Annotated in this window: 40 protein-coding genes and 5 tRNA genes (1 of these 45 running past the window's edge); 35 read left to right on the forward strand and 10 right to left on the reverse strand. The window is 55.4% G+C overall.

The genetic code is table 11. From position 1 onward, the window contains the following. Positions 1-416: 416 nt before the first annotated feature. Together KA369_22540 and KA369_22545 are read right to left on the reverse strand one after the other, a co-directional pair. Positions 417-1,634: a thiolase family protein gene (locus KA369_22540; protein MBP7738771.1), complete on the reverse strand. Its 1,218-nt coding sequence runs from the start codon at positions 1,632-1,634 to the stop codon at positions 417-419. A gap of 28 nt (positions 1,635-1,662) precedes the next feature. Beyond that, positions 1,663-4,071, reverse strand: a complete 2,409-nt coding sequence (locus KA369_22545; protein MBP7738772.1) for an enoyl-CoA hydratase/isomerase family protein — start codon at positions 4,069-4,071, stop codon at positions 1,663-1,665. Between the two features lie 502 nt (positions 4,072-4,573). Between KA369_22545 and KA369_22550 the strand changes: the two genes are divergently transcribed. Continuing rightward, positions 4,574-4,645 (forward strand) — tRNA-Cys (locus tag KA369_22550). Positions 4,646-4,653: 8 nt separating this feature from the next. Beyond that, a tRNA-Leu gene (locus KA369_22555) sits at positions 4,654-4,738 on the forward strand. Positions 4,739-4,758: 20 nt separating this feature from the next. Here the strand turns inward: KA369_22555 and KA369_22560 are convergent. Together KA369_22560 and KA369_22565 are read right to left on the reverse strand one after the other, a co-directional pair. Then, on the reverse strand, positions 4,759-5,532 hold the full coding sequence (locus tag KA369_22560; protein ID MBP7738773.1) for an LOG family protein: 774 nt from the start codon (positions 5,530-5,532) through the stop codon (positions 4,759-4,761). Then, positions 5,529-6,119, reverse strand: coding sequence for an ATP-binding protein (locus tag KA369_22565; protein MBP7738774.1), 591 nt, complete (start codon positions 6,117-6,119; stop codon positions 5,529-5,531). Before KA369_22565 ends, KA369_22560 begins: the two co-directional genes overlap by 4 nt. 325 nt (positions 6,120-6,444) lie before the next feature. Between KA369_22565 and KA369_22570 the strand changes: the two genes are divergently transcribed. Further along, positions 6,445-8,082, forward strand: coding sequence for a glycoside hydrolase family 3 protein (locus KA369_22570; GenBank protein ID MBP7738775.1), 1,638 nt, complete (start codon positions 6,445-6,447; stop codon positions 8,080-8,082). After that, on the forward strand, positions 8,079-9,224 hold the full coding sequence (gene hemW / locus KA369_22575) for a radical SAM family heme chaperone HemW (protein ID MBP7738776.1): 1,146 nt from the start codon (positions 8,079-8,081) through the stop codon (positions 9,222-9,224). Before KA369_22570 ends, hemW begins: the two co-directional genes overlap by 4 nt. Before the next feature lie 157 nt (positions 9,225-9,381). Here hemW and KA369_22580 read toward each other — a convergent pair whose 3' ends face one another. After that, complete coding sequence (locus tag KA369_22580; protein MBP7738777.1) at positions 9,382-10,290, reverse strand: hypothetical protein; 909 nt, start codon at positions 10,288-10,290, stop codon at positions 9,382-9,384. Positions 10,291-10,544: 254 nt separating this feature from the next. On the opposite strand from KA369_22580, the gene KA369_22585 reads away from it, so the two are divergent. The 3 genes from KA369_22585 (at position 10,545) to KA369_22595 (ending at position 14,759) form a co-directional block, all read left to right on the forward strand. Continuing rightward, the gene (locus KA369_22585; GenBank protein MBP7738778.1) at positions 10,545-13,055 is read left to right on the forward strand and encodes a penicillin acylase family protein; all 2,511 of its coding nucleotides are present in this window, start codon (positions 10,545-10,547) and stop codon (positions 13,053-13,055) included. Between the two features lie 188 nt (positions 13,056-13,243). After that, positions 13,244-13,942 (forward strand): hypothetical protein, encoded by a 699-nt coding sequence (locus KA369_22590; protein ID MBP7738779.1) that lies wholly within the window; start codon positions 13,244-13,246, stop codon positions 13,940-13,942. Positions 13,943-14,309: 367 nt separating this feature from the next. After that, positions 14,310-14,759 (forward strand): hypothetical protein, encoded by a 450-nt coding sequence (locus KA369_22595; GenBank protein ID MBP7738780.1) that lies wholly within the window; start codon positions 14,310-14,312, stop codon positions 14,757-14,759. Between the two features lie 60 nt (positions 14,760-14,819). Here KA369_22595 and KA369_22600 read toward each other — a convergent pair whose 3' ends face one another. Beyond that, on the reverse strand, positions 14,820-15,539 hold the full coding sequence (locus KA369_22600) for an RluA family pseudouridine synthase (protein ID MBP7738781.1): 720 nt from the start codon (positions 15,537-15,539) through the stop codon (positions 14,820-14,822). Between the two features lie 264 nt (positions 15,540-15,803). Between KA369_22600 and KA369_22605 the strand changes: the two genes are divergently transcribed. The 11 genes from KA369_22605 to KA369_22655 all read left to right on the forward strand — a co-directional run bounded on the left by KA369_22605 (position 15,804) and on the right by KA369_22655 (position 29,414). After that, entirely contained in the window at positions 15,804-17,363 is a 1,560-nt protein-coding gene (locus KA369_22605) for a hypothetical protein (GenBank protein ID MBP7738782.1), read from the forward strand. A 273-nt stretch (positions 17,364-17,636) separates the two neighbouring features. After that, the gene (locus KA369_22610; protein MBP7738783.1) at positions 17,637-17,870 is read left to right on the forward strand and encodes a hypothetical protein; all 234 of its coding nucleotides are present in this window, start codon (positions 17,637-17,639) and stop codon (positions 17,868-17,870) included. Positions 17,871-17,921: 51 nt separating this feature from the next. Then, positions 17,922-18,003: transfer RNA gene (locus KA369_22615), tRNA-Leu, on the forward strand. A 6-nt stretch (positions 18,004-18,009) separates the two neighbouring features. Further along, a tRNA-Gly gene (locus KA369_22620) sits at positions 18,010-18,081 on the forward strand. 483 nt (positions 18,082-18,564) lie between these two features. Then, on the forward strand, positions 18,565-20,712 hold the full coding sequence (locus KA369_22625) for a PAS domain S-box protein (GenBank protein ID MBP7738784.1): 2,148 nt from the start codon (positions 18,565-18,567) through the stop codon (positions 20,710-20,712). A gap of 436 nt (positions 20,713-21,148) precedes the next feature. Then, a tRNA-Gly gene (locus tag KA369_22630) sits at positions 21,149-21,220 on the forward strand. A 185-nt stretch (positions 21,221-21,405) separates the two neighbouring features. Then, on the forward strand, positions 21,406-22,752 hold the full coding sequence (tig, locus tag KA369_22635) for a trigger factor (GenBank protein MBP7738785.1): 1,347 nt from the start codon (positions 21,406-21,408) through the stop codon (positions 22,750-22,752). A gap of 414 nt (positions 22,753-23,166) precedes the next feature. After that, the gene (gene clpP, locus KA369_22640) at positions 23,167-23,751 is read left to right on the forward strand and encodes an ATP-dependent Clp endopeptidase proteolytic subunit ClpP (GenBank protein MBP7738786.1); all 585 of its coding nucleotides are present in this window, start codon (positions 23,167-23,169) and stop codon (positions 23,749-23,751) included. A 16-nt stretch (positions 23,752-23,767) separates the two neighbouring features. After that, on the forward strand, positions 23,768-25,024 hold the full coding sequence (clpX, locus tag KA369_22645; protein ID MBP7738787.1) for an ATP-dependent Clp protease ATP-binding subunit ClpX: 1,257 nt from the start codon (positions 23,768-23,770) through the stop codon (positions 25,022-25,024). Positions 25,025-25,149: 125 nt separating this feature from the next. Then, on the forward strand, positions 25,150-27,594 hold the full coding sequence (gene lon, locus KA369_22650; protein MBP7738788.1) for an endopeptidase La: 2,445 nt from the start codon (positions 25,150-25,152) through the stop codon (positions 27,592-27,594). An 812-nt stretch (positions 27,595-28,406) separates the two neighbouring features. Next, positions 28,407-29,414: a hypothetical protein gene (locus KA369_22655; protein ID MBP7738789.1), complete on the forward strand. Its 1,008-nt coding sequence runs from the start codon at positions 28,407-28,409 to the stop codon at positions 29,412-29,414. 191 nt (positions 29,415-29,605) lie between these two features. On the opposite strand, the gene KA369_22660 is transcribed toward KA369_22655, so the two are convergent. The 4 genes from KA369_22660 to KA369_22675 form a co-directional block, all read right to left on the reverse strand. Beyond that, positions 29,606-30,358 (reverse strand): class I SAM-dependent methyltransferase, encoded by a 753-nt coding sequence (locus KA369_22660; protein MBP7738790.1) that lies wholly within the window; start codon positions 30,356-30,358, stop codon positions 29,606-29,608. After that, positions 30,355-32,097, reverse strand: a complete 1,743-nt coding sequence (ptsP, locus tag KA369_22665) for a phosphoenolpyruvate--protein phosphotransferase (GenBank protein ID MBP7738791.1) — start codon at positions 32,095-32,097, stop codon at positions 30,355-30,357. The genes KA369_22660 and ptsP overlap by 4 nt, the downstream gene beginning before the upstream one ends. A gap of 110 nt (positions 32,098-32,207) precedes the next feature. Continuing rightward, positions 32,208-33,254 carry an N-acetyl-gamma-glutamyl-phosphate reductase gene (locus KA369_22670; GenBank protein MBP7738792.1) on the reverse strand — a complete coding sequence of 349 codons (1,047 nt, stop codon included), beginning with the start codon at positions 33,252-33,254 and terminating at the stop codon, positions 32,208-32,210. 161 nt (positions 33,255-33,415) lie between these two features. Next, the gene (locus KA369_22675; GenBank protein ID MBP7738793.1) at positions 33,416-34,159 is read right to left on the reverse strand and encodes a hypothetical protein; all 744 of its coding nucleotides are present in this window, start codon (positions 34,157-34,159) and stop codon (positions 33,416-33,418) included. 154 nt (positions 34,160-34,313) lie between these two features. Between KA369_22675 and KA369_22680 the strand changes: the two genes are divergently transcribed. From KA369_22680 to KA369_22760, 17 genes are all read left to right on the forward strand, one after another. Then, positions 34,314-35,447, forward strand: coding sequence for a DUF362 domain-containing protein (locus KA369_22680; GenBank protein MBP7738794.1), 1,134 nt, complete (start codon positions 34,314-34,316; stop codon positions 35,445-35,447). Positions 35,448-35,886: 439 nt separating this feature from the next. Beyond that, the gene (locus KA369_22685) at positions 35,887-36,387 is read left to right on the forward strand and encodes a hypothetical protein (protein MBP7738795.1); all 501 of its coding nucleotides are present in this window, start codon (positions 35,887-35,889) and stop codon (positions 36,385-36,387) included. A 15-nt stretch (positions 36,388-36,402) separates the two neighbouring features. Next, entirely contained in the window at positions 36,403-39,060 is a 2,658-nt protein-coding gene (locus tag KA369_22690) for a UvrD-helicase domain-containing protein (protein ID MBP7738796.1), read from the forward strand. Positions 39,061-39,330: 270 nt separating this feature from the next. Beyond that, entirely contained in the window at positions 39,331-41,823 is a 2,493-nt protein-coding gene (locus KA369_22695) for a PAS domain S-box protein (GenBank protein ID MBP7738797.1), read from the forward strand. Between the two features lie 100 nt (positions 41,824-41,923). Further along, positions 41,924-42,538, forward strand: coding sequence for a TetR/AcrR family transcriptional regulator (locus KA369_22700; GenBank protein MBP7738798.1), 615 nt, complete (start codon positions 41,924-41,926; stop codon positions 42,536-42,538). A 280-nt stretch (positions 42,539-42,818) separates the two neighbouring features. Then, entirely contained in the window at positions 42,819-44,225 is a 1,407-nt protein-coding gene (locus tag KA369_22705) for a CoA-binding protein (protein ID MBP7738799.1), read from the forward strand. Then, positions 44,197-44,874, forward strand: coding sequence for an acetate--CoA ligase family protein (locus KA369_22710; GenBank protein ID MBP7738800.1), 678 nt, complete (start codon positions 44,197-44,199; stop codon positions 44,872-44,874). Before KA369_22705 ends, KA369_22710 begins: the two co-directional genes overlap by 29 nt. 125 nt (positions 44,875-44,999) lie before the next feature. Then, positions 45,000-47,330 carry an Ig-like domain-containing protein gene (locus KA369_22715; GenBank protein ID MBP7738801.1) on the forward strand — a complete coding sequence of 777 codons (2,331 nt, stop codon included), beginning with the start codon at positions 45,000-45,002 and terminating at the stop codon, positions 47,328-47,330. Positions 47,331-47,506: 176 nt separating this feature from the next. Further along, positions 47,507-49,096, forward strand: coding sequence for a peptide-binding protein (locus KA369_22720; GenBank protein MBP7738802.1), 1,590 nt, complete (start codon positions 47,507-47,509; stop codon positions 49,094-49,096). Next, positions 49,093-50,094 carry an ABC transporter permease gene (locus KA369_22725; protein ID MBP7738803.1) on the forward strand — a complete coding sequence of 334 codons (1,002 nt, stop codon included), beginning with the start codon at positions 49,093-49,095 and terminating at the stop codon, positions 50,092-50,094. Before KA369_22720 ends, KA369_22725 begins: the two co-directional genes overlap by 4 nt. Further along, positions 50,091-51,068: an ABC transporter permease gene (locus tag KA369_22730; GenBank protein MBP7738804.1), complete on the forward strand. Its 978-nt coding sequence runs from the start codon at positions 50,091-50,093 to the stop codon at positions 51,066-51,068. Before KA369_22725 ends, KA369_22730 begins: the two co-directional genes overlap by 4 nt. Before the next feature lie 207 nt (positions 51,069-51,275). Then, positions 51,276-52,187, forward strand: coding sequence for a hypothetical protein (locus KA369_22735; GenBank protein MBP7738805.1), 912 nt, complete (start codon positions 51,276-51,278; stop codon positions 52,185-52,187). 24 nt (positions 52,188-52,211) lie between these two features. Beyond that, positions 52,212-52,898, forward strand: coding sequence for a serine/threonine protein phosphatase (locus KA369_22740; GenBank protein MBP7738806.1), 687 nt, complete (start codon positions 52,212-52,214; stop codon positions 52,896-52,898). Between the two features lie 127 nt (positions 52,899-53,025). Next, positions 53,026-54,228, forward strand: coding sequence for an SUMF1/EgtB/PvdO family nonheme iron enzyme (locus KA369_22745; protein MBP7738807.1), 1,203 nt, complete (start codon positions 53,026-53,028; stop codon positions 54,226-54,228). Positions 54,229-54,323: 95 nt separating this feature from the next. Further along, entirely contained in the window at positions 54,324-56,531 is a 2,208-nt protein-coding gene (locus KA369_22750; GenBank protein MBP7738808.1) for a SpoIIE family protein phosphatase, read from the forward strand. A 579-nt stretch (positions 56,532-57,110) separates the two neighbouring features. Then, complete coding sequence (locus tag KA369_22755) at positions 57,111-57,623, forward strand: hypothetical protein (protein ID MBP7738809.1); 513 nt, start codon at positions 57,111-57,113, stop codon at positions 57,621-57,623. 10 nt (positions 57,624-57,633) lie between these two features. Beyond that, positions 57,634-57,671, forward strand: the 5' portion of a protein-coding gene (locus tag KA369_22760; protein ID MBP7738810.1) for a helix-turn-helix transcriptional regulator. The gene runs 199 nt beyond the window's last position; 38 of the gene's 237 nt are visible here — the first part of the coding sequence; the start codon lies at positions 57,634-57,636; its stop codon lies off the right edge, out of view.

Raw genomic sequence — 57,671 nt, forward strand, 5'->3', positions numbered from 1 at the left:
TGGCACAAGGTGATTGCCTCAATAAAATATTTCTTTCCGTATTTGCCTTGAAGTAAATTTCTCTTTCCGTGACACATGGAATAAGCGTGATGGGTTGATCCCTGTGCGATTTTTCGAGTTGGTCGTGACATTGGGTTCTTCCTAAATGGTGTTTTACAGGTATACGAATGAGGATGGAGGATTTGAAAAAAAAGTTGTGGAATGGTGTGAAAATCGTAGGGGGGTCAGAGCCCATTTCCCATTTCTAAGGGCAGGGGGGGGTGGGGTCAGAGCCTTCCTTTCCAGAGTAAGTGTCTTCGGATGGTTTGATTGTATTAATGAAGCTCTGCCCCCCCCATTTTTTTAATCCTACGAGCATAAAAAAAGGCGGCATGTTTCCATGCCGCCTTTCGGTTTCATTCGGTTAGTAAGCGATATTAGTCGCAGAGCTCGAACATAGCAGCCGCGCCCATGCCGCCGCCGATACACATTGACTCGATGCCGTACTTGACGCCCTTCCGGACCATGTTGGCTACGAGGGTGGCGAAGATCTTGGAGCCGGTGCATCCCAGCGGGTGGCCCAGAGCGATGGCGCCTCCGCTGATGTTGATCCTGCAATCCGGTGAATCGGTCAGCCAGTACTTCTTGTCGGCGATGCCGAGCTGCTGAGCGCAGTAGATTGCCTGTGACGCGAAAGCCTCGTTGAGTTCGAAGATGAGGCTTTCTGTCTGGAGCTTCTTGATGTCCCATCCGACCTGTTTGCAGAGCTTAGGAATCGCGTATGCGGGACCAACGCCCATTTCGTCGGCTTTGCAGCCGGCCACGGTGTATCCAACCAGCTTGACGAGGGGCTTCATGCCGTATTTCTTCACGGCGTCTCCGCTCATGATAATCGATGCCGCTGCGCCGTCGGTGGTCTGGGAAGAGTTTCCGGCGGTGACGGAACCGGTGGAAGAGAAAGCCGGTTTCAGCTTCTTAAGGCCGTCTATCGTGGTCTCGGCGCGGACACCGTCGTCGAAATCCTGCGTGAAAGTTTCCCTCACGATGGTTCCGTCCGGCTTCTCGACGAACTTGTCGGCCGTGGTGGGAACTATCTCTGTGAAGTACTTGTTCTTCTGGGCTGCTGCAGCCTTCATGTTTGAATGATAGGCGAACTCGTCCTGCATTTCCCGGGTAATGCCGTACCGCTTGGCGACGTTCTCCGCGGTGATACCCATGGACATGTAGACATCAGCGTTTTCCTTCGCCCACTCGGCCATCGGCCGGGGGAGGTTGCCGCCCATGGGAACGATCGACATCGATTCGCAGCCGCCGGCCATGTTTACTTCCGACCAGCCGGCCATTACCTTCAGGGATGATATGGCTATCGACTCGAGGCCGGAAGAGCAGAAACGGTTTACCGTCGCGCCGGAAACTGAATCGGGGAACTTCGCGATTTGCAGGGCGACGCGGCCCAGGTTAAGCCCCTGTTCCGCCTCGGGGAAGGCGCATCCGAGCATAAAATCGTCGATGGCGCTCCTGTCGAGTTTGATCCTGTCAACCGCAGCGTTCATCGCCTGGACGATAAGTTTCTCGGGTCTCGTTTGAGCAAGGGCACCCTTGCCGCGGCGGCATCCGGGTGTTCTTACTGCACTGACTATATAAGCATCTCTCATATGTTTCCTCCTGTATTCGGTTTAATTGTTATATCATCAACGGCTTGCCGGTAGTCAGAATATGCTCAGCCATCTTCTGGGTTTCTTCGGTCTTCCACAGGTCGACGAAAGCTTCCCGCTCAAGCTTGGTGAGATAATCTTCTGATACGAGGTTGCCCTGATGGGCTTCGCCGCCGGACATACAGTAGGCGATCTTCTTGGCGATGAATTCCATGTGCTTCGGAATGTACCCGCCGTTCCTCATGTTGAGCATTTCCGCCCAGATCATACCCTGGGCTTCAAGGCCCATGACCGGGTATTTTTTCTTCGCGGGAGGCGCATAACCGTCGTCCAGGAGCTTCAGGCACTCTTTCTTCGCTTCGCCTAAGAGGTTGTCCTTGTTGAAGACGATGCGGTCGGTGGCGCGAAGGAAGCCGTTCTTGCGGGCTTCGGCCGCTGACATGCCGACTTTCGCCTGGGCTACCAGCATGAAGGCCGGGATGAAGTACGCCGCGTAGTCGGCGAGCTTCACGTTGCCCGGGATGGTGTCCATGACGCGCTGCCACAGGTGGATCATGCCGCATCCGCCCGGTACGAGGCCGGCGCCGATCTCAACGAGACCCATATAGAGTTCAGCGTGCGCGACGATCTTGTCGGCCGCGAGGCAGACTTCGCATCCGCCGCCAAGGGTCATGCCGTAGGGAGCTGCAACGACCGGAATGGGGGCGTATTTCATGCCCATGATCCCTTCATGAACAGTCTTGATGAACCCATCGATTTCGCTGAATTTCTTGGCTTTGGCGAGGCTGAGCATGAAGCCCAGGTCTCCTCCGGCGGAGAAGGCTCCCGGGAATCCCGGCGCCTGGTTTCCGAGTACGAGACCGCGGCCGTTTTCGACCGTGTATTCAGCGGCGACTTGCATGAAGTCGACCATGTTCTTGTTCACGGCGTTCATCTTGGAATGGAACTCGATGTTGAAGATGCCGTCGCCCAGGTCGATGAGGGAAGCGGAATCGTTCCCCTTGATGAACTTCTTGTTTGCGCGGAGGTTCACGAGGCTGATCGCCAGATCGCTGGTCGGGACTTCTTTGTACTTCATGGTCTTGAGGTCAAAGAACATCTTCTTGCCCTTCTCGATCTTGTAGAAGGTCTGCACCTTTTTGGTGAGCATTTGCTGGACTTTCTTCGGAATCTTCATCCCTTCTTTCTTCATCTTGTCAACGGATTTCTTGACGCCAATGGCATCCCACAATTCAAAGGGACCCAGTTCCCAGTTATATCCCCATTTCATCGCGTTGTCGATGTCGACGATGGTGTCGGATATCTCGGGAATTCTGTTGGCGGAATAGATGATCGTACCGGCTATGGATTTCCATGCGTACTGCGCGCCCTTGTCGGTGCCGTACACAACGGCAGCGACTTTTTCGGCCGCGGTCGATTTCTTCTTCGCTGCCTGGAGGCAGGGGAAGTCGACCTTGTCAAAGGTAACATATTCCATCGTATTGTAGTCGAGGACCTTGTTGACCTTCTTCCAGTCGGGGGTTATTTCTTTCTTGTAGAAACCGCCTTTGGTCTTGTTGCCGAGCCATTTGTTGGCGACCATCTTGGCGACGAAATCCGGCAGCTTGAGGCCTTCGCGGGACTCGTCTTTCGGGCAGAGCTCGTAGCAGTTGCCGGCAACGTGTGAGAACGTGTCGAGACCGACCATGTCAGCGGTCTTGAAGGAAGCTGTTTTCGGCCTTCCGATGGCGGGGCCTGACAGAGCGTCGACTTCGGGAACGGTCATCTTCATTTCCATCATTATTTGCATGGCGGAAACCATGGAATAAACGCCGATCCGGTTTCCGATGAAGTTCGGGGTATCCTTCGCCCAGACAATGCCTTTGCCCAGCCGTTTTTCAGCGAATTCAGCCATGAACTTGAGCAAGTCTTTTTTAGTTTCTTTGCCGGGAATAATTTCGAACAGATGCATGTAGCGCACCGGGTTGAAGAAGTGTGTTCCGAAGAAATTCTCTTTGAAAGCTTTGCTCCGGCCCTGGGATATTTTGTTCAGGGGAAGACCGGAAGTGTTCGTCGTGATGATGGTGCCTTTCTTCATGATCTTTTCAATCTTGGCGAAGAGTTCCTGCTTGATCTTCAGGTTCTCAACGACAACTTCAACGATCCAGTCGCAGTCGGCGAGTTTTTTGAAATCATCTTCCAGGTTTCCAAGGGAAACAAGTTTGGAGTCTTTTTCCTTGTCCATGAAAAGACCCGGTTTTGCTTTCATTACTGCCTCAAATCCGGCATTGACAATCCTGTTCCTCGCTTTCGGATCTTTCTTCTCTTCGTCTTTTAGATCGAATGGAACGATATCCAGTAGCAGAGTAGGAATGCCCGCGCTGGCACAGAGAGCGGCTATACCTCCACCCATTATGCCAGAGCCTATAACGGCTACTTTTTGGATCCTTCTAACCATAGAGACCTCCTGTTTAAGTCTGATATTTTTGAATATATTTTTTTGGGAGAAAAGCTATCGTGAGACTATTGCTTATATAACAATGATTAAGTTTTTCTCCATTTCCAGTCCACGATAAACTAAATAAAATCATGATTCTTATAGGTCAATCATTAATTTCTTGTACAAAATGTCAATTGATATAAGCACCGGCGCGTTGGATGCTCATAAAAAAGTTGTATTTTCATATTGTAAAAAAATTTCTTGGAGGATATTGTTGATGCGCTTGATTTCGCCGGTATTGGCGTGCGACGGTGAGCGTTGATCCGAAAGAGCGACCTGCGGGCCAGTGATAGGCCTGCGGGCCAGTGATGAGCGGCTCTGACCCTTGTCCCGGGCTGTCTATCAGGTTCAGCCTCGGATAGGCGTTATTTCGGGCCTTCAATGGCCGAATTTTTGAATTAACCTCACTATTTTAAGTTGACAACATGACAGTTAATTCAAAAATGGATAAGAAAAAATCGGCGCCGTACCCAAGTGGCAAGGGAGAGGTCTGCAAAACCTTTATGCAGCGGTTCGAATCCGCTCGGCGCCTCATATCCCGCCCAGGTGGTGGAATTGGTAGACACAAGGGACTTAAAATCCCTTGACCATTTTGGTCGTGAGGGTTCAAGTCCCTCCCTGGGCAATGGCGCCATTGCCTTCAGATCAGATCGGAAACCTCATTTTCAAGTAATAATCAATGTTTTTCATCAGGGTAGTGAGACGGGGCCGCAGAATATCAATCCCTTCCTGTATATCCGAAAAATAGTGAAAGAGTCCTGTATCCTCCGGTGATATCAACCCGTCTTTTACAAGGCGGTCAAAATTGATGATATCGCTCCAGAATTCCCTGTCATAGAGGAGTATGGGAATGTTCATCTTCTCCAGTTTGCGTGTCTGCACCATGGTCAGGGTCTCGAAGAGCTCGTCCATGGTTCCGTATCCGCCCGGAAATATGACAATTGCCTTGGCATGATAAAGAAACCAGAGTTTTCTCATGAAAAAATAGTGGAATTTAAATATTAGTTCTGGAGTGATATATTTGTTGGGAGCCTGCTCATAGGGCAGGTCGATGTTCAGTCCGATGCTTTCCATTCCGGCCCGCGTGGCTCCCAGGTTGGCGGCCTCCATAATGCCGGGCCCGCCGCCGGTGCAGATATAAAAGAGATGACCCGTTTCTTTTTCGATCTCCTTGCTCAGGTTGGCCAGGGCAAAGGCGAAATCCGCGGCCATGTTGTAATACCGCGCCTCCTTCTCGTCACCTCCGCCGTCGGGCCGGGTGCGGGCCGAACCGAAAAAAACCACCGTATGCCCTATGTCTCTTTCCCTTAAGCGCTTTTCCGGGTCGATATACTCGCTCAGGATGCGAATGACCCGTGCCTCCCGTGAATGCATGAAATCGGGGTCGTCGAAGGCTGTAACCGGTTTTTTATCTTTCATTTATATCTGCGTTTACGTTTCATGTTGAAGATGGTGCCGTCGGTATGCTCTGAAACGGATTGGGACAGTATTGTTTCCTTGTCGATAAGGTCGATAGTGATGGCGTCCATGAAGTTGAGTATGACTTTCAGGCCCGCCCCAACGCCGCGGAGAGGGATTTCCTCGCCGTTCAACCGCACCTTGATCTTGCTTTTTTCCGATTCGGTGGCGTAGCTGATTATCTGGTTCATGTACGACGTTGAACCGGACTGGGGCGTCGAGTGAAGGATATTGAAGATGTCAAGGCCCTTGCCATGGTCGATGATGGTGGCGTCGAAGATGTCCCGCGATATGGTGTACCGGACGGTGATATCACGGCGGTCGTCATCGGCCTCGACCTTGCGCCGGAAGTCCTGGTTGGTTTTCATGGTTTCCTGGATGGCGTTGGTGATCGCTTCATCCATGGAGAGCACAATCTCGTCGATTTCATCCTGGTTGTACCGGGTCTTGCGCAGGTCGCCGATAAGCCGCTCAATGACCTCGGGGACCACTGAGGTGTTGGCGGAATAACTGTTGAGGAAATCTATGTCGGGATTGTAATTGCTCATGCCATGAAAATTACATAATAATACGGGACATAAACATATGTTGAAATTTTATAAAAAAAAATCAATTATTAATTTATCGCTCCATAGGATAATACGTAATTTTCTGGAATAAAGCAAATCATTTTTCACACAAGGCAGGGTTATGTCCACAAGGCGGGGTTATGTGATACTGCCTTCCGACATAATATGCATTAAAAACCGTCAGCGTAACAAATATGTCTTGTTAGAGTGCATTGTTTTTTAGTTGCCATGGGACCCTGCTGCGATCATATGTCATCGTTGACCGTCATTTTTTCATATCTGTACAAAAGGACCGGTGTATCCGATGAAAAATATTTTATTCGTGCCTGTCATAATTGCCGTTATAACCGCCGGTTGTGTCCAGAAACGATATACCGATGAAGCAACGGCCCTGACCGGCGCCATGAAGCTTGATTGGAAGATCGGCCAGATGATCATGGCCGCCATCCCCGGCAACGCCATGAACCGCGAAGTGGACATGATATTGAAAGAATACCGTCCGGGCGGTGTGATTTTATTCGGATACAATCTTTCCACTTCTGAAAAAAACAGGAAATTTATCGATGATATGCAGGACGCGTCCTTCCGGTACGCCGGAATCCCCCTTTTCGTGTCCATCGACCAGGAGGGGGGACGGGTGGTGCGTCTCGTCGACGGCGTTACGCTCTTCCCCGGCAACATGGCCGCCGGTGTAAGCGGCGACCGGGACCTGGCGTACCGGTGGGGCAGGGCCCTGGGCCTGCAGCTGCGACAGGCCGGCGTCAACATGAACCTGGCCCCGGCCATTGACGTCAACAACAACCCCCGCAATCCGGTCATCAATACGCGCTCTTTCGGGAGCGATCCGAAGCTGGTGTCAGAGCTGGGAGCGGCCTATCTCCTCGGCCTTCAGGAGTCCCGCTGCATCGCCGTGGGAAAGCACTTTCCCGGCCACGGCGACACCAACAAGGATTCCCATCTCACCCTGCCGGTGATTCCCTACGATATGAAGCGGCTGGAAAAGGTGGAGCTTGTACCCTTCAGGAAGGCCATCGCCGCCGGCGTTGACGGTATCATGACGGCCCACATCGCCTATCCGGCTATCCTGGGAGGCTCTGACCCCGCCACGGTCTCGAAAAAATTCCTGACCGACATCCTCCGCGACGATCTCCGCTTCAAGGGCCTGGTCATTACCGATGACATGGAGATGCACGCCATCGCGCGCAGGCAGGACATTGGAGAGGCGGCGGTGCGCTCCATCCTGGCCGGTACGGATATCATCCTCTTCAGCTCCTGGGAGCGGAGCATCCCCGCGATCGTGAACGCCATCAGGAAGGCGGTGCGGGACAAGAGGATAACCGAAGCCAGGATCGACCGGTCGGTGAACCGGATCCTGGAGACGAAGATCCGATACGGGATCATGTCAGTGGATAACAACCGGGCGCGGCCGGGCCGTTTCGCCCTCGACGACGGCGACCGACGGGCCCTAGCCGATGCGGGCCGGGTGAACAGGGAGCTGTCGCGCCGGGGGATTTTCTTTTTCGGGGACAGAGCCCTGCTGAAGCCGGCCCCGGGCACGACCCGCGTGTTCATGACTGGCAGCCGCGTCCTCCGCGAGGAGCTGTCGCGTAACAGGGACAATGTCATCATCGGCGGTCTCGGTGAGCTGGTCCGGTACAGGCCGGCGGCCGGGAAAAAGACGGTGTTCTATCTCCACCTTTCCGGCTCTGACCCCGGCCCGGCGCGGGACGCCGCCGCGCTGTGCGATAATCTGGGGATGGCCTTCGTGGCGGTATCGAGCGGCAATCCCTTCCCCCTGACGGTGAGCGGCGCTGCCCGGTCCGGGCTCCTGTCGTTTTCCGACACGCCCGAATCGGTGCGCCAGCTGGGAAAATGCCTCAACGGTGAATTCGCTCCGGCCACGGGCGGGACCCTTCTTCTTGGAATTGACAGGGGTAAATGACCGGCGGCATCTATATCCACGTACCCTTCTGCAGAAGGAAATGCGACTACTGCGCCTTTTATTCCGTGCCGGCCCCATGCGCGCTGCCGGGCTTCCTCGTTCCCGAACGTTATATCCGCGTCCTGACCGATGAAATACGGGAGCGCCTTCTCGCCGCGGGCTTCGCCAGTGCGGACACGGTCTATTTCGGCGGCGGCACGCCATCCCTGATGTCGGCCGATCAGGTAAGCGCTGTACTCGGCGTTGTGCGGCAATGCGCGGAGCTGGATGACGGCGCGGAGATAACCCTGGAGATGAACCCGGGCGATGTGTCCGCTGCGGCGCTGGAGGGCTACAGGGACGCCGGCGTGAACAGGATCGTCCTGGGCGTGCAGACCCTGAATGGGCGCCTCCACGGTGTTATTGGAAGATCGGCGGCCTTCTGCACAACCGGTGACCTGGATGTTTTCTTCGGAGTGCCCGGCATAGTCCATTGCGCCGATATCATAACCGGCATCCCGACGCAGAGCGCCGATGAGCTGGCCCGCGACATCGACCTGGTCGCCCAATACCGGCCGTCCCACATCTCCGCCTACAGCCTTTCCGTGGAAAAGAACACGCCCCTCGCCGGAAGGATGTCCCTGGACGCGGCCGCCGAATCGGAGCAGGCCGCGCTCTTCGAAGCGGCCATGGAGCGGCTGAAAGGGCACGGGTATGAGCACTATGAGATATCCAACTACGCCCTGCCGGGGTTCCGGTCGCGGCACAACCTGAAGTACTGGCGCTTCGATCCCTACATCGGCTTCGGTCCCGGGGCCCATTCCTTCGTCCGGGGCGAGCGGTACATCAACGCCATGACCGTTGAGGATTATATGGCCTCCGGGCGCGTCGTCCTAGACCATGATGAGCGGCGCCCCGGCTCAGCGGCAGCTGAATACATCATGACGGGGCTCCGCCTCCTTGACGGCATCTCCCTCGATGAGTTGGAGGAGCGCCTCGGCCTTCGCCTTCCTGGACCGGTCATGGTGAGGATGCGAAAAGCGGAAGCCGACGGACTGGCGGTGTTGTCGGATACAGGGGAAGGGCGACTGATACGGCTCACGACACGGGGCATCATGATCGCCGACCGGGTCATCTACGGCATCGTGGAGCCGCTGTTGTAATTACATAATTCCATTATAGCCGAAAGATCGATCTCGCAGAGTCGCCGAGACGCTGAGGTGCGCAGAGGAAAGGGTTCGCGTACTCTGATAATTAGTTAACAAAACCTCAGAGTCTCCGTGCCTCCGCGAGAGCATAGTTGCATAGCTTCCTGAGGGATTAGTCCGCGTCGCGGATGATGAAGTACTTCTTGTAATTATCGTGCATGCGGCGGTAGTACTCCTCCGCCTTGTTGTCGCCCACGGCGAGATAGTAATAGGCGAGGAGCTGGCTTGCCCGTATGACGAAGGTGTTGAGGTCCCTTCCTTTAAGCCCCTTGGTGATCTCGAAGTCGCCGATCTTCATGAGCTGCACGGCGATGTTCAGGTGCTGGATGTACCTGACGACGTCGCTCTTGAGCTCCTTGTTGTTGCTCAGCACCATCTGGGAGATCTTCTCGCGGTCCAGGGAGCCGGACAGAAGAAAATATTTCTTTATTGAAAGCATCGACGTGCTCAGGAGGGCCTTGTTGTAGCCGATCTTCAGCCTGTTCCGGAGCATCTCGTAGGCGTTGAGCCTCTGGTTGTCCGATTCCGGCAAGATGCGGTGCTTGGCCCTGAAGAGCTGGAAGGCCACTGTCTCGATCTCCTTGCAGTCCGGATCCGAGTTGATGACGGCCGCGAGCTTGTTGTAGTTGTTCGGGTTCCGCTCCAGTATCTTGATGAAGACCTCCACACCCTTCATCGCCTCCGCGTAGACCTGCGGAGTATTGGCTGTGAAATCCTTCATGGTGAGGCACTTGAGGCCTTCGATGATGAGGGATGACTGGGCGGTTATTACCAGCGCGTCCATGTCGGGCTGGAAATCCTCGGAGGAGCGCCGCTTGTGCGAAGGGGCGGCGGCGCGCTGATGCTCAATATCCTCGTCCTGTATGCCGAAGCGCTCTTCCGGCTCCGGTGGCGCCGGTTTTTTTCCAGCCGGTTTCTGCGGCGCCGGCTCGTCGAACGTGAAAAGCTCGTCGGCTTCCTTGTTTTTTTTATTATCTTCCGGGTTCTCGTCGAACAATGAATCAAATTCGTCTGTAGCCATGATACCCTGTCTCCATCCCTGACGTGTGTGGCCTTCATCCGCGCGGGAGCGGCCTCCTGTCCGCTCCGGTTGAAGTGCCTGCCAAGCCCTTTATTTCAATACACGGCAGGAGCATTTTGTCAAGCCTGTTTTGCCGTTCCTCTATCTCGGAACTGAAGGCCGCCGGTGTCAATAATTAACTTGATTTATTAGGGCCTCTATGCGATATTTTTCACAATGTTTTTGTATCGAGAATCAGGAGCCGGAGCAGTCCCATGAAAACCGCCAAGACCGTGTTCATCATACTTGTCATTGCCGTCACTGCAGTTATATCCTTCAGCTTTCACCTGAAACAGCAGCTCGGCAAGTCCGTGGACGATCCGGACGGGACGGTGACGATCAAGGGAATCGTTGATAGAGTATCAATTCGCCGGGACAAGCTAGGCGTTCCCTATATCGAGGCAAAGAACGAGGAGGACCTCTTCTTCGGCGCCGGCTACGCCGCCGCCTCTGACCGCCTCTGGCAGATGACGACGATGAAGATGATCATGCAGGGACGGCTCTCCGAGATCATCGGGGAGGAGGGGATGAAGATAGATCTTTTCATGAGGACCCTCGGCGTGGCCCCCGTCGTCGACGAGGCCGTGAAGAAGATGGATCCCCAGTGCCTGGCGGCTCTCGATAATTTCGCCAGGGGGGTCAACGCCTACACGGCGTCGCACCCCCATCAGCAGGCGGAGTTCTACCTCGCCCGCTACCGGCCGGAGCCGTGGAGGCCGGCCGATTGCCTCTATGTCTTCGCCATGCTGAGCCTCAACCTTTCCTTCAACTTCATCGAGGAGCTTGATTTCCTGAACCTCGCGAGCCGTGTCGGCTACGAGCGCGCGGCCTGGCTCGTTCCGATCTATCCCGACGAGGACCTGCCCTTCGAGGAGGCGAAAAAGCTGGAAGCCATAGGCCACCGCGACCTGAACCGCCTCGCGGCGGGCTGGGACGGCGTCAGGGACGAACTGCGGCGCCACATCTCCCTGGGCCTGCCGGCGTCCAACAACTGGGCAGTGGCCGGGTCCCGGACGAAGAGCGGCCGGCCCATCGTGTGCAACGACACCCACCTGGCGCTGCTGATGCCCAACTCGTGGATGATGGTCCACCTGAAGTGCCCCACCTACGAGGCGGCCGGCGTGACCGTGGCGGGCATACCCATCGTGGCCCTGGGCTACAACGGCGCCGTTGCCTGGGGCGCCACCATGGTGATGGCCGACAACCAGGACATATTCGTGGAGAAATTGAGGACCGAGGGAAATGAGCGGCTCTATCTTTATAAGGGCCAGTGGCTTCCGCTCCAGACACGCAGTGAGGAATTCAAGATACGGGGCCGTAGGCCTGTGGTAAAAAAGATATCGGCGACGCAGCACGGACCTCTCCTGAACGAGGCGCTGGCATCGTTACCCTTTCCTCCCATGATGCCGGTGCAGCCCATGCCGGTCAGGACCGGCTACGGCCTGGCCCTTTCCTGGGCCATCGGCGACGGCGCCAGGACCTTCAAGGGGATCATGGATATGGGAAGGGTGAAGGACGCCAAGGCGGCGCAGCAGGCCCTGCTGAACGTCGAGAGCGTCTACCTGAACATCGTCTACGGCGACCGCGACGGCATCGGTTGGCAGGTGACGGGAAATTACCCCGTAAGGAAAAAGGGGACCGGTCAGCTCCCGTCTCCCGGCTGGGACGGCGATTATGACTGGAACGGATTCGTGCCGATGGACAAGAATCCACATGTAGAGAACCCTCAGGCAGGATTTATCGCCACCGCGAACCACCGCACCGTGGACAAGAAATACCAGTATCACCTCACCTCGAGCTGGTTCTATCCTGAGCGGGCCGAGCGGATCAACCATGTGCTGGAACAGACGAAGAAGGCCACGGCCGGTGACATGATGAAGCTCCAGTTTGATCGCTATTCCCTCATGGCGAAGAAGATCCAGGACCTTCTCTTCCGGGGGGATTCGGCCGTCAAGGTCCGCAAGGCCATCGCCGCCATGGGAGAGGAAAAGGCCGGGAACGCCAGGGAGGCCCTGGAGTTCCTGAAGCCGGAGCGCTTCAACGCGATCATGGAAGAGAGCTCCCCGTCGGCGGCGGTGCTGGGCGCTTTCATGCACAGCGCGGCGAGGGAGATATTCCTCGACGACCTCGGCCCGGAAACCGGGATCGCCTGGGAATCCTTCCTGGCCATGTCCCTCATCCGGTACCCGGCCCTCCAGGACCACCTCCTGGGGAGGGAGGATTCACCCTTCTGGGACAACCTGAAGACGCCGCGTAAGAGGGAGACCAAGTGGGATATCATCGCCGGTGCTTTAAGCCAGGCCGTGGTCCTGTGCGAGGACAGGATGGGGAGCGCCCGGAGAAACTGGGAATGGGGGAAACTCCACGTCTACCACTGGGAGCATGAAATCACCAGGAGCATCCCCGTTCTCCATGGCTTCTTCAACCGCGGGCCCTATCCGGCGGGCGGGGACGGGCATACGGTCAACGTGGCCATGCCCAAGTGGGGCAGCGACTTCAAGGTGATCGAGATCCCGGCCATGCGCCTCGTGGTGGATTTCGGCCGCTCCGAACCTGCCTTCCTGGTGCACACGCCGGGGCAATCGGGCAATCCCTCCAGCGATCATTACGGCGACATGCTGCCCTACTGGCTGAACGGGAAAAATCATCCGCTCCCCTTCGGGAGAAAGGCGGTGAAGGAGCAGTACGAGGATGTGCTGGTGCTGAAGCCGGGCAAATCCCGTTAGGAGGGGGCTCTGACCCCCGGTATTTTATCCTCACCCCTCGGTCCCCGGTAGGTCTTTTTCGGAATTCTCTACAAGCCACCCGGAGGGGGGAGTGGAGAGATCGCCCTGACTGGGGATGCTCTGACCCTGGCATTTTGGGAGAATGAGGTTTTACGCTTTATCCACCCGGTTGAAAGGAGGTTAGCCCCATGAAAAACAATCCAATGATCAAAACAAAGCGTTTCGTCATGGCCGGATCGCTGGCGGCCTGCCTTGCCGCAATGATTGGCGTTGGCGCGGCGCAGTACTTTGACATGGAGTATTTTCCCATAACCGCAGTGAAAGCTACGGCATCGTCCACCCTGGTCGAAAAGGGGAGGGCCGGAACTTTTTATTCCCCGGAAAAGGCCCTGGACAATGTTACTGCCACGGCATGGTGCGCGGCCTCGGGCAGGTCCGGAGGGGAGTACATCGAGGCCTTCTTTGAGCCCAGGGCCTTTTCGGGCCTGGCTCTGCTCAACGGCTGCGGCGGGTCGAAAAAATTGTACTTTGAAAACAACAGGGTTAAGGAGTATGCTCTGACCCTTTTTCTGAAGAACGGCGATAAGATCCTTAAAAAGGGGACATTATCTGCGAAGTCGTGCACCGACGAGCATCCGGCGGTTCCAAACAGGAGCGGCCACTGCTACCTGGAGTACAATGTGGGCGGCGAGCATATCGATTTCGGCAAACCCCTCTGCCTCCGAGGCTTCAGGCTCGGCATCGTCTCCGTTTACCGGGGAAGCAAATTCAACGATACCTGCATAGCCGAGATAAAGCGCCTGTCCTACCGTGACAGCGCTGAAGCGGACTTTGACAGCGAAGATATAAGGAAGAAGGCCGCTGTAGAGGCTGGAGCCTGCGATTAATAGGATAGAGAGCATCAAGGTACTGCTGCAACAGTTGCTCTGACCCCCAACCAAAGCCAGATGGACATCGTCTAATTACATTATTTTTCCTCCTTTTAAAAAATATACAGTTAATGTATTATGTTTAAATAAATTATTGACATATATTTAATTTCTGATTAATTTCTAGTTATCCACTTGGTTGCAGTAAAATTTGAAAAAAAGAAAAATACAAAGCACGTTCAATATGCTTCTCACCTTGCTCAGAGTTACTCGACAAGCGACGGAGGGAGATACATTCGCCTGTTGATTTATCCGAATGACATATCGAGGCGAGCAGTTAGAAACAGACTGTTAGTTTTAATAAATATTTCGTGGGGGGATATTTATGAAAACCAAATACCATGCCATAGCTTTCATAATAGCAGTGATTATCTCAGGAGTATCTGGTTGTGATACCAACAAGTCATCTCATGATAAAAATAGCAAGAACCTCGATAGTATAACGCTACTGACCTTGATATCACCATCCGTCCCTGTGCTGAACTACCTGGTCATCAGTGCAACCAATAACACTTCCATCACCCTGTCACAGCCGACCCTGGCAAGATCCGTCAGTACGGCGCCGACTATTATTGCTTATATTGGTTTTGAGGGCATTATTTCCATTTCGGGAACTACGGTGTCAGGCTATGAGGAGGGGCCGGTGGATGTGTCATCGGGAGCATACACCTTTAACAGCCTAACATCATCGACCACGTACCGTATCATCGTGGTTGCCCAGAACAGCGCCGGATATTCGGTAGGGTCGATCCTACAGAGTACGACTGGTTTATAACTATATTGAATAGTTCCGGCGGGGATCGTTATGCGGTTGGATTCATAGGTTGAACAACAATTAGGAATGGTCCTCGAGTAAATCCATTATCATTCCCTTAATGCCATCGATTGTTATCTTATTTATAATCCTTCCCGGCACCTCCGAAAACAGCTCCACCCGTTCCTCCTTCGTGGGGTGCTTGAAGCTCATGAACACGGCATGAAGGCAGATGGCCCCGCCGGGAACACGCTCCTCCGACCCATAGGTCTCGTCCCCCACGATGGGCATTCCCTCCAGGGAGAGTTGCGCCCTGATCTGGTGCTTCCTCCCGGTAAGGAGGTGCACCAGGAGGAGGGCGTGGCGCTCGTTGGACGCCAGGGCCCGGTATCGCAGTTTTGCGGTTTTAACGTTCCTGCTGCCGCTGTCGGCTTTCTCGGAGAAACCCCTTTTCCCGACCAGGTCGTCTTCACACTCTACCCATTCATCTTCTTGTAAAGGCTTGCTCTTCTCCACCAGGGCGGCATACATCTTGACCACGGTGCGGCCGGCGAATTCTTTGCTGAGCCGCTCCGCCGCTTTGGAAGTGCGGGCGAAGACCATGATGCCGGACACAGGCTTATCCAGGCGGTGCACCAGTCCGAGAAAGACCTTGCCAGGCTTATTGTATTTTTCCTTTATATAGTCCCTGGCCATGTCAAGGAGGGAAGGGGCCCCGCTGGAGTCGCCCTGGGAGAGGACCCCGGCTTCCTTTTCAACGGCTATGAGGTGGTTGTCTTCGTATAATATATTTAATTCCATGGTCTAAATCGAATATCCCCTGACCCCGGAAGGGCCGCAAGAGATGCTATCTTCTTATTTAAGAATTGATAACATAGAGTGGAAGATTCCTTGTAATGCAACATAAAAAATTATTGTAATCAAGAGTTTTTTATTTCAGGTTAATTTGCAATATGTATCGCAGGAAGAGGCGAGGGATTTATCCTTGACTTTCATGAATGAGGATATATACTGGAAGCCAGCTATAGCATGAGCTTGCCGAAATCATTTGTATAAGGAATATCTATGCATTTCAAGACCTTTCTCCTGTTGCTCGGCGTCTTCATCCTGTCTCTGCCTGTCCCATCCACGGGCCAGTCGCAATCTCTCAAGATCATCCTCGATTACCGTTTCGACGGCGGTTATTTCTCGAAGCACCCGGAGCGAAAAATCCCCCTTGCCTATGCGGCGGGACTGTGGGAGAAGGTGCTGAAAACCCCGCGGACCGTCCCGGCCGGAACCACGGTGACAATGCGTTCAGACTGCATATCGACAAAGACCACGAGGGTGACCTTCGACAGGACGATGGATGGATTTGTCGTCTTCGTCTATGCCCACGATTACAGGCTGGAGGTCGATGAAAACGGTAAGCCGACGCCGTCAACATCAAAGGCAGCCGGATACAATTTCGGCAAAGACCTGGCGGTGGGATACATGACCGTAAACACCAATCCCTCCCAGCCATGGTATTTCGACGCCACGCCGGAAACAGCAGACGACGTGCCGGTAAACGGCAATTATGATATGATCACCACCGCGGCCCACGAATTCGGCCATATACTGGGATTCGTACATGGCCGGATGGCGCCCTTCATTAAAAACTTCGGAGCGAGGGACGAGCGGTTCTGCGGCCCGGCGGCAATGAAAGCCAATGGCGGTAAGCCAGTGCCGCTGCAGTATAGGGGCGACCATATCCGGGGCGACTGGTGGAACGAGAAGTACCTGCCGGCACCGCCCATTGACCGACACTCCATGCATACCGGCGACCCGGTGCAGGGGTACCGGTCCCTCATGACCGTGATCGATGTGGCCATCATGGAAGACATCGGGTGGAAGGTAGACTACAGCGCGATCCCACCTGATCCGTATCTCATCAAAGACGACAGCCGGAAAGCCGACGTCGAGAGGCATTTCGGCATTTCAAAAAAAACCGTAAACCCCATCGGGCTCTGGATGTTTGAAAGCAGGGAGAGCGCGGGCAGCCCCATCATCGGCTATCCCCTGCGCTACTCGCCCCCGGCCGGAAAGTCGGGCGGCATCACGGGCCTGTTTATGAAAAAGGAGATCCAGGTGCCGGTGGGCGGGTGGCTCTACTGCGTGCCCGGGCTGAAAGCGAGCGGAAAAAACGGGAAGGAGAGCAACCGCTATACCCTGGTATTCGACGTACGGCTGCCGAAGGAAAACACTTTCTACTGCCTGTACAACACCAGCCCCTACAGCAATAACGACGGCGAGTGTTTCATTAATCCGGACGGCTTTCTCGGCAGCGGCAATAACGGATACGGCAGTGTGAAAATCGAGGCAAAGCGGTGGTACCGCCTCGGCATCGTGGTCGATGCGGACAAAAAAAGCAGGCGCTATTATATAGATGGCGCATTCAGCCATGAGGTGAAAGACGTGGACATGGACGGACGCTATTCGATCTACAATGCAAAGGCCGCGGCCCCCATCCTCTGCTTCTTCGGCGACGAAAACGGGGAGGACGGGGCCATCGATGCCAGGAGTATCGCCCTGTATGGCATTCCCCTGGATGACCTGCAGATGCGGAAACTGGGGAACAGCGGGAACTTCGTCTTCGGCCTATAGTGGGGGGTCAGAGCCCCCTGGGGGGAGCAAATTGAAGCAGGGGGTCAGAGCCCCTCCGGGGAGCACCTCAATCGGGCTGGAGTCAGAGCATTTTCAAGCAGGACCGGGGGTCAGAGCACCCAGCGATAGGTTGGGGGTCAGAGCCCCCTCCGCGGGCCCGACCGGCGTTTTATAGATAATGGCAAAAAAATCATAAAAATTTTATTGACGCATTTTGACATTCCACGTATTTTACATTACATTATTCGCAATAACTACATCAAGGAGATTTTAATGAAAAAATTTCATATCTTCTCAGCGGTGATGGCCCTGGCCATGGCATTCGCGGTTTCCAATATTATGGCTAACCCCGCCATACAGAAGCAGCACGCGGGAAAGAAAAAAGACGGCAAAAACGTCAATTGCGGTTATTGCCACACCGCCAACAAGATTGAAAAGAAAAAGGGACAGAACGTCAAGGCCCTTGAGAAGAAGCCGGCCTGTCTCGGTCCAGGCTGCCACAAGTAAAAAAAAGCTTGTAATTGGAAGGGGTCGAACCATAGTTGCCATAGATTCCGCGCGAGCGTGGTGGAACTGGCAGACACGCTAGACTTAGGATCTAGTGCCGAAAGGCGTGGGGGTTCGATTCCCTTCGCTCGCATTATACGCGGGAATAACTCAGTGGTAGAGTGCAACCTTGCCAAGGTTGAGGTCGCGGGTTCAAATCCCGTTTCCCGCTCAGTATAAAGGCCCCGGAAAACCTGGGGCCTTTGCTTTGCCTGCCTTTTTAAAAACCGACCCTTGCCCGATAATCTTACTTGACAAAGCGGTACATTCTTAGCGGAGTAACTAAAAATACAGAATTTCAATGTTTGGGTTGGATTGGGGCGAATCAGTTATCGCAGATGGCACCCGTTGTCACACGAGTATAGAGGTGCTTGAAATGTCGATTCATGCGATTGAGGCATCCCTTCCGGCTGGACGATATTATTTCATAAGAATTAGCCGTGACTGTGCCAGGTTTCATGAATTTATGGGAACACCCATAGCGCCGCATCGAGGAGCGCCGCTTTTATCATCTGCGAGCTGTATTCATCTATAAATATCCTTCGATAACCGTCTTCCCTTAAAGGAATCGTTAGCGTCACCTCCCCTCTATTCAAACATTGTCAGCGTTGATACATTGCGCGTTTCATGCGCGTGGAGAAAAGGGGTCCGCACTATGGCTAATCTTGATTTCAGTGATAAAACCATTCTTGTTGTCGACGATGATTCAATCATCGCCCTGGCCATGGCCGAAAATATAACGCGGGAAGGCTACGGCGTAATCCAGGCCCATAGCGGAGAGGAGGCCCTGCGGGCCGTGAAATTGCGGCCGGACGGCGTCGACCTGATTCTCATGGATATCGAGCTTGGGGACGGCATGGACGGCACGGAGGCGGCGCGGGAGATCCTGAAAACACATGATATACCCATTGTCTTTCTTTCTTCTTATACCGACAGGGAGACCGTTGAAAGGACCAAGAAAATCACCTCCTACGGCTATGTCGTAAAAAACACCGGCATCGTCGTCCTCATCGCCTCGATTGAAATGGCCTTCAAGCTTCACGAGGCCAACAGGCTCCTGCGCATATCAAGCGATAACTTCTCCATGGTGTTTCATGCAAGCCCCAATGCCATGACAATAAGCCGCGCCGTTGACGGAATGATGCTCCAGGTCAATGACGCATACACCGAGCTTACAGGGTACACCCGTGATGAGTCCGTCGGCCGCAGCGCGCTGACCGACCTTCATTTCTGGACGGATCCGGGAGACAGGGTTCGCATATCGGCGGAATTGGAAACGAAAGGGCGCGTTGATGGCCGGGAATGTTATTTCAAGATGAAAAAGGGCTCTCCCAGGCTGGTTCAGCTATCGATAAGCATGACGATCTATAATAACGAAAAGTGCTTTGTTATTATCGCGCGGGATCTTACCGAGCGTAAACTGTCGGAGAATTTACTGCGCGAGAGCGAGGAGCGCTTTTCAAAGGCCTTCCGCTCCAGCCCGGCCGCCATGGCCATTACGGATATCGATACGGGCCTCTTTATCGATGTAAATGAGAAATGGATCAGGATTATCGGACACTCCCGTGAAGAGATGATTGGCCGTACATCCAGGGAACTGGGGATCTTTCCCGACTGGGCGGAGCGGGAAAGAATCGTCGCCATGCTGCGTAACAAGGAATATCTCAGGGAAGTGCCTCTCAGGAGCGTCACGAAATCAGGCGAGATGCTGGACGTCCTCTGGTCGATGGAAGTCATAGATTTAAGGGGGCGCAAGGTCCTGCTCTCCATGATATATGACATCACCAAGCGCAAGAAGGCGGAGCAGCTGCTCCGCGAGAGCGAGGAGCGCTTTTTGAAGGCCTTCCGCTCCAGTCCGGCGTCGATGATGATTTCCGATATCAAGACAGGTTGTTTCATAGACGTGAATGATCAATGGGTTAAATTGACCGGATATACCCGTGAGGAAATGATCGGGTACACCACCAAGGATCTGAAGCTCTTCACCGACTGGGGAGATCGGGAAAAGGTTGTGGACGATTTGCGCCGCCATGGGTCTGTCAGGGAGGCGGCCATTCAGGCTGTAACTAAATCGGGTGATATTCGTGATCTGCTCTGGTCCGTGGAAATAATCAAGGTGGCTGGTAACGATTACATGCTTTCCCTGGTCTATGACATCACCGAGCGCAAGCGGATCGAATCGGCGCTCCGTGATTCACTTGAAGAAAAGACAGTCCTGCTCCAGGAAGTGCATCATCGGGTCAAGAACAACATGCAGCTGATCACCAGCCTGCTGGGCCTCCAGGCAAACGGTGTTAAGGATGCCGAAGCATCCGCCGTGCTTGCCGACAGTATGCAGCGGATTTATTCCATGGCGCAGATCCATGAAAGGATGTACCGGTCCGGCAACATGGCATCGATCGATTTTTTTGAATACCTGCGCGGATTGGCGAATGAAATTGTCAGATCTTATATAAAAGAACCGGATAGCATCAATATCGCCATGGACGTAGGGGATGTCCGATTATCGCTCAATAAGGCTGTTCCCTGCGGGCTCCTTGTCAATGAAATACTCACCAATGCGGTCAAGCATGGCTGCAAGGGCCCTGAACCGTGTAATATTGAATTATCTTTCCTTACCATGGAGAATCATTACCGCTTGACAGTTAAGGATAACGGTCCTGGTATTCCGGATAGTGCTCTTGTGGACAATAAAAAGACCCTGGGCATGATGTTGATACAGGCCCTTGGTAAACAGCTCAATGCCTCGATAACTATCGAGAGAAATATCGGGACCTGTTACCATATAACCATCCCTGCGTAAGATGGCCATGGAGCCATTCCCTGCGTCTGCCCTTGCACTGACCCCGGGCAATATCAGCGAGAAGGGGGTCAGAGCCCTTGAACTGAAACGGGCGATTTTATCATTCATTATTATGTCGCGACAAACAATGATTTATGTCTTAATTCATTCACAAAAAAATAATGTACAATAGAGTTGTTGCAAATCTGAATCTTTTAATCAGGGTTAAGGGGCGAAGCCCCTTAAAAGCCCCCAGCAGGGGCTCTCCTGCGAGCGCGAGACACAGTTTCGCAACAAGTCTAATAATTAATCATTGATGGTTTAACCACCGATCAGGAAGAGAAATTTCTTGACGAAAGGCGGCTCTGATCGTCCTATGAACTCCGGAATGAAAAGCTCCGGGTTTGCGGATTCCATCGGATGCGCCCGGAATCGGCTTCATTGCCGGGCAGTATATGCGGGAATAACTCAGTGGTAGAGTGCAACCTTGCCAAGGTTGAGGTCGCGGGTTCAAATCCCGTTTCCCGCTCAGTGAAAGAGCCTTTGGAGGACCAGGGGCTTTTTTTATGCCTCATAATTAACATTTCCGGCATTGTGTAAAAAAATGTTTGACCTAATAGTCGGTGACTAAATATTTGATACCATCCGCCGTCGGGTGCGGCCTGTGACCGGATAACAAGGAACTACTATTATATATACGACAAGAGGAACCTCATGCTGAACATCACGGAGAAAAAGCTTGAAAACGCCACCATGGAGCTGCAGATCAGCGTTCCCGTGGAAAAGGTGGAGTTGGAATACAAGGCCGTTTTTGACAAATTCAAGAACTATGTGAAGATAGACGGCTTCCGGAAGGGGAAAGCGCCCCTGAACATGGTGGAGGCGCGGTTCCGTAAAGAGGCCGACCAGGAGGTGGCGGAAAATCTCCTGAAATCGATGTTCCTCGAAGCTGTGCAGGAGAAGCAATACACTCCCATCGCCTATCCGCGGTACGAATTTGAAAAGATCGCGCGGGAAGAGCCCTTTTCCTTCAAAGCCGTTTTCGAGGTTCCTCCCACGATGGAGCTCGGCAAGTACAAGGGACTGTCCGCCGATGAGCAGGTCTGCGAGATCGTCGATTCCGACGTCGAGGCCGAGATAACCGCAATGCGTGAGCGCATGGCGAAGATAGATAAAAAGGAAGAGGGCGCCCAGGTCCAGAACGGCGACCTCGTGAAAATAAAGGTGAAGCGCGTCGACGACGTTGATCCCTCCGAGCGTGAGGGCGTCGATTTCAAGGAATACCAGATCGTGGTCGGCAGGAGCACGGACGATTCCGCCCTGGACAAGCACATTGCCGGGATGAAGGCCGACGAGGAGAAAGAGGTAGAGGTCAAGTACCCGAAAGACTACTATATGACCGAGCTGGCCGGGCAGAAGGTGAAATACATCGTCAAGGTTGCCGAGATCGACTCCATGGAGCTGCCGGCCCTGGATGACGAATTCGCCAAGAAAATGGGCCACGAGACCGTCGATCAATTCAGGGCGAAGACCAGGGAATACCTCGAGAAATACCTTACCGAAAAAACGAAGGGAGACGCCAAGGCCCAGATCCTCAAGCAGATCGTCGAGGACTCCAAATATGACATCCCCGGCTCGATGGTGGAGAGCGAGATGAGCCGCCTTTTCAGAAGGACCTGCGAAAGCGTCGGGTACTATTCTGAAAACATGGACGAGTTCGCCTCCCTGATGGGGATCGAGGCGGAAGCCTTCAGGAACAGGCTCCATGACGAGGCCACGCAGACGATAAAAACGACCCTCGCCCTTTCCGAGATCGCCAAGATGGAGGAGATGAAGGTCGACGAGAACCGCTATAAAGAGGTGGTGGAGAACATCGCCAAGCGCAACAACAAGACCGTGGAGGAGATCGAGAAGATCATCACTGAAAACGAATCGCGGGAAAACATAGAGACCGAGCTTCTCCTGGACAGCGCCATGGAATTCATCTACGACAACGCCAAGGTGAAGAAGCTGAAAGCCATAACCTTCGAGGAATTCACGCGGGCCCACTCCAGGAGATAGGTTTTTCTCCCCGGGTAAGGCCGCGCGCCAACCTTGTTGTTCCGTCTAAGTGTGTCCCTGAGAGAAGACAGAGGGAGAACCCTTAAAATGTTTGAAGGGAAGTCCCTCAACGCGGCTGTTCCGGTCATTGATTATCATCCAAACAGACTCCAGGGACGGTATTTTAAAGAAGAGAAGGGGATTAATTGCTTGATATATGTCTCATTTTAGTATATCTTTATTAATTGATTGTATGAAGTTATAAAAATGGGTACGTGGAATCCGATCGTTCTGCCGAAACTATTAATAATTAATTAAATCAAAAATTGTAACGATTTAGTGGATTCTAAATCATTAATTGTATATATTCTGATAAGCCATTGCGGGGAAGCAAAAGTAAATCCGCGATGAGAAAAAAAAGAGGTGATTAAGGATATGAGTCTGGTTCCTTTTGTAATAGAACAAACGAGCCGCGGCGAACGCTCCTACGATATATACTCCCGTCTGCTGAAAGACAGGATCATTTTTCTCGGCGAAGGCATCGATGATCACATTTCGAGCCTTGTCATAGCACAGATGCTCTTCCTCGAAGCGGAAGATCCCGACAAGGACATATACCTGTATATCAATTCGCCCGGCGGCATAGTGACCTCCGGTCTGGCGATATACGATACCATGCAGTACATCAAGCCGGACGTGGCCACCATCTGCATCGGCCAGGCCGCCTCCATGGGCTCCCTCCTGCTGGCCGCGGGCGCCAAGGGCAAGCGCTCGGCGCTTCCCAACTCCAGGATCATGATACACCAGCCGGCAGGCGGCTTCCAGGGCCAGGCGTCGGACATCGAGATCCAGGCCAAGGAGATTATCAAGGTGAAGAAGAAGCTGAACGAGATATATTCCAGGCACACCGGGCAGGCCGTCGAAAAGGTCGAGAAAGATGTCGACCGCGATTACTTCATGTCTCCCCAGGAAGCCATGGAATACGGTCTCATCGACAAAGTTATTGAAAGAAGCAAGTAAATAGAAAGGAGAGCCTATGTCTTCCAAAAAGAAAGAAGAATCATCTCGGCTCAATTGTTCCTTTTGCGGCAAGAGCCAGGACATCGTGAAGAAGCTGGTAGCCGGGCCGGATGTGTATATCTGCGACGAGTGCATCGAGCTGTGCAACGAGATCGTCGCCGAGGACCGCTCCAAGGCCTTCGAGGAGGATTTTCACAATCTTCCGAAGCCGAAGGAGATCAAGGAGATCCTCGACAAGTATGTCATTGACCAGGACGAGGCGAAAAAAATCCTTTCCGTGGCCGTGTACAACCATTACAAGCGGATCTATTCCAACAAGAATTTGAAGAAGAACGACGTCGAGCTGGACAAGAGCAACATCCTCCTGGCCGGTCCCACCGGCTCCGGGAAGACCCTCCTGGCCCAGACCCTGGCCCGCATCCTCCAGGTGCCCTTCGCCATCGCGGACGCCACCTCCCTCACGGAGGCGGGCTACGTCGGCGAGGACGTCGAGAACATACTCCTCAGGCTGATCCAGAACGCCGACGGCGACGTGAAGAAGGCCGAGATCGGCATCGTCTACATCGACGAGATCGACAAGATATCGAAGAAGTCCGACAATCCCTCCATCACCCGCGACGTGTCCGGGGAAGGGGTGCAGCAGGCGCTCCTGAAGATCATCGAGGGCACCGTTGCCAACGTGCCGCCCCAGGGCGGGCGCAAGCACCCGCACCAGGAGTTCATATCGATCAATACGACCAATATCCTCTTCATATGCGGCGGCGCCTTCGTGGGCCTCGACAAGATGGTGGAGCGGAGGATCGGGAACAAGCTCCTCGGCTTCGGAGCGGACATCAAGTCGCGGAAGGAGGAGGCCGGCGAGAACCAGCTGCGGCACCTGATACCGGAGGACCTCATCAAGTACGGCCTCATCCCGGAATTCGTCGGCAGGCTCCCGGTCATCGCGGTCCTGGACGAGCTTTCCCGGAGCGCCCTGATCAGGATACTGACGGAGCCGATGAACGCCTTTACCAAGCAATACAAGAAGATTTTCTCCTTCGAGGACGTGGACCTCGAGTTCTCCGAAGGGGCCATAGAAGAGATCGCGATCCGGTCCATGGCGCGGGAATCCGGCGCCCGTGGCCTCAGGGCGGTCCTCGAGAAGCTGATGCTCGATCTGATGTTCGACATTCCGTCCATGAACAACATAGCCAAGATCGTCATCACGCGGGAAATGGTCGCCGGAACCAAGGGACCGGATTTAAACTACCGCGAGGAGGAAAAAACCGCCTGAAAAATGGGTGATGCTGTTGCAGCGAGCTTGTTGTTTCAGTATCTTTGAAGTAGCGGAATTCTAATTTATTATAACGTGTCATTGCGCCCCGGAAACGGGGCGCAGCGCACCCATGAAAGGTCACCATGAGAAAAACGATAGACTTTACAACCAATTACCCCCTGTTGCCCCTCAGAGACGTAGTAGTATTCCCGCACATGGTCATCCCCCTCTTCGTCGGGAGAGAAAAATCGGTCAAGGCCCTCGATAACGCCATGAAAAGCGACCGGCTTATCGTGCTCGCGACCCAGCGTGACGCCCATGTGTCGGTGCCCGGAAAGGATGATCTCTACGAGGTGGGCACCATCGCCGAGATACTGCAGCTCCTGAAGCTGCCTGACGGCACCATCAAGGTGCTGGTGGAAGGCATTGCCAGGGTCTACCTGTCCGATTTTATAACGGCCGACGAAACCATTGCGGTGTCCATCCGGGACATCGAGCGGGAAGTGGAAGGCGGGTCTGATGCCCAGGCCATAAAGAAAAATCTCCTCGAAGCCTTTGAGAAATACATCAAGCTCAACAAGAAAGTCCCGAAGGAGGCCTTTACCTCCGCTGAGAGCATCGACGACCTGTCGCACCTCTCCGACGTGATAGCCTCCCACGTGGAAATGAAGATAGCCTACAAGCAGTCGATCCTCGACATCGGCAATCCGGCGGACCGGATCCAGAAGCTGATCGAGTTCATCAACGGCGAGATCGAGGTCATGTACATCGAGAAGAAGATACAGGGCCAGGTCCGCAAGCAGATGGAGAAGACCCAGAAGGAGTACTACCTGAACGAGCAGATGAAGGTCATCAAGAAGGAGCTCGGCCAGGGGGACGGCGAGGTCGACGAGATCGAGGAGCTTAAGAAATCGATCGAAGAGACTAAGATGAGCGACGAGGCGCGGACCAAGGCCCTCCAGGAGGTCAAGCGCCTCGAGAAGATGCCTCCCATGTCGGCCGAGTCCGCGGTGGTGCGCAATTACATAGAATGGCTGCGCGACGTTCCCTGGCATAAGAAGACCAAGGACAACCGCGACATCGAGCTGGCCATGCAGATCCTCAACGAGGACCATTACGGCCTGGAGGACGTGAAGGAGCGCATCATCGAATACATAGCTGTCCGCCAGCTCTCGAAAAAGCTGAAGGGACCCATCCTCTGCTTCGTGGGCCCTCCGGGCGTCGGCAAGACGTCGCTGGGCAAGTCCGTGGCGCGGGCCCTGGGCAGGAATTTCGTGCGGATGTCCCTGGGCGGCGTGCGCGACGAGGCCGAGATACGGGGCCACCGGCGCACCTATGTGGGGGCGCTTCCCGGCAGGATCGTCCAGCTCATGAAGAAGGCCGGCACGGTCAATCCCCTCATTCTCCTGGACGAGGTGGACAAGATGTCGATGGATTTCCGCGGCGACCCGTCATCGGCGCTTCTCGAGGTCCTTGATCCGGAGCAGAACAACGCCTTCGTCGACCATTATATGGAAGTCAACTACGACCTGAGCCAGGTCATGTTCATAACCACGGCCAACGTGCAGCACAAGATACCGGCGCCGCTCCTTGACCGGATGGAGATCATCGAGATAACCAGCTACACCGAGCCGGAGAAGCTCAACATAGCGATCAATTTCCTCCTCGCCAAGCAGATCGAGGAGAACGGCCTCCAGAGGGAGAACATAGAATACTCCGAGGACGCCATGCTCTACACCATTCGGCATTATACCCGGGAGGCCGGCGTCCGGAGCCTCGAGCGGGTCATCGCCAAGGTGTGCCGCAAGGTCGCCCGGGAGGTGGTGCTCCACGGGAGCGAGTACAAGCGGGTCGTCAACGAGGAGGTCCTGCACCAGTTCCTGGGACCCATCAAGTTCAAGTACGGCGTCAAGGAAGTGCAGAGCGAGATAGGCCTTGCCAACGGCCTGGCATGGACCGAGGTGGGCGGGGACATCCTCAATATAGAAGCCTCCCTCATCAAGGGGAAAGGAAAGCTTACCCTTACCGGAAAGCTGGGAGAGGTGATGCAGGAATCGGCCCAGGCCGCCTTCACCTTCGTCAAGGCGAACCAGCAGTTCTTCAACGTTAATGACGAGTACATGCGCAACAGGGACATCCACCTCCACGTGCCCGAGGGCGCTATCCCCAAGGACGGCCCCTCCGCCGGCATCACCATGGCGGTGGTCATGGCCTCGCTCCTGTCGGGGATACCGGTCCACCGCGACGTGGCCATGACCGGCGAGATCACCCTGCGGGGCAAGGTGCTCCCCATCGGCGGCCTCAAGGAGAAGGTCCTTGCCGCTCACCGGGCCGAGATCAAGCACGTGATCATACCCCAGGAAAACGAGAAGGACCTGGAAAAGATACCGGAATACGTGAAGGAGCGGATGATCTTCCATCCCGTGAGCACCATGGAGGAGGTCCTGTTCCTGGCCCTGGAGAGCCCCGAGAAGTTCTTCAAGGACGAGAAAAAGACCAGGATACTCTACGACCGCTGGAAAGGGACCATGGACGACTGGAAGGTCGAGATAACCGGCACGGAAGCAGAGCCCACGGTGCAGATGTAGATAACATCAAAATAGTAAATTTAAAAAATCGCCGCCACAAGCGGCGATTTTTATTTTTAGAAATACTCGCGCATTGCAATCTCGCATTCATGTGCCCTGGGCCAGGGCAGGGTATGCCCGGGTTCCCCGGGCGGGGATTTGTGCGAGAGGAAGAGGGGTGACTTCCCCTCTTCCTCTCGCGCTCACCATCACCCCCGCCGCCTCAACGCCGGCGGGGGCTCATGGTTGATGATTTTTGCGGTCTTTTGGTGTATCTGTTTTTGTTAATATGTTGTTATTTTTTGCTTTTTAAGAATGTAAGAAGTATCTGTTGGCTTTCGCTCCGGAAGCCACATCCTGTGGCATCCTCGCACCGCCGCGCTTCCTGCGCGGCGACTGGTTTTTTTTAATACATCTATTCTGGTGTGGACAATTTGGTGTTTATAATATGAGTAAATGTAAGAATTAATACCCGCGGCAAGGAGGCCGCGGGTTTGCACGCTTACATATAACCGCTATATCCAGCTACTCAAAACATCCGCCCGAAGGGCGGATACCGATAGGCGATTGTTGTCTGAGGCTGCACCGAGCGAAGCGAATGCAGCCGAGTTAATCGCCAAGCCCGTCGCGGCGTCTGAGCGACCGGGGTGAGTGGGAGCACGAGGGAGAGAGGGCAAGGAGCCCTCTCTCCCTCGTAATCTTGCCAGACCCGCTCCGGGTCAAAAACCTACTCCCTTTCAAATGAACCTGCCCCGGTCCGGGGCAAACAAAAAACGAGATCTTTTTTCATGACATCCCTGTCTCACCTGCATAACCGGGAAGGAGTAACCGTCATGAAAAAGAAAGTATTTTTAAGCGCAGTGTTATTATGCTTTATCGCAACGATCGGCATCCGCGCCGGGGGTGAGCCGGCCGATGATTGCACGGTGTCGGGCCCTTATACGCACAAGAACATGTCCATCTATCTCGTACACGGCAAAAGCACCGCAGGCGCCGACAAGTACCTCACCCTGGAGGAGGCGATGGAGCGGAAGAAGATCACGGTCCACGAGACCGAGAACGTGAACCAGCTTTCCGTCACCAACAGCTCCAACGTGAATATCTTCATCATGTCTGGTGATATCGTCAAGGGCGGCAAGCAGGACCGTGTCATGCAGTACAATTACATCGTTCCGCCGGGGATCAAGCGGATGCCCGTGCAGTCTTTCTGCGTCGAGAGCGGGCGGTGGGAGAAACGCGGCGGCGAAAACGACGAGAGTTTCAGCTCGTCACGAGAGATGATCGCCTCCAAAGACCTGAAGATGAGCGTGAAAAAGGACAAGTCCCAGTCCCAGGTCTGGTCAAAGGTGGCGGAAATGCAGGACAACCTAGAGAAGAACCTCGGCGCTCCGGTGAAGGGCAGGTCGGAATCGAGCCTCCAGCTTACCCTCGAAAACGGGAAGGTCAGGGAAGCGCGGCAGGAATATGCAAAGGCCTTTGAAAAGATAATGAAGGACAGGAAGGATGTCGTCGGCTATTCCTGCGTGATAAACGGAAAAATCAGCAGCGCGGAGGTTTTTTCTTCAAGCGTTCTCTTTGGTAAGCTCTGGCCCAAGCTGCTGAAATCGAGCATCGTCGAAGCTGTCGCGGCCTCTGGAACAGGGGCGAAACACACGCCCAGGCCGGCAGCGGACGTCAAGCAATTCATCGTTGATTCGGAAAAGGCCGGTACCGTGGCCGCGCAGGACGTGAACCGGAGAACGAAGATCGTGGAAAGGGAGGCCGATGACCGGCTCTATTACGAAACACGGGACGCCGCAAATGAAGGGCGATGGATCAACAAGAGTTATTTGGCGAAATGATTATAGTATATGCCCTCATCCCCCGGCCCCTTCTCGCATTAAGAAATGAAGAAAGGAGAAGGGGGCTGTGTACACAATATTTCCCGCAGAAACCCTCTCCTTTTTTCCAGACTTCATGGGAGAGGGTGCCCCGGAGGGGCGGGTGAGGGTGCGCGGAGCGCAATTGAAGGCGAGATTGCGCAACCTCGCCTTCAATTGCGCTCAAACAGCACCACCATCCTGTTCGAATTCTCCTCGTAGGGCTCGGAATTGAAATTGGCGAAAATATTCCTGACCGTGAATCCGGCTTTTGCGATGAAATGCCTGATCTCGGCTGCGGTGAAGCACCTCATGACGTGGCGGTCTCGGATATTCTTAAACCCGCCGGGACCGTCGACGCTGTACCGGTAATTTACCTCGACAACGGTCTTGAAAGCGTCCTCGCGGAGCTTGAATCCCCTCTCCCGCTTGATTATGGAGTCCCCGTGGCTGGTCGTCGATACGGGGCCGATCTCCTTTTCCCGTATCTTCAGGATGGGAGGGGAGTTCCATATCTCGAAAATGACGATACCCCCGGGGACAAGGGCGTTGCGGATCTTCAGGAGCATCGACTCGACCTCGGCGTCATGGATGAGGTAGTTGAAGGACCCGAAAAGGGAGATGACCATGTCAAAAGCGTTTTCGTATTCGATATCGGACATGCTGGAACGGATAAACTCGATGCCGGCCGGATAGCGCTCCCGCGCCTGGACCAGCATGTCGGCGCTGATGTCGATCCCGGTGCAGCGGATGCCCGTTTTCACGAGCATGCCCAGGTGCTCGCCGGTGCCGCAGCCAAGGTCGAGGAGGGAGGGATACTCTTTGTTTTCAAGAAGGGCGGTGATGAACCGCACGTCGGTCCGTATATCGCGATGGTTTTTTTCTATGGCGAAGTAATGTTCGGCCAGTTCATGGTAGAGCTTCATTGGGAATGATCGAATTTTTCCTTAAATTTCTTGCGGACCACGTTTTCGATGTCTTCCGTATCCTCAAGGGACAGGAGCGTCCGGACCATGTCTTCGCATTCGCGTATCGAGACCGAGCGGATGATCTTCTTCACCTGGTGCATGTATACGGGGCTCATGGAAAAGTGGCGGAAGCCGAGGCCCAGGAGAACCATGGTGTACTGGGGCTCGCCGGCCATCTCCCCGCAAATCGAAAGCTGTATCGAGTTGCCGTTGGCCGTGTCCGCGATGCGCTTAAGGAAGCGCAGCACCGAAAGGTTGAGGGGATTGTACAGGTACGCGATCTTCTCGCTGATGCGGTCCACCGCGAGAAGGTACTGGACCAGGTCGTTGGTCCCCACGGAGAAGAAGTCGGCGTACTTCGCCAGGACGTCGGCGTAAACCACCGCCGAAGGGACTTCGATCATGAGCCCGATCTTTATCTTGTCGTCGAAAGGAATCTTCTCCTTCCGGAGCTCCTCCATGATTTCAAGGGTGATCTTTTTGGCGCGCTTGAATTCCTCGATGGCCGTTATCATCGGGAACATGAGCTTCAGGGTGCCATGGGCGCTCGCCCTGAGGATGGCGCGCAGCTGGATCCTGAACAGCTCCTCGTTCTCCAGGCTGAAGCGGATGGCCCGGCACCCCAGGAAGGGGTTCCGCTCCTTGTAATGGTTCGTGTAGGCGTAGACCTTGTCCGCGCCCACGTCGATGGTGCGGATCGTCACCGGCAGGGGTCTGAAGTACTCGACCACGCGCTTGTACTCCTGGAACTGCTTTTCCTCATCCGGGAGCGACTGGTCCATGAAGAGGAACTCGGAGCGGAACAGGCCGATGCCCTGGGCGCCGTGGTCCCTGATGATCTTCATCTCCTCCGGTATCTCGATGTTGCCGTATATGAAGACGTCCACGGAATCGGTGGTCTTGGACGGAAGGTTGGTCAGCTTCGACAGCTCCAGCTCAAGCTCCTCGAATTCCTCCTTGGCCTGGCGGTACTCGGCGATCTCTTCCGGCGTCGGCTCGATGATGATGCGGCCATGGACCGCGTCGAGGATCACTGTGTCGCCGTTCTTGACCATGGAGGTGGCGTTCATGGTTCCTACCATGGCCGGGATCTCCAGGGCCCGGGCCATGATCGCCGTGTGGGAGGTGCGGCCGCCGCGGTCCGTTACGAAGGCGAGGATCCGTTCCTTGTTCATCAGGGCCGTCTCGGACGGCGTGAGGTCCTGGGCGAAGACGATGACCTCTTCCGTGATGTCCTGGAGCGACGAGGTCTCGGTCTTCTGGAGGTTCGAGATGATGCGCTTGTTGATATCGGATATGTCGATGATCCGCTCGCGCAGGTAGTCGTCCTTTATCGTGGAGAGGCTGTTGATCAGCTCCAGGGAGATGTCGTTGATGGCCCATTCGGCGTTGCGGCGCTGTTCGATGATAGTCTTCCGGTATTTCTCCTCGAGCTGGGGGTCCTCCAGCACCATGATGTGGCTGGTGAAGATGTCTCCCATGTCCCGGGAAAGGCTCTTGGCGATCTGTTCCTGGATGGCCTTCAGCTCGGTCTTCGTTTTCTCGATGGCGCTTTCAAGCCGGGATATCTCGAAGGTGACGTCTTCCTCCCGGATTGTGTATTTCTGGATGATGATCGTGTCTCCGTGGTACACGTAGGCCTTGCCTATGCGTATTCCCGGAGATGCTATGATTCCTTTTTCTATCTTTATTGACATAATAAATGGTTAGGTGCGAGCCCCCCCTCCCACCGGTGGATTTTCTCATAGTACATGTTTTTTTTCCTGTCAAGTCTTTTCGGTTTTAAGGGACCGGCACCCCGGGCGCCTCAGGGGTAAAAGGCCGGCACGTCGAGGCCCGTTGTCTCATCGAACCCGAGCATCAGGTTTGCGCACTGGATCGCGTTGCCCGCCTGTCCCTTGACAAGGTTGTCGATGGCGGACACGACCAGGAGCTTTCCCGTCCGCCCGTCCACGAGAGGGCGGATGAGGCAGCGGTTCGATCCCCTGACGTCCGCAGTGTTGGGGGATTTGTCGGTAATGACGACGAAGGGCTTGTCCCTGTAGTAGTCCCGGTACAGCTTCAGTACCGAGGCGGTGTCATGGCCTCCGGCGATGTCGCAATAACTTGTCATCAGGATGCCCCGGTTCAGCGGAAGTACCTGCGGGACGAAGAGCACCTTGATCCCGGCCTTTGAATGGGCGTTCAGCACATTTTCCACCTCCACCAGGTGCTGGTGCTTTCCCTCGCGGTAGGTGTTGACGTTTTCGTGGCGCTGGGGATAGAGGTTCGCCTCTCCGGAGCTTTTCCCCGCCCCGGATACGCCGCTCTTGCCGTCGCAGACGATGGTTCCTGATGAGATAATGCCGGATTCCACCGCGGGAAGCAGCCCCAGTGTCATGGAGATGGCGAAGCATCCGCTGTTGCCGACGATCCTGGCGGTCTTTATTTTATCCGCGTACTTCTCGGGGAGGCCGTAGACGGTTTCTGGCAGCCGCTCCGGCGCCAGGTGCTTGTCGTCTATTCCCTTGTTCCGGGCGTACACGCCATAGTCTTCCGCGCTGTGGAACCGGAAATCTCCGCTGAAGTCGATGACCCGTATGCCCCGGTTGTAGAAATCGTTTATCATGGTCATGCCGGCGCGGTCCGGGGTCGAGAAGAAGGCGATGTCGACGCCGTCGTATACGATCTCTTCCGGCATCTGCACCGGCATTTCGCAGAACCCCTTCAGGTGCGGATACACCTCACTCACCGGCCTGCCGGCGTCCTTGCGCGCCACCAGCTGCTTGATCCTCATCTCAGGGTGGCGGAGCAGGATCTCGATGAGGCCGAGACCGCCGAAACCGGTGGCCCCGATGATGGATGCGTTTTTCATGGCGATACCCCCGGTGGCGCGGTCATCTAAGTAATGCGTCCCGTGCCGGTCGTTGTTCATTATTAAAAATGAGCATTTAAATTAATGGCCGAATTTGTAAAGATATTTTTAATAAATATTGTGCGTTGTGCAGGGGCACGGCGTGCCCCTGCACAACGCGCCTACCGGGAACGCCAAAAAACATAACCTCCATGGATAGTCGATACCAGCCAACCGATCATGTTTAAGGAGGCGGCCGTCTCTATCAGGGCACGCCGGGAAGACGCCGTTAGGGCCGTTATACCCAGAACAGCGGATACGGCATATAGGAGGGGGATGAGGATTCCCGGTGATTTCTTGAAAATCAGAACATAGAAGTAGATGATGATGAGCCCTGCCGCTGTTATGGCGCCGCTCTTTATGTTCGTTGAAACGATGAGTTTTGTTATAACTGCGGGATCGATCCTTGAAAGATCGGCATAGGCCGTAAGTTTCAGGAGTTGCTGGTTCTCGTAGGCGTCAGCGAAGATGACGATGATGGACAGGCATATCCCCGCGGCCGTGAGCGTCGTCACGAGGGGCGGCTTTTGCCCCGTATCATCCAGGCGGCTCCTGAGAAAAAGGATAAGGGCGATAAGAAGGAGGGGATAGCATACAAGAAAGATATAATCCAGCCTGTTCGTCATGTCCATGGCATGGCGCAGGCGAATTCCCGTTTCGGTGCTCGGCTCTCCCAGCGCGGACTTGATCTCTTCCGGGCTCCGCGCCATCTCGAAGAAGAATATGGCCTGGGAGAAGCCTACCTTGTTGGGATATTCGGCCGGCCTGGCTATCTCGCCCCCGCTCAGGGCGATCATCAGGATCAGAGACGCGAAGGTGGCGATACCGGCAATCAGTACAAAAAGGGCGTATCGTTTTGATCTCATGGGATCTCCTTTTCCTCATGTTAATGTATTGACAGGGTATATAATTAAAATATTAAATTTGAGGAGTCAATATTAAAAATATTTTGTGTATTTGAAGGCGGGGTCGCGTGACCCCACCTTCAAATACATTGCGTGACATGGGGAGGTTCCAATCATGAAGAAGCAGGAACAGCATAAGAAAACCAGGGTCGCCATCGCCGAGGCGACATATGAAACGATGGATGCCGCCGTTGAATCCCTCATGAGCCTCCTCGGCATGGGCCCCTGGCTGAAGAAGATCAAGGGAAAAAAAGTCTTCATCAAACCAAACCTTCTCGGGATGTTTCCCCGGGAAAACCAGGCGACGACGGACCCGTCTCTTGTTTCAGCCATAGTGCGCCTTGTCCGAGACGCGGGAGGGCGGGTTACCGTCGGGGACAACTGCGGCGTCGGCGGCTACGGTTTGAACGAGAAGGTGGCGCGCCATGCAGGCGTATTCGACGCATCCATGGGCGCCTACAAGAACGTGGCCCAGGCAACGAAGCTCGTGAAGCTCGATTCCCGATACCTGGACTCCCTGGTGGTGTCGAAGGACATGGTCGAGGCGGATATCCTCATCAGCCTGGCCAAGATGAAGACCCATTCCCTCACCATTGTCACCGGCGCGGTGAAGAACATGTTCGGCCTAGTGGCCGGGGCGGGCAAGGGGAAGAGCCACGCCGCGGCTCCGGCGGCAGGGGACTTCGGCAGGATCCTCGCCGAGATTTTTTCCATACGCCCGCCGGACCTGACCGTTATGGATGCGGTCATGGCCATGGAGGGGAACGGCCCTTCGGCCGGCAAGCCGAAGTTCGTGGGCAGGGTCCTGGCGTCGGAAAACGCCGTGGCCCTTGACGCGGTCATGTGCCGCATCATGGGGATCAGCCCGGAGCTGGTCCATCATATCCGGGAGGCCTCCTCTCTGGGACATGGACCCATCGACGATGCTTCCATAGAAGTGCTCGGGGCCATGCCGGGAAACCTGAAATTCAAGCTCCCGGTGACCGTGAGCAGGTTCGGCCTCAGCCGCATCGTGAACAGCGGCTTTTTCGCCAGCCTGGTCCGCAGCAGCCTTGTCCTCGACAGGGATAAATGCAGGAAATGCGGGATCTGTAAAAAGGAGTGCCCCACCGGGGCCATGGGGATGGACGATTATCCCTCCATAGACCAGGCGAAGTGCATCAAGTGCCTCTGCTGCCAGGAGCTCTGTCCCGATGCCGCGTGGAGCGTGAAAGGCCTCATGGGAAGGCTGCAGGGTTACGGCGGTTAGGATTTATCCTGTGATCGGGCATTCGTCGACGGTTATGCAGCAGGCTTAAGGGCTTTCCACTGGCTGCTCCATCAATTACAAGATCGATTCGCTGTGCCCGCGATGACGGGTGTCTTGAAATTTTTTGAAAAAAAAGTGGACGATTATATTATTAATTAGTATATTATAAATTAATGAAATACTTGCTTTATGGATGCAGGAGCAGATAATATTTAACAGCACATGTTATCCTACTAACTTAAAGTGTTTACCTCCAACCCCGCGCAAGCGGGTTTTTTTTATTTAAAATCAAGAATAAGTATCTCAAGGTCGGGATAGCCCCGACATGAATAGTAATGTAGCCCTTTTTGGATAATAAAGATAATTTTTACTTTACTGATTCATGATTGATGTCTACAGGTTTACAATGTCGGATAATAATCTGATCGGAGATATGTCCTTGAAATTCATCGCCGATTTTCACATACACTCCCACTTTTCCGTGGCCACGAGCGGGAACCTTGTGCCGGAGCACCTGGAGCACTGGGCGCGCCTCAAGGGGATCGACGTGGTGGGCACCGGCGACTGCATCCATCCCGGATGGCTCGACGAGATCAGGGAAAAGATGGAGCCCGCCGGAAACGGCCTCTACCGGCTTAAAAGCCGGTACCGCCTTGAAGAGTCGCGCTACCTCACGGGAACAAACATGCCCCGGGACGTGTATTTCGTCCTCACCGGCGAGATCAGCAGCATCTACAAGAAGAACGGCAAGGTCCGCAAGGTGCACAACCTCTGCGTGTTTCCCGATATCGCCGCGGCCGAAAAGGTCCAGTCCAGGCTCGACCGCATGGGGAACATCAGGTCCGACGGAAGGCCTATCCTCGGCATCGATTCCAAGATCATCCTGGAAATGGTGCTGGAGTCGTCGGAGCAGTCGTTCCTCATACCCTGCCATATATAGACCCCCTGGTTTTCCGTGCTCGGGTCGAAGTCTGGATTCGACAGCATCGATGAGTGCTATGACGACCTGACGAAGCACATCTTCGCCCTGGAAACGGGCCTGTCCAGCGATCCCCCCATGAACCGGGCCTGCGGCTTCCTCGACTGTTTCACCCTGGTGTCCAACTCCGACGCCCATTCTCCGGAGAAGCTCGGCAGGGAGGCCAACATATTCGACACGGAGCTCTCCTATGGCGCCATCTTCAATGCGCTCCGGGACGGCGAAGGCTTCAACGGCACCATAGAGTTTTTCCCCCAGGAAGGGAAGTACCACTACGACGGGCACCGGAAATGCGGCATCCGCTGGGACCCCCTTGAGACGATGCGGCACCGGGGGATATGCCCGGTGTGCGGGAAACCGGTGACCCGGGGCGTCATGTACCGCGTGGCTGAGCTGGCCGACCGGCAGGAGCCCGGCGGCCTCGCGAAGGCCACCTTCAACTCGATTACCCAGCTCCCGGACCTCCTGGCGGAGCTCCTGGGCCAGAAGAGCGCAAAGTCGGGAAAGGTGACAAAGGAATACCACCGCCTGATCAACGCCCTGGGATCGGAATTTTACATTCTCCTTGACGCGTCCCCGGCCGAGTTGCAGGAGGCCGGCGGGGAGGTCCTGGCCGAGGGGATAAGACGCCTCAGAAGCGGCAATGTCATCATAGAAGAAGGCTATGACGGAGAATTCGGCCGCGTTAAGGTCTTCAAGGAAGGGGAGGCGCGGTCCTTCACCGGCGGAGGCCTCTTCGGCGGCGCGGCCGCTCCGGCCTCCGCTGAATCGTCGTCCTCTGTCACATTCAATATCGCCGAGTTCAAGGAGCTTCATGAGAAGCTGGGCCTTCAGCAGAGCGGGCCCCGCGTCCTCTTCGACCTGCCCGAGGGAGCGGCCGGCCAGGCCCTGACGAAGGGCCTCACCGATGACCAGCGCGCCGGCATCGAGCATGGCGAGGGCCCCTGCATGGTCATTGCGGGCCCCGGCACCGGCAAGACCGCCATCCTTACAAGAAGGATCCTTCACCTGGTGAAGAACCTGGAGGTGCCGCCGGAGGAGATCCTCGCCGTCACCTTCTCGAACCGCGCCGCCCGGGAGATGCGGGAGAGGGTCGAGGCGATCATGGAAGCCGACAAACTCGCCATATCCACTTTCCATGCCTTCGGCCTCGGCATCCTCAGGGAGCAGTGCGCCGCCGTCGGCAGGAGGGAGGATTTCGTCATAGTCGACGAGGATGACATCCCGGAGATCATGGCGGGCATCATCAAGGATGAAAAGAAGTTGAGCCGGATGGTCCGCGCCATCGAAGCCGCCAAGCAGGGCGGTGAAGCCGATGCCGAGACCGCCAAGGCCATGGGTAAGTACGACGAGGAGCTGAAGCGCCTCAACGCCGTGGACCTGGCCGACCTCATCGCCCTGCCGGCGGCGCTCCTGAAGCAGAATCCGGATATCCTCGCCGAATACCGCCGCCGCTGCCGGTGGATACTTGTGGACGAGTTCCAGGACATCAACGCCGCACAGTACGAATTGCTGAAAATCCTCGCCGGGGAGGGGAGTCCCAATCTCTTCATGATCGGCGACCCGGACCAGGCGATCTACGGGTTCCGCGGCTCCGATGCGCGGTTCCTCGCCCGCATGATCGAGGAATATCCTGCCACGCGTTTGATCCGCCTTGACCGGAGCTTCCGCTGTCCGGACCCGGTCATGCGCGCCGCCTCCCAGGTCCTGGGCAGGGAGAGCGCCGTCGCGGGCCGCGACATCGACATGAAGGTGCAGATCCAGGAGATGAACACCGACCTCTCCGAGGCTGACTGGATCGCCGCGACCATCGAGAAGGCCATGGGAGGCCTCCGGAGCTTTTCCATGGACAGCGGCATTGCCGAGGGTGATGCGGATGATGACGGGGTGAGTCTCGGCGATTTCGCGGTCCTGTGCCGCTCCTCGTTCCTCTTCGACGCCATCATCGAGGCCTTCAATAACCACGCGGTGCCGTACCAGGTGGCGGGGAGCGAATCCCTGGTGCGCCGCGAGCCCTACCGGCAGGCGGTGCGGTCCCTGAAAAAGATATTCTATTCCGGCTCTGACCCCGCGGTGTCCCTGGCGGTGACCAGCGACATCTGGGGGATGATAAAAAAGGGCGACCGCGTCGCCGACGTGCTCAAGTTCCTGATGGTCTTCAACGACGCGCCGGAGGACGCCGTCCGCCGCATGGTATCCTTCGCCGAGCCCTACGGCGGCTCCTACCATGATTTCTTCAGGGCCTGCTCCCTGCGCCAGGGCGCCGACGACAGGGACGACCGCGCCGAGGCGGTGTCCCTCATGACCATTCACGCCTCCAAGGGCCTGGAATTCGACACGGTCTTCATTCCCGCCTGCGAAAAGAGGATCATACCCTTCGAGCTCTTCGGGGATAAAGACGACAATGAGCTGGCCGAGGAGGAGCGGCTTTTTTACGTGGGGGTGACCAGGACCGTGAAAAACCTCTATCTCACATACGCGAAAAAGCGCGCTGTCAAGGGGAGGATCCTTAAGCAGGAGCGGAGCCCCTTCCTGGACCGTCTCGAGGAAAAGCTTATAAAGAAGGGAAAGCGGGAGCCGGGGAAGAAGTCGAAATCCGACGACCTTCAGCTGGACATGTTCAAGGACGAGTAGCGGGGTCAGGGGAGGGCCTTTTCGGTCAAAAAGATATAATGGCCCTAATGCCCTGTCCGGAATAATTATTACTTGACCGGTATTATGGTCTGACTGTATTATTACCACAGTTAATCTTAATCTTTAATCGAACCACCATGATTGCAGTATGTCTTTGTGCCGGCCCGTGGAATGCGTGGGAACAGGTGTCCGTCGGCGACGCTTTAATGCTGTCTCAATTCGCGGTCCGTGGTCCCCGTATGTTATGCGGCAACGGGCAAGGTTTTTCTGATGATTCAGAACAGTGAAAAAATAGTGCACATGCTTCCCGACATCATCTACAAGCTGGATGATAACGGGTGCTTTACCTATGTGAATAATTCGGTGCGCAACCTCGGGTACGAGCCTTCTGACCTTATCAGCAAGCATTTCAGCCAGCTGATCCATCCGGAGGATATCGGCGGGGTGCGGCGCGACGAAGTCCTCAGGCTGTCGGCCGGAAAGACTCCCCCTGAGGAAAATCAGCCGAAACTTTTCGACGAACGGAGGACAGGAAAGCGCATCACCAGGGACCTCCAGGTGCGTCTTATCCCGAAAAATTTTAACGTGGTCAGCGACAGGTGTGCCGATATCACGGCTTCCTGCCGGGTCATCGCAGTCGGTTCCTATGCCGTGAACGCGGGCGGGATAGACCGGGAGTTTACCGGTACCCTGGGGATCATCAGAGATGTGATGAACGTCAAGAAGTCCGAGGAGACCCTGGCCCGCTGCATCGATTATTACCACTCCCTCGTCGAGCTTTCCAATGACATATTCTTTGTCGTCGCCACCGACGGCACCGTCATGTTCTCGAGCCCGTCCCTTCGCCGGATCCTCGGGTACGTGCCGCAGGAGCTGGCGGGAGAGAACATAATAGACTATCTTCCCGGTGAAGACTACAAGGCCGTGGTCAGCGCCTTCCGGAAAACCAGGCCGGAGGAGCCTCTCTTCTGCGTGCAGTGCGAAATCATCCATCGCGACGGCTCTCCGCTGACCTTCGAAACCAAGGGGAGGACGGTCTTCGACGACCTCGGCAGGGCGATGTACCTCACGATAATCACCCATGACGTGACCATGCGGGTCGAGACCGAAGAGAAGTTGAGGAGCGCCCACTCGGAGCTGGAGGAGCGTGTCGCCGAACGGACGGCCCAGCTGGAGCGGGCCAACGAGCTCCTCAGGGTCGAGATAGAGAACCGGAACAGGCAGGACGCCATCATCATCGATTCGGAAAGAAAATACCGGACCCTGGTCAACAGCATCGACGATATCGTGCTGAATATCGACCCGGAGGGGGTCATCCTTTTCGTTAACCAGGCGATCCAGAAGATAGCCGGCCATGACCACCGCGATGTCATCGGGTGCAGCCTGCTGGAATTCATCCACGGCGACGATATGAGCGGCTTCCTCTCGCTGCTCCTGAACGCCGGGGGCGACGGTCCGGTGGATCCGCGGGCGCTCGTCGGTATGATATGCGCAGGCAGCGAGTTCAGGATGGTGAAGAAGGACGGCTCCTGCATCTGGGTCGAGCTGCGGTGCAATCCGATGAAGGACAACGACGGGGCGGTCATCGGCTTCAGGGGGATCGCCCATGATATAACCAGGAGGAAGATGACCGAAGAGGAGATGCTCAGGGAAAGCAAGATCGAGTCCCTGGGGATCCTCGCGGCCGGGATAGCCCATGACTATAACAACCTACTGACGGCCATCATCGGCAATATATCCCTGGCGAAGATAACCCTCCCCAGGGACGATCCCAACTATACCATCCTCACCGACGCCGAAAACGCCTCGGCCATGGCGAAGAACCTGACGCAGCAGCTCATGGCGTTCTCGAAGGGCGGCTCGCCGGTGAGGAAGAACACCTCCATCCGGAATCTTCTGGTCGATACGGCCTATTTCGTGCTGCGGGGCTCGCAGGTGCGAATCGTCTTTGACGTCGATGACCTCCTCTGGGACGCCGTCATCGACCGGGGCCAGATCGGGCAGGTGGTGAACAACATCATCCTGAACGCCCGGCAGTCGATGCCGGAGGGGGGCATGATCCGGATTGGGGCGGAAAACGCCGTCATAGGCGATAATGCCATGGTGCCCCTGAAAAAGGGGAACTATATCAGGATCTCCATCGAAGACCAGGGCCAGGGCATACCGGACGACGTCCTCCCGAGAATATTCGACCCCTATTTTTCCACGAAGGAGACCGGCACCGGCCTCGGGCTGGCCATATCATACACCATCGTCAAGAAGCACGAGGGCGTGATAACCGTCGCATCGCACAGGGGAGTCGGGACCGTCTTCGCGATATACCTTCCCGCATCGCTGCGGAGGGAAGGGGAGCCCTTCAGCGAGGAGCCGAAGAAGGTGTCCGCCAGCGGCAGGATACTGCTGATGGACGACGAGATGATCATCCTTGACCTGGGACTCAAGGCGCTGCGGCACCTGGGTTACGAAGTCGTCACCGCGGCGAACGGATCGGAGGCGGTGAGGCTTTTCAGGGAAGCCGTACAGGCGGGGAATCCCTTCAGTGCCGTCATACTGGACCTGATCATCCCCGGAGGCGCCGGCGCCGACAGGGTCATAGCTGACCTGAAGGCGATCGACCCGGTGATCAAGGCGGTCGTTACCAGCGGGTACGCCGACGACCCGGTCATGGTCGATTACGACAAACACGGTTTTTCCGGCGTCCTGGTCAAGCCCTTCGGACTGGATGATATCGAGCAGGAGCTGGCGAGAGTCCTGGCCCAATGACGTTTTTTCATCCCATGAAAAGGCCGTCCCCGATAATTCTTGACATCTGGATAATCACCGCATAATATCCCTCACGTGTCGAATGCACCGCGCTATGAACATGAAAAAGAATAAAACATTATCGGAACTGAAAGAAAAAGAAAAGGACGCCCGGCGGAAGATCATCGTTGACGCGGCCGAGACTGAATTCGCCACCAAGCCCTTCAACAAGGTCACCATGCGGGATATCGCCAGGCGGGCCGGCATATCGCCCGCCCTGATCTACCGCCATTTCCCGGACCAGCAGTCCCTCTTTGCCGAGACCTTTTACCGCGGCGTGCAGGTGGTTTTCCAGGGGCTCTACAGCACGATCGAAGAGTCCCCCGACGGCTCCATCGAGGAAGTCTCCCGGGTCTTCATAGAGTACTTCACCCTCCATGACCAGTATTTCAGGATGCTGATGAATTTTTTCATGGAGGGTTCGGTCGACAGGGACCTCTTCGATAAGCTCAACGTCATGGAGCGGCAGATGCTGGATAACTTCGATATCATTTTCAGGAAAATGAACGTCAAGGGCGATATCCGCCTCCATTCCCATACCATGTTCGCCGCGTTGACCGGGATCGTGGCCACGTTCCGCAACCATCCAGCGAAGAGCGACGAAGAGATCTTGAAGCATAGGAAACTTGTCGCTGAAAATCTTGCACGCCTATTTATTGGAATTTCTTCTTGTTGAAAAGTGTTCAATTTTAAAATTATGTAAATTTTATATGATAATGCCTGTGGGCATATCATATCTCGCTTGTCTTTTTTGTATGCTCTGACCCCCCGGCTATTCTCTATTTCAATTTACTCTGGCACCCAATGATAGCAACATACTGATTTACAATTAATATGTATGTTTTTTTATACAGCCGCATTTTTTTTGTAAATATACTTGACACATATAAACGTTGTTTGTTATGGTAAACATTGTTTACTATTAAATATTCTGGCGGTCGGCGATGAATGTTAAAATGAAAGATTCAGCCCTCGATAAGTTTTTTGATCCTGCCTCTGTAGTTGTCATCGGGGCATCCAATTCTCCGTTCAATCTGGGCTCTACCATCTGCGCGTGCCTCAGCAGTTATATACCCTATAAAGGGATTGTGTATGCCGTCAACCGAAAGGGGGAGGATGTTCACGGCTGCGCTGGCTATTCCTCCGTTGCCGAAATTCCCGGCCAGGTCGACCTGGCGGTCATCATCACCCCGGCAGGCGTGGTTCCGCAGTTCATCCGTGATTGCGGTGAAAAGGGAATCCTCAACATTGTTATTGAAAGCGCCGGATTCAATGAGCAGGGAGAGGAGGGACGGAGGCTGCAGCGGGAAATCGATGAGGCGATTAAAAAGTACGGCATCCGTGTCATTGGGCCCAACTGCCTGGGAGTGCTCAATAGTCAATCGTACTTTTGCTGTTTTTACGGCGCCTACAAGGAATTGATTGATGTGTTCAAAAAGCCCGGCGGCGTTTCATATATCATCCAGAGCGGCGGTGTTGCCGTTGTGGTCATCGAGTCGCTGATGGATGACCTGGAGGGGATCAACAAGATGGTCTGCATCGGCAACAAGACGGACGTCGACGAGGCTGACCTGGTCGAGTATTTCAACCACGACAGCACGAAGGTCATCGCCATGTACCTTGAGAGCATCATGAGCGGCGAAAAGCTGATGAGCGTGGCCCGGAGGGTCTCCAAGCCGATCATGATATACAAGACGGGACGGACCGAGGAGGGCACCGCCGCGGCCATGTCTCACACCGCGGGCATGGCCAATAACGACGCCGTATTCGAGAGCGCCTGCCGGCAGGCGGGGATCATAAGGCTCAAATCGATAAGCGAGATTCACTCCATGCCCAAGATGCTGACCGAGATGCCCCTCCTGCGCGGGAACCGCATCGCCGCCTTCACCAATACCGGGGCCTTCGGCAGCATGTCGGCCGACCTGATGGTGGAGGCGGGCCTGAAGATGCCCCGCCTGGCGCCGGAAACGCGGGAGCGCCTGCGCTCGCTGAAGGGGGTCTTCAACGTGAACAATCCCGTCGACATCGGGCCGGCGCCGCCGCAGATCTACCTCGATATATTCGAAATACTGCTTTCCGCTCCGGAGGTGGACGGGATGCTCCTGATGTCCAGCATCTGGCGGGAATTTATCATTGACGTGATGAAAGAGCTTATGAAAATGTGCAGACAGTATGATAAGCCCGCGGCGATATACACGCCGAATTCCGTGGGCCGCATCATTTCCGTGCGGCGCGATCACAAGCTTCCCCTGTTCGACAGCGTGGAGGAGGCGGTGCGGGCGCTGGTCGTGTCCCATGAGCAATACAGATATTCATTAAAAAAGGAGAAACCCTATGGAGCAGATCATAAAGAAAGCGCTTGATCGGGGCCAGAAGACCCTGTCGGAATATGACTCGAAGCAGGTCATCCAGTCCGTCGGTATCCCGGTCACCAGGGAGAAGCTGGCCACGTCGAAGGATGAGGCGGTGAAATTCGCCGGGGAGATCGGCTATCCAGTGGTGCTGAAAGGCTGCTCCGACAAGGCCGCCCACAAGACGGAGATGGGCCTGGTGAAGCTCAAGCTCGCCAACGCCGATGAGGTCAAAAAGGCCTATGACGAGATCACCGGCAAGGGTGTCGACCTCGACGGCGTCCTGGTCCAGGAGATGATCAAGGGCGATCGCGAGTTCGTCATCGGCCTGAGCCGCGACCCGCAGTTCGGCCCCTGCGTCATGTTCGGCATCGGCGGCATCTTCACCGAGGTCATCAAGGATGTGAGCTTCCGGGTCACCCCCCTGACCGAGATGGACGCGGAGGAGATGATCGAGGAGATACGGATGAAAAAGCTCCTGGACGAGTTTCGCGGCAGTCCCGCGGTGGACAAAAAGCAGCTGGTCAGGGCCCTGGTGGGCATCGGCGACATCGGCTACAAGAACAGCGAGATCGCCGAGATCGACATCAACCCCCTCATCATATCGGGCAGCAAGCCGGTCGTGGTGGACGCCCTGGTGGTGCTGGCGAATCCGAATTGACCCCCCTCGTTTAGCCCCGGTTAGCCCCGCTTAGCCCCGGTTAGCCCCGGGTTTAAACCCGGGGCTAAGCGGGGCTCATTTATAAATTATTGACAATGATACCGGTTTATCCGTATAATATACATATGAATAGTGCATTGTCAAAAATCTCCTCCGGGAAAGCCGCTATATTAAAAAAGATCGTGGCTCTCCTCATTATAATTGCAACCATGCCCTTTGTGAATGCCTGCACAAAGGTTTCCATCGACTATACCAATTTATTGGAATACCTGTGGCTTACCAGGCCCAGGATATCGGTTACCGGCATCACCCTCAATAAAGAAAGGACCACGGTGCTGGTTTCCGGCACCGAACAGCTGACGGCGCTGATACTGCCCCTGACCGCCACGAACCAGGCTGTGACCTGGACAAGCTCCGACGCGGCGGTGGTGGCAGTGACAACGGGCGGCCTTCTCAACGGCGTAGCGGCGGGGAGCGCAACGGTAACCGCAACCAGCGCCGACAGGGGCTTCACCGCCTCCTGTAGTGTTACGGTATCGTCCGTGGCTGTCCCCGTGGCAAGCATCGTGACCAACAAAAAGAGCACCACCATCCTGGCCGGCTCGGCGGAACAGCTGATGGCAACGATACTCCCCTTAGCCGCCACGAACCAGAATGTGACATGGGCTTCATCCAATCCCTGGATTGTCACTGTTGGGCCGGGCGGCCTGGTCAGCGCCGTGGCGGCCGGGAGCGCTGTCATTACGGTAACAAGCAACGACGGCGTCTATAGCGCGTCATTCACGGTGACGGTAGCCACTGTGGCGGTGGCGGCGGCGGGGGTTACCCTGAACAAATCTTCATTGACCCTCGGGACCGGATCCTTTGAACAGCTCACGGTGGCGCTCTCGCCTTCCAACGCCACGAACCAGAATATAACATGGACATCATCCAACCAGGCCGTTGCCACGGTGGGCCCGGGCGGGCTGGTGACGGCCGTTGCCGCCGGCGCTGCGGTCATAACGGCGCGGACTGTCGACGGCGGCTATACGGCCACCTGCGTGGTCACGGTGACAGGCTCAGCCGCGGCCCAGTGGGCCCGGACGGTTGTATCGGCAACCGATGCTTCATATATTTACAATATTGCGGCCGTATCGGACGGTTCTGTTTACGCTGCAGGCATTATCATGGGAACCGGCGTCTTTGACTTCGGTAACGGCTCAACGGCAACCGCCAATTTTGCCTCACGGAATTGCCTGCTGGTCAAATATGATGACACCGGCCTGGCCCAGTGGGCGGTAACGGTGCTTAACGGTGGTGATGATTCATATTTCAGGGGAGTGGCGGTCGCGTCCGACGGATCGGTCTATGCCGTGGGGGAAATCGACAATTCCGGAATCTTCGACTTCGGCAACGGCGTGACGGCCACGGCGCCGGGGGGCACCAATGCCGTAATTGTTAAATATGACAGCTCCGGTCTGACCCTATGGGCGCTGCCCGTAACGACCGCCGCCGCCGGCGCTTCAATGTTCCAGGGAGTTGCGGCCGCCCCGGACGGCTCGGTTTATGTTGCGGGAGAAATCAGCGGTAATGAAATGTATGATTTCGGCAACGGCGTAACGGTAACGGGGTCAGCAGCCGGTTCCTCCTATGCCGTACTGGTCAAATACGACAACTCCGGCCTTGCCCAGTGGGCCGCCACGGTCGCGGCGACCGACAGCTCGATGTTCAATGTCGTGTCAGTGGGGCCGGACGGGTCAGTGTACGCGGCGGGAGGCATTATCGGAACCAGCACCCATGACTTCGGCAACGGCGCAACGGCAACCGGGACCTGCGCCACCGGAAATATCGTAGTGTTAAAATACAGCAGCTCAGGCGTAGCCCAGTGGGCGCGGTCCGTCATCTCGGGTAGCGACGAATCAATATTTTATGGGATATCGATCGCGCCGGACGGGTCCGTGTATGCGTCCGGTATGATTAATAATACCACTACCTATGACTTCGACTACGGCATAACGGCTACCGGGACCGCCGCCGGAGCCAGCAGCTCCAATGGGGTACTGGTCAAGTATGACAGCGCCGGCGTGACCCAGTGGGCCCAAACAGTTATATCCGGCAGCGGCATAACTGGTTTTCTCAGGGTATCGGCGGCGCCGGATGGCACCGTGTTCGTGGGAGGAGGCATCCAGGGAACCATCACCTATGATTTCGGCAATGGGGTCACCGCCGTGGGGACCTATGGCGGGGGCATGAATCCCCTGCTGTTAAAATATAGCAGCGCCGGCGTACCCCAATGGGCAAGCTACCTGACGGCGGGAACCGATGAATCATTCTTCTGGGGCGTGTCTGTCGCTCCGGATGGATCCATATACGCGGGCGGATCGTTGACCAATACCGTTGCCTATGACTTCGGCAATGGCTCTGTGGTAATCGGGCCGTATACAGGCGATAACATCCTCCTGGTTAAATATAAGTAATTATTGTGATTTGATATGACCCACGAAGGCGAGGATGCGCATCCTCGCCTTCGTGGGTCATATCATCCCCAATCCTTCTTGACACTCAATTCACCCCTGTATACTATGTCAGCCTGATGCAAAGGCAACACCTGTCGCTTAAGCCTGTCGATTAATTAAGACAATTGGTGAACTTATTGAGAACCAAACGGCTCTTACAGGCCCTTGAATACATTTTCATCGTGATGATCCTCGCCGGATGCTCCGGGCTCGCGCCGGAAAAGGACCCCTATACCCTTACCGCCCACATGGGGGCGGAGCCGGGCACCCTGAACCCGATCACAGCCACAGATTCCTACGCCCACGCCATCAATCTGAAGATTTACGAGACCCTGGTTGACCGCGATTACGACACCCTGGAAGTCAAGCCGATGCTGGCGGAGCGGTGGCAAATCTCGCCGGATCACCTGAAGTTCCGCTTTTACCTGAAAAAGGGGATTGTCTGGAGTGACGGGGCCGCGTTCACGGCGGACGACGTGGTGTATTCATACAACAGGATCATGGACCCGAAGGTCTCCAGCTCCCAGCTCAAGGTCTATTACATTGACATCAAGAGCTGTAAAAAGATCGATCCATATACCGTGGAGTTCATATACTCCAGGCCCTATTACCTGGCCCTCATTTTCTGCGGCGGCATGCCCATCGTGCCGAAGCATATTTTCGATAACGGCGCTGATTTCAATACCCATAAGAACAACCGCTTTCCAGTCGGGACCGGGCCTTTCAGGTTCGAGCGGTGGGACACCGGAAAGAACATCATCCTCGTCCGCAACGAGCGTTACCGCGGCCCGAAGCCCGAGATCCGCAGGGTGGTTTACAAGATCATAGCCGAAGGGAGCGTCGCCCTGCAGATGCTCAAGAAGGGCGAGATCGACCTCATGGGCGTCCGCGACATCGAGTGGGTGCGCCAGACCAATTCGAAAAAGTTTACTGATAATTTCTACAAGCTGAAATATTTTATGCCCACCTTCAGCTATATCGGATGGAACTCGCAGAGGCCCTTCTTCAGCGACCGGAGGGTCCGCCTGGCCATGACGCACCTCATAAACCGGAAGGAGATACTGGACAAGCTCCTCTTCGGGCTGGGCGAGATCGTCACCGGTCCCTTCTACATTTTCGGGAAGGCCAATGACCCGGCCATCAGGCCGTGGCCCTACGATCCTGAGCGGGCCAAGGCTCTGCTGAAAGAGGCCGGCTGGATCGACCATGACGGCGACGGCATCCTCGACAGGGACGGGAAGAAGTTCTCCTTCACCTTCACCATATCGTCGGGGAGCAAGTTCACGGAGCGCCTGGTGAGCATCCTGAAGGAAGACTTCGCCAGGGCCGGTATCGACATGGACATCAACCGGTACGAATGGGCCGTGTATCTCGACAAGATCCAGAGCAGGAATTTCGACGCCACTTCCCTCGGCTGGTCCGATCCCGATTTCCAGGACGATCCGTACCAGATCTGGCACTCTTCCCAGATAAAGGGCGGGTCCAACTATATCGGGTTCAGCAACAGGGAAGCGGACCTGATCATAGAAAAGGCGCGCGTGGAATTCGATGAAGGCAGGCGTAACAGGATGTACCACCGGTTCCACCGGATACTCCACGATGAACAGCCGTACACCTTCATGTACACCGGCCCCGCCCTGGCGGTGGTGAGCAGGCGCTTTACCAACGTGAAGGTGCATACACGGGGCTTGAATTACCTCGAATGGAAGGTGGGAAAACGGCAATGAAGAAATACCTGGTAAAAAGGATTCTCCTCATCGTTCCCACGCTCCTGGGGATCACCTTCATAACGTATATGATGATTCGCCTCGCGCCCGGCGATTACACGAAGCTCAAGATGGGCATGGAGGGCGCCCTGAAGGGCGGCTCCATCTCGAAGGAGATCCTGGAGCAGGAGAAGAAGCTCTACGGCCTTGACAAGCCGATCATCGTCGGGTACATCGACTGGCTCGCCAAGTCGGCGCGCCTCGATTTCGGCACCTCCCGCAAGGACGGGAGACCGGTGTCGAAGCGCATCGCCGAGGCGCTCCCCATAACCCTGACGCTGAACATCATCTCGATGATCATCATCTATATCATCTCTATACCCATGGGCGTCTTTTCCGCCGTACGCAAGGACAGCGCCTTTGACCGGGGGTCGAGCCTTGTCCTGTTCATCCTCTACTCGCTGCCGACCTTCTGGGTCGGGCTTCTCCTGCTCCTCTACCTGGGGAGCGGCGAGTACCTGAACCTCTTTCCCCTGGGCGGGTTCCGCTCCGACTGGGCGGCCGAGGCGGGTTTCGTCACCCGTGTCCTCGACGTGGGATGGCACCTGGTGCTGCCGGTGGCGACCCTGACCTACGGCGGCTTCGCCTTCCTGGCGCGGTACACCAGGGCGAACATGCTGGAGGTGATCAACCAGCAGTACATCATGACGGCCCGGGCCAAGGGCCTGTCAGAAAAGAAGGTCATCTTCGTCCACGCTTTCAGAAATTCACTGATTCCCCTCATCACCCTGATGGCGACGCTACTCCCGGGGCTCCTGGGCGGGAGCGTTATCGTGGAATCGATCTTTTCCGTGCCGGGCATGGGGATGCTGGCCTTCGAGGCGATACTCTCCCGGGACATCCCGGTCATCATGGCCATCGAGACCATTGCCGCGCTCCTCACCCTGGCGGGCATACTCATCGCGGACCTGGCCTACGCCCTGGCGGACCCGCGGATCAGGCTGGAGGCGAAGATATGAGGCGCGGATACTGGGCACGGGTATGGAGGGAGTTCAGGAAGAACCGCCTCGCCTTCGGCGGGCTGATCTTCGTCGCCGTCCTGTTCTGCGTCGCCATCTTCGCGCCGCTCCTGGCGAACAGCAAACCCTACATCTACGCGGACAAGGGGCGCGTCTACTTCCCGATCCTTTTCAACTACCCGGAGCTCAAGGACGCGGATCTGCGCAAGGATACCTACGGTGGATTCAAGATCTTCCCGCCCATAGCCTATTCCTATTCCGAATACGACCTGAACAGCATCGTCATCGCCCCCTGCGCGAAGCACCTGATGGGGACCGACGAGCAGGGCAGGGACCTGACGGCGCGCATGATCCACGGGAGCAGGGTGTCCATATTCATCGGCTTCATCGCCGTGGCCATCTACGTGGCCATCGGCATAATCATCGGCGCCGTGGCCGGGTATTACGGCGGCTGGATCGACATAACCATATCGCGGCTGATCGAGATCATCATGTGCTTCCCGACCTTTTTCCTTATCCTTACCATCCTGGCCCTGGTGGGCCCCAACCTGGTGAACGTCATGGTGGTCATCGGCCTGACCAGCTGGCCGGGGATCGCGCGGATCGTCCGCGGCGAGTTCATGAAGCTCCGGGAAACCGATTTCGTCATCGCATCCCGCGCCGTGGGGGCTAGGGACGCGCGCATCATCCTGCGCCACATCCTTCCCAATTCACTGGCGCCGGTCCTGGTCTCGGCCACTTTCGGGATCGCTTCCACGATCCTCATCGAGTCGTCGTTGAGCTTCCTCGGCTTCGGGGTCCAACCGCCCACGCCAAGCTGGGGCGATATCCTCTCCCAGTCGCGGGACTTCATGGACTTCGCCTGGTGGCTGACGCTGATCCCCGGCTTCGCCATTTTCCTGACCATAACTGCCTACAACCTGGTGGGGGAGGGCCTGCAGGACGCAATAGACCCGAAGGCGATCAGCAAGTAAGGGAAACATTTATCAGCCGGGATGTATCATATTATTGATATTCCCCTCCCTTGATGGGAGGGGTAAGGGGAGGGTGAAAGATTTTAAGACGCGCGATAATTTCTGTTACACCCCCACCCCGACCCTCCCCCATTAAGGGGGAGGGAGTGCCGCAACCAGCACATTCATAAAGTTGATTTAAAAAATATAACGCGAGCTCAGCTCCCTATGAAAAAAGCATTAATATCAATCATATATGCCTCTCTTCTCGCAACAGCCTTCCCCTCCTGCGGCCTTTTTCCCCGCACCGCCACCATATCGGATTCGATGCCCCGGGAAACCGACGTGCCCGGCTGGACGGTGGAGCGCCAGTACCGCACCAGGAGCGCCAGGAAGATAGGGCAGTTCAGCGCCCTCTACGGGGAGCATAGACCGGCCGAGCTGGCCATTACGGAATACGCGCGCCTCTCGGATAAATCCATGACCGTCAGGGTCGAGATGATACGGCTCGGGTCGGTGCCGGATGCCTTCGGATTTTTCACCAGGGAGCGGGGCCTGGGCGGCTCCATTCGCTTCATCGACGACAACACCTATGTCTCGGAGCGGGGCCTTTTCTCCCGGATCGGCAATTATTACCTGAAAATAAGCCATGAAAACCTGGGCGAGCAGGAGGGAAACGCGGCGGAGCAGTTTCTCGGCGTGGTGCGGGAGAACCTGAAAAACCTGGCCGGCGACGAGCCCCTGCCTGAGCACATGCTCATCTTCGCGAACAGGCGCTCCACCAGGGAGATCATCTATTACAAGGGCGATGTTGACGGGATCCCCGGCCTGAAAGACGCGGTTGTGGCGCGGCGGTCCCTGGGCGCGAAAAAATACGACCTGGTATGGGCGATGGCGCCATCGGCCTATGACGCGGAGCAGGAATACCTCGACATATTGAAAAGAGGCGGCAGCGCCTATGTCCTGACCAGGATCGGGAAGCTCCAGCCAGCCATCAGGATCGTCAGCGAAACGGAATACGTCTATATCTGCCAGTATAAACAGTGGATATTTGGCGTCCTCAATGCCGATACTATGAAGGAGGGGAATCTCATTATCGGGTATATGCTGACGGAGATCAAGAACAGGGCCGGGAAATGAGATACGACGGGAGCGGCCGGTAACATGATCCGGCGGCGGTCGGGGGTGTCTTTTTTGTATTATATAATCGGCGATATCCATGGGTATTTCAAGCGCCTGGTCGGTATACTGGACCGGTTGATGAAACGCATACAGCCGACGGATACATTGCTGTTCCTGGGTGATTATATCGACCGGGGGCCCCAATCATACGAGGTGATAGATTTTCTCATTGAACTTTCACGGACCCCGACGCTCGACACGGTGTTCCTGAAGGGGAACCATGAAGACATGTTCCTAACCTATCTGCGGGGCGAAGACAGCGCCGGCGTGTATATCATAAACGGGGGGGACGCCACGATCAGGAGCTATATCGCCCACCGGGGCGTCTTCGAGCTGCCCAAGCACCACCGGGAGTTTTTCAACGGTCTCCGCCCTTATTACGAGGGGGAGGACTTCATCGCGGTCCACGCGGGGCTCAATCCCGATACGGACCGTCTCGAGGCGCAGGATGAATTCGACCTCCTCTGGATACGGGAAAAATTCTTCCGCAATGATAAGCGCTGGGATAAAACGGTGGTATTCGGCCATACGCCGGTGACGTATCTCTCCCGGGAGGGACCCATCTATGACGACCCCCGGCGCAATATAATAGGCATCGATTCGGGCGTGATATACGGCAACCCGCTGACCTGCCTGGTCTGGCCGACGCGGGAGATCATCAGGGGATGATGGGTGAATGCGGAGTAATATAGTATTCAGGATTTCTCCTCGTTTCACTCGTCGAAATGACATGATGTTGTCATTTCGAGCGAAGCGAGAAATCTTGATATGAAACTAAAATATTAAAGGAAAGCCAATGGCCTCGAAAAAATCAAAATATCTGCCGGCCGCTTTATTGACCGCGGCGCTCTGTGTCATGTGTGATCTCTCCGCTCAAACGGAATTCGGCATCACGGGAAGGATCGAGTCCATAGGGAAGATAAACAGCATCGTTATTCTCTTTAACGATCGGCCGACTGAAACGGCCTATTTCATGATAGAGGACAAGACGGTGTACGGATCGGTCGAGATATCGTCGGTCATGTATACCCGGAGCGGAAGCTACAAGTACCGCGCCATCGCCCGGTACACCCTGTCGAACAGGCAGTACGCCCGGCAGATCCGGGCCGGGGTTGATATCGCTCTTGTGAAGACCGGGAGCCGTCGCGAGAGCGATTATCCGGACGAGCCCGGCGTAGTGGAAAGGAATTACCGGCCCTCGATGGTTTCTTCCAAAGACGGCAGGCGGATGGTCCTTGTTCCGGAAGGTAAATTCATGTTCGGATCCAACCAGGGCGATCGGGACGAATCGCCGGAGCAGGCGCAATATCTCGATAATTATTACATTGATGCCTGCGAAGTCTCCAATGATGATTATCTCAAGTTCGTGGAGAACAGCAACGTCAAGCCGCCCCTCTCCTGGAACGGCGCCAGGTACCGGGACGGGGAGGGAAACCTCCCCGTGATGGTCACCTATTATGAGGCCGAAGCCTACGCGAAGTGGGCCGGAAAGCGCCTGCCCACGGAAGAGGAATGGGAAAAGGCCGCCCGCGGTCCGGGGAAAGCCGCCAAAGGCGAGGGCGGGAAAAACCTTGTCTATCCCTGGGGAAATAATTTCGATCCTGAAAAGGCCAACACCGCCGAATTCTGGGCTGATGAAAAAACCGGGGCCCACCTCAAGCTCCGCCATGGAATCTCGAATCGCGGATCGATGCCGGTGGGGGCCTTCGATCCCGAGGGATCCTCGCCCTTCGGCGTTCTTAACATGGCAGGCAACGCCAGGGAATGGACCTCCAGCTGGTACATGCCCTATGAGGGAAACCGGTCAAGGCAGGGAAAGGAATACAGGCGCTATGGGAAGCAATTCAAGGTGGTCCGGGGCGGTTCCTGGTATAGCCCCAGGTACCGGGTGCGCGTAACCGGCAGGGAGACCGGCGGAATGCCGAGCCTGCGCAGCGACAATCTTGCCGGTTTTCGCTGTGTCAAGGAAGTTGACGTAATTGACCTGGAAAGAGAATGAGGCGCCTGTATTTTGCTTGATTTTGTGGCAATGGTGCTGATTATTTCATATAAAAACGCCGGTTTTTTTCCGATACGTATACAAAAGGGGATGTCATGAAGTTTTTCCAATTTCTGGCGAAGAATATCACTTACACCTTCGCCCTTTCCGCCATTACCGTCGCGACCAGCTGGGTGCTGGGCGTGTTCGCCTTTTTCCTGGGCACGTCATTCATCATGATCTCCTATGAGAAGCTCACCCTGTTCTATATGAAATGGATGCCCGTGGCGGTGGCGATCCCCACGGTGCTGCACTGGTTTCTCTTCGGCATGCTTAACCCTCTCGGGATCCCGGCGTACATGGAACCCCTCAGGGCGGTCAACAGGGCTTACAAGAACAATCTCGACATACCGGAGGAAGACCTGGCAAAGGTGTACACTAACTTTTCCGATCTCCCCATGTACAATCTCCTGACATCGACAGTCCTTACGGCCGTGGCCGGGATCATCATACTCGCCCTGAGCTATTATGAATACCGGTTCGGGGTCGGTTATACGACCGCGGAATTCTTTGCCATGACAAAGGCGTCCGGGCTCACGGTCATCATCGTTATCATTCTGTACGGGATGTCAACGTACCTTTTCACCGAATCCCTGACAAACCCCGAGCGGACCGCCATATACAACAAGATCATGAGCGCCGGCGCGAGCGTAAAGCCGCGGGCCCTTATCGGCATCAGGCTCAAGTTCCTGTTCTTCGTATGGCTCATGGTCATCACGCTGCTGACCTTTGCCGCCCTGATGGAAAGGGTTCGCTTTTTCGAGGAATTCAGCATAGCGGTCATATTCGTATATTTCGGCATATCGATCCTGGCCAGCTTTTTCCTGATGCAGATCACCACCGGCTCCATCATGCGGATCCTGAACGACCTTATCCGCATGACCCGGACGATCGCGTCAGGCGGCACCGCCGGGTACGAGGTCCTATCGCTGGAGCGGGAATTTACCGCCATCCAGTTCGCCGTCATGGAAACGGCCCGGGAGATCGACGATTTCAGGCGCGACATCGAGGGGAAGGTCGCCAAGCGGACAGAGGAGCTCGAGGACGCGCTGACGAGCCTGCGGAGCAGGGACGAGCAGATCCAGAAGCAGCTGGACATGGCCAGCGTCATCCAGCGGAGCATCCTCCCCGGCAAGATAGACGACTGGAACGAGCTGAAGTTCGCGGTGCGTTACCTCGCCATGGAGAAGATCGGCGGCGACTTCTATGACGTGCACCTCCTGAGGGAGGACAAGATAGGCGTCATGATCGCCGACGTATCGGGCCACGGCATCCCGGCCGCCCTCGTCACCACCATGGCGAAGATGTCCTTCGGCAACGCGGGGGCGAAGTATGATTCCCCGAAAAAGATTTTCCAGGAAATGAACCAGAACATCCTTGACCACGTCAAGACCCAGGACTACATGACCTGCTTCATGCTGGCGGTCGACGACGATTATAACGTGGTATATTCAAACGCCAGCCACCAGAAGGCGATTCTCCTCAGGCATGATGGCGAGATCGAGCTCCTCGACACCAACGGCCTGTTCATCGGCGCCATAGAGGAGGCGCGGGAATCCTATGACGAAAAGAAGACGAAGCTCGAGTACGGCGACCGGATCATACTCTACACCGACGGTATCCCGGAGGCCATCAACGAGGAGCGCGTCGAGTACTCCAACAAGCGCCTTGAGGACGCGATCCGGATGCACCGGCACCTGCCCGCGGAGGATTTCGCCGAGGCGATCATCGGCGACGTGCGCCGGTACATGGGCAGCGCCCAGCTCGTCGACGACATCACCTTTCTGGTCCTGGAGCTTGCCCGGGACGAGGCCGTCGACATCATCAAGAATTCGAAGCGTCTCATCAACGCCCACCAGTACCAGGAGGCGAGCGAGGTCCTGGAGAAGGGCTTCAAGAAGTACCCTGAGAACCAGAAGATACTCTACAACCTCGCCAAGAACTATTTCCGGGTAAACAGCTTCCGCAAGGCCATTGACAGGATCCAGGCCTATATCGAGAACGACAAGATGAACAAGAACGCCTATTACATAGGAGGCGCCTCCTATTACCAGCTGGGCGACTTTGAAAACGCCATTACCTATTTTGATAAGGCCCTTGAGATCGATCCCGGTTTCGTGAACGCCCTCTTTGCCATGGGCATGGCCCTCAAAAAGAAAGGTGATGAGGACGGCGCCGTGACGCTCTTCGAAAAGGTCATTAATATTGACCCGGACAACAAGATGGCCATGTTCGAGATACGGAGCATCACTGAGAAGAAGTAGCACCATTCCTTGATGCGCAGCGCCGGTTCAGGCGTACGCGCCAATATGGATTGCCATGGAAGCCCGCCTTAACAAGGCGGGTTTTTCATCGTGTTGTGATTATATGAAGCTATAAAACGCCGTGGAGAGCTTGGGTTAGGGCGGATCCGCCTACCGGCTTATTGCTCTGACCCCCTCTGTATGACCAATACCGATAACTATCGGTATATAGTGGGGTCAGAGCAATCATTCACATTGACCGATAACTATCTGCCCTCGGCGGGGTCAGAACCCATTCACCGATAACTATCGACCCCCGGCGGGGTCAGAGCACCCATTGACCGATAACTATCGGCGCACGCCTTTTTATATACATTTTGCCAAAAATCAATAAAAATATATCGAAATATAATAAAAATATATTGAAATTCAATAATTAATACTTGACTCTCAATATATTAATTATTACTATTGAACATGTTATAAAACATAATAATTAACTATATTTACCCCCGCCGCCGAAGGCGGCGGAAGTAAATATAAATAGTTTTGAACTAGTTTATAACTATTTATATAGCAAATTAAACAGGGAGAACTCAAATGAAATATTTTGGCGAGAAATCATTATCATCTTTCTTTAGCGGGTTCCTTAAAGTATGCTGGTATGTTGTCCTGGTGGGATCGATCATCGGGGCTGTGGCGGGGATAGTGTTTATTCTATACTCGTCTTTGGGAGACAAGTTTGGCATGGGAATCCCCCAATGCGCTCCCAATGATCTCGGGATGGATCCAAAGGAGAAGCAGGATTGGGAAACATTCAAAAACCTTCCTATTGCCATCAAATTCATAATCCTGCCCTATTGCGCGGTGGTCGTAGTGTTTCTTCTCAAGATCATCAAAAAGTCCCAGGAGGTCTTCACCAATTTCAAGAACGATATCGTGTTCAACAGGAGCAATGTGCTACTCATCTCGAAAATCAGCAAGCTCCTGATCGTTTTTTCGATAATCACATTCAGTTTCAACTCCCTGCTGGTAAGCGTGTTGCTCCTCGTGTTCTGCGAAGTCGTTAAAAGCGGAACGGCCCTCCAGGAAGAGCACGATCTGACGGTATAGGCAGGTTCCCATGAGCATTATCTTCAGACTGGACAGGGTCATGGCGGA

Source organism: Spirochaetota bacterium (assembly GCA_017999915.1).
Lineage (GTDB): Bacteria > Spirochaetota > UBA4802 > UBA4802 > UBA5550 > RBG-16-49-21.

Excerpts from the sequence above, each read along its gene's own strand:
- KA369_22580 (MBP7738777.1), bottom strand. The coding sequence starts at position 10,290 with ATGGCTACAGACGAATTTGATTCATTGTTCGACGAGAACCCGGAAGAT.
- KA369_22680 (MBP7738794.1), top strand. The coding sequence starts at position 34,314 with ATGAAGAAGCAGGAACAGCATAAGAAAACCAGGGTCGCCATCGCCGAG.
- KA369_22700 (MBP7738798.1), top strand. The coding sequence starts at position 41,924 with ATGAAAAAGAATAAAACATTATCGGAACTGAAAGAAAAAGAAAAGGAC.
- KA369_22585 (MBP7738778.1), top strand. The coding sequence starts at position 10,545 with ATGAAAACCGCCAAGACCGTGTTCATCATACTTGTCATTGCCGTCACT.
- hemW (MBP7738776.1), top strand. The coding sequence starts at position 8,079 with ATGACCGGCGGCATCTATATCCACGTACCCTTCTGCAGAAGGAAATGC.
- KA369_22560 (MBP7738773.1), bottom strand. The coding sequence starts at position 5,532 with ATGAAAGATAAAAAACCGGTTACAGCCTTCGACGACCCCGATTTCATG.
- KA369_22540 (MBP7738771.1), bottom strand. The coding sequence starts at position 1,634 with ATGAGAGATGCTTATATAGTCAGTGCAGTAAGAACACCCGGATGCCGC.
- KA369_22590 (MBP7738779.1), top strand. The coding sequence starts at position 13,244 with ATGAAAAACAATCCAATGATCAAAACAAAGCGTTTCGTCATGGCCGGA.
- lon (MBP7738788.1), top strand. The coding sequence starts at position 25,150 with ATGAGAAAAACGATAGACTTTACAACCAATTACCCCCTGTTGCCCCTC.
- KA369_22725 (MBP7738803.1), top strand. The coding sequence starts at position 49,093 with ATGAAGAAATACCTGGTAAAAAGGATTCTCCTCATCGTTCCCACGCTC.
- KA369_22670 (MBP7738792.1), bottom strand. The coding sequence starts at position 33,254 with ATGAAAAACGCATCCATCATCGGGGCCACCGGTTTCGGCGGTCTCGGC.
- KA369_22565 (MBP7738774.1), bottom strand. The coding sequence starts at position 6,119 with ATGAGCAATTACAATCCCGACATAGATTTCCTCAACAGTTATTCCGCC.
- KA369_22705 (MBP7738799.1), top strand. The coding sequence starts at position 42,819 with ATGAAAGATTCAGCCCTCGATAAGTTTTTTGATCCTGCCTCTGTAGTT.
- KA369_22545 (MBP7738772.1), bottom strand. The coding sequence starts at position 4,071 with ATGGTTAGAAGGATCCAAAAAGTAGCCGTTATAGGCTCTGGCATAATG.
- KA369_22570 (MBP7738775.1), top strand. The coding sequence starts at position 6,445 with ATGAAAAATATTTTATTCGTGCCTGTCATAATTGCCGTTATAACCGCC.
- KA369_22695 (MBP7738797.1), top strand. The coding sequence starts at position 39,331 with ATGATTCAGAACAGTGAAAAAATAGTGCACATGCTTCCCGACATCATC.
- ptsP (MBP7738791.1), bottom strand. The coding sequence starts at position 32,097 with ATGTCAATAAAGATAGAAAAAGGAATCATAGCATCTCCGGGAATACGC.
- KA369_22740 (MBP7738806.1), top strand. The coding sequence starts at position 52,212 with ATGATCCGGCGGCGGTCGGGGGTGTCTTTTTTGTATTATATAATCGGC.
- KA369_22600 (MBP7738781.1), bottom strand. The coding sequence starts at position 15,539 with ATGGAATTAAATATATTATACGAAGACAACCACCTCATAGCCGTTGAA.
- KA369_22605 (MBP7738782.1), top strand. The coding sequence starts at position 15,804 with ATGCATTTCAAGACCTTTCTCCTGTTGCTCGGCGTCTTCATCCTGTCT.
- KA369_22715 (MBP7738801.1), top strand. The coding sequence starts at position 45,000 with ATGAATAGTGCATTGTCAAAAATCTCCTCCGGGAAAGCCGCTATATTA.
- KA369_22595 (MBP7738780.1), top strand. The coding sequence starts at position 14,310 with ATGAAAACCAAATACCATGCCATAGCTTTCATAATAGCAGTGATTATC.
- KA369_22755 (MBP7738809.1), top strand. The coding sequence starts at position 57,111 with ATGAAATATTTTGGCGAGAAATCATTATCATCTTTCTTTAGCGGGTTC.
- KA369_22745 (MBP7738807.1), top strand. The coding sequence starts at position 53,026 with ATGGCCTCGAAAAAATCAAAATATCTGCCGGCCGCTTTATTGACCGCG.
- KA369_22625 (MBP7738784.1), top strand. The coding sequence starts at position 18,565 with ATGGCTAATCTTGATTTCAGTGATAAAACCATTCTTGTTGTCGACGAT.
- tig (MBP7738785.1), top strand. The coding sequence starts at position 21,406 with ATGCTGAACATCACGGAGAAAAAGCTTGAAAACGCCACCATGGAGCTG.
- KA369_22675 (MBP7738793.1), bottom strand. The coding sequence starts at position 34,159 with ATGAGATCAAAACGATACGCCCTTTTTGTACTGATTGCCGGTATCGCC.
- KA369_22660 (MBP7738790.1), bottom strand. The coding sequence starts at position 30,358 with ATGAAGCTCTACCATGAACTGGCCGAACATTACTTCGCCATAGAAAAA.
- clpP (MBP7738786.1), top strand. The coding sequence starts at position 23,167 with ATGAGTCTGGTTCCTTTTGTAATAGAACAAACGAGCCGCGGCGAACGC.
- KA369_22735 (MBP7738805.1), top strand. The coding sequence starts at position 51,276 with ATGAAAAAAGCATTAATATCAATCATATATGCCTCTCTTCTCGCAACA.
- clpX (MBP7738787.1), top strand. The coding sequence starts at position 23,768 with ATGTCTTCCAAAAAGAAAGAAGAATCATCTCGGCTCAATTGTTCCTTT.
- KA369_22655 (MBP7738789.1), top strand. The coding sequence starts at position 28,407 with ATGAAAAAGAAAGTATTTTTAAGCGCAGTGTTATTATGCTTTATCGCA.
- KA369_22710 (MBP7738800.1), top strand. The coding sequence starts at position 44,197 with ATGGAGCAGATCATAAAGAAAGCGCTTGATCGGGGCCAGAAGACCCTG.
- KA369_22730 (MBP7738804.1), top strand. The coding sequence starts at position 50,091 with ATGAGGCGCGGATACTGGGCACGGGTATGGAGGGAGTTCAGGAAGAAC.
- KA369_22610 (MBP7738783.1), top strand. The coding sequence starts at position 17,637 with ATGAAAAAATTTCATATCTTCTCAGCGGTGATGGCCCTGGCCATGGCA.
- KA369_22750 (MBP7738808.1), top strand. The coding sequence starts at position 54,324 with ATGAAGTTTTTCCAATTTCTGGCGAAGAATATCACTTACACCTTCGCC.